Origin of the sequence: Kibdelosporangium banguiense (genome assembly GCF_017876405.1) — a bacterium.
In the GTDB taxonomy this organism is placed as follows: domain Bacteria; phylum Actinomycetota; class Actinomycetes; order Mycobacteriales; family Pseudonocardiaceae; genus Kibdelosporangium; species Kibdelosporangium banguiense.
Genome location: NZ_JAGINW010000001.1, coordinates 9,527,308 through 9,583,203, shown reverse-complemented (window position 1 = coordinate 9,583,203; position 55,896 = coordinate 9,527,308). Strand labels below are relative to the sequence as shown.

Here is a 55,896-nt window from a genome sequence, read left to right as displayed (position 1 = left end):
CGCGCGTTCGCGACGCACCGTCGCTTCGCCGCGAACGCGTCGCACGAACTGCGGACCCCCTTGGCCACCACGAAGACGATGATCGACGTCACCCTGGCCAATCCGCAAGCGGACGCTGGCGAACTACGTGCGCTGGCCGAACGCGTGCGGGAGGTGAACCAGTCGAGCATCGAGACGGTGAACGCCCTGCTCGACCTCGCGGACGTGGACAGCGGAACCCTGGCGCGCAGACCGGTGGACTTGGCCCCGATCGCGGCCGCCGTCGTGCGGGAACTCTCGGCCGAGGCGAAGTCGGGCAACATCGATCTGCCGGCACCGACCGGCACGACGACCGCCGTGGGCGACCCCGTGCTGATCCGGCAGGCCATCTCGAACCTCGCTCGCAACGCCGTGCGCCACAACCGTTCCGGGGGCCACGCGAGCGTGCGGCTCTCAGCCCACAACGGATCGGCGCGCGTCACGGTCACCAACACCGGACCCCCTGTCTCCCTGGCGTCCCTGGAGTCCCTCACCGAGCCGTTCGTCAGAGGAGCGGGCCGCACGCTCACCCGCAAATCGGGCCATGGGCTGGGTCTGGCGATCGTCTCCGGAGTGGCCTTGGCGCACGACGGCGCACTGCGACTCAACCCCAACCCCAACGGCGGCCTGACGGTCCACCTCGACCTCCCACATGCCTCCTCCGGCTAAGAGACCGCGCAAATTGGGGTTGCTCGCCCCGGAACGTCGGGCGGGGTTTGCTCAACTGGTGGGCGATCTGCGCGGCGTCGAGGCCGTAGAGGGTGAGCTGCTCGTAGTTGTTCTCCAACACCAGTTCGTCGGGATGCACTTCGGCGAGATGGGGCATGGACCGAGTGGGATGCAAGACCCTCTCGGACTTTGTCGGATGTCGGGTATGGTGCCCTCCTTACAATTCCTGGCGACATATGACATCGGCCGATAGTGGTCGTGCCCAGCAGGTGTGCCCGCCGGTTCCCGGCGCGTACGGTCTTGCCACGTGACCGAGCAGCCAGAAATCTCAAGACGGACTGTTCCCGTGGATCGGTTGCGGAGAGGTGACCACTCGTGTACGGCCTTCACCGACGACGAGGCCCACTGGCAGGTACTGACCGCTTACACCCGGACTGGCCTGGCCGAGGGAGAAAAGGTCCTGATCATCCTCGACCCCCATGATCTCAGCGACGACGAGGTCGTGGCACGCATGGACTGCGGCAGCGGTCGTGTGGAAGCCGCCTGGGACAGTGGCCAGCTGGTGTTGACACGCAGTCCGTCCTTCTTCGATTTCCCGGGCGGTCGTTTCGACAAGCAGCGCCACGCTGAAATCTTTGAGAGGGAGATCGAGCTCGCCCGTGAGGAGGGCTGGTCGGGGTTACGAAACGCGGGCGACATGGGATGGGTACTGGAGCAGGGCCTGAGCGACGATGAGGTGGTGGACTACGAAACCTCCGTGGAGGCGTTGTTCGCGGATGGTCGCTTCACCGCGATCTGCTGGTACGACCAGCGGCGGTTCAGCGACTACCTGGTGGCCGCGGCGAGCGAGGTCCACCCGCTCCAGGTGTTGGAACGTCTCGACGCGATCGACGTCGTGCGGACCACGAAGGGTGGACGGATCGCTGGTGCGGCGGAGCTGCCCACCCGTGAGAAGTTCACGGAAGCCCTGCGCATGGCGCTGGAGCGACCGGGAAGCCGTGGCCCCTTCCATTTCGAGCTGGACCTGACCGATCTGACCTTCATGGAGGCGCACTGCGCCTGGCAGCTGATCAGCTTCGCCGGCTCGCTGCCCGAGGGCAGCAAGGTTGTCGTCAGCTGCGGGCCGCTGGTCGAACTGTCCCTTCGGGGACTCGGCGTCGACACCGTGCCGCAGTTGGAGCTCCGGGTGGAGGAATTTCAATGAGCGAAGGCCATCTCCTGCACCTCGACTTCGGTCGTGCCGATCTCCCGCTGATGCGACTGCTGGTGGCCGAGTGTCTGTTGCGGGCCGGGGTGAACGACCGGGTACGGCGAACGTTTCTCCAGGCGGCGCTGGAGATCGCATGCACCGTGGTGGTCCACGGTGGCGGCTCGGGCAACCTCGTGGTGCGCTTGGCGGACGGGACACTGCGGTGCGAGGTCACCGACCAAGGCACCGGCCCGCATCCCCTGCTGTCGCAGGGCCCGCCCACCGGAGGAAACCACGGCTTGCGGCTGGCCGAGGCGCTCACCGGGCGGCTCGAACTGCGCCCCGGCCCCGGAGGCCGGGGCACTACCGCGGCTGTGGCCGTTCGCCTGGAGGATGTGTCGAACTGACCCAGGCGGCGGCCACCTGGGTGCGGTTGGTCAACCCCAGCTTGGCCAGGATGCGCTGCACATGGCCCTCGGCGGTGCGCTGCGCGATCACGAGGGCACTGGCGATCTGCTTGTCCGTCAGGCCCTGGGCGACCAGCTCGACGACTTGCCTCTCACGCGGCGTCAGCTCAGCGGATGCTGCCCTGGCCGTTGTCTCTTGTGGTGCGCCCCGACGGGAGACCTCGGACCGCTCTCGCAAAGCGCAGGCGACGGCCTCGTCCATCGAGAGTTTGAGGCCGCGTTGGAAAGCCCGCTCGAAACCGCGGTCGCCCAAGGTCTTGCGGGCCCGCCGCTCGCTCACCCGGATCTGTCCCGTCAGCTGTCGTGCTTTCGACTGACCCCGGCCGATGCGGTGCCAGATCTTCTCGGACGCACCCAGCAGTACGGCGGCGCGCTCGGCGGTGCCCTTGCCGATGGCGATCGTGGCCAGCAGGTCGAGGGTCCTGCTGAGTCCCTGCGGTGAATGGACGACGTACTCGAGCCGTAGGCACTCGTGGGCGTGTGTGATGGCGCTGTCGTATTCTCCCATCGCCCAATACGCCATGGCGAGTGTGCGCAGCACGTACGACCGGGCCCACTGCTCGCTGTACGCCACGCTGACGGCGAGGGCCTCGGCGCACAGCGGCACGGCCCGTTCGGGACTGTTCCGGAAGACGAGCGAGCAGGCGAGCTCGACCCGGCCGAGCACGGCGAAACTCATCAGATCGCTCCGATCGGAGACGATATCGGCGAGCGAGGTGACGGGCGGGTCCGCCTGCGCGGGCGCCGGTCGACCGGAGCGGTCATCGGCCTGGAGCACGGTATCCGACCGGCTGTGGATCAGCGACACCACACCGCTCGCCCACTGCGCCTTGGCGGGGGCGCCGCGCGGCTTCACGCCTTCGCACAGGGCCAGGTTCCGCAGCCAGTGCCGTACCTCGAAGCGCAGCACGCAGCAGCTCCAGTAGAACCACAGGGTCCCGACCAGCTTCAGGCCGAGCTGGGCCTCGCCGGGAGTGGTGAGACAGAAGTCGAAAGCCCCGCGGAGATTGTCCTGCTCGGCCCGCAGATGGGCGATGATCTCCAGCTGGCGTGGGCCGAACCACTGTTTCTCGTACTCCTCGGCCAAGCGCAGATAGTAGTCCCGATGCCGGCGGCGGACGGTGGACGCCTTGCCGAGCTCGTTCAGCTTCTCCAGACCGTACTCCCGCAGCGAGCTCAGCAGCCGATACCGGACGCTGCTGCCATCAGCCACCGAGACCAGTATGGACTTGTCCACCAGCCCAACGACCACATCGAGCACGTCAACAGGCTCGACATCCTCCCCGGCACACACCGCTTCCGCCGCACTCAGGTCAGCGCTGCCGGCGAATACTGAGAGCAGCGCCCAGACCAACTGCTCCTGTGGGGTGCACAGGTCGTAACTCCAGTCCACAGTCGAACGCAGCGTCTGATGGCGGGGCAGCGCGGCGCCGCTACCTCCGGTGAGCAGCCGGTAACGGTCGTCCAGCCGCTCGACGAGCTGGTCGATCTCCAAGATCCGCATCTGCACGGCGGCCAGTTCGATCGCGAGCGGCAGTCCGTCCAGCCGGCGGCACAGCCGGGCCACGGCCTTCTGGTTCTCCGCGGTGATCGCGAAGCCCGGGATAACGGCAGCCGCGCGATTGGCGAACAGTTCCAGGGCCGGGAAGCGTTTGGCGGCAGCCACGCCCCGGGCCGGTTCCTCGCGTTTCGGGACTGGCAGGGGCTGTACTTCCAGCAGGTACTCCCCAAGCAGACACAGCCGGTGCCGGCTGGTGGCCACAACTCGTACCCCTGCCGCCTGCTTCAGGACCGTGCCCACCAGTCGCGCGCAGGCGTCAAGCAGATGCTCGCAGTTGTCCAGCACCAGCAGCAGTTGCTGCTCCCGCAGGTGCTCGACGAGAACAGCCAACGGGTCTCGGTCCGTTTCGTCGCGGATCCCCAGTACGTCGGCGACCGCATGGGGCACGAGCGCCTCGTCCTGAAGCGGGGCAAGCGATACCAGCCACACGCCGTCGGCAAAAGCGCGCAGGAGTTTTTCCGCCACACGCACCGCCAGCCGGGTCTTGCCGACCCCGCCGACGCCGGTCAGCGTCAGCAGCCGGCCGGCCGACAGAAGCCGCTTCGCCTCCGCCACCTCGTGCCGTCGGCCCACGAAACTGGTTGTCTCCGTGGGAAGGCACGCGACACCCCGCGACCCGGATCTGCCCATGACCGGTCACGCCTTTCGCGTTGGGACCTCAGTTCGTCGACCAGATGCAAATCCTGGCCACGCCGGATACGCGGCGAAACAACAAGTAATGGCGCATTGTCGTCAACGTCCTTTTCTGCCAGTGACTGAACTCCTGTCCCGGGTTCAACGAGGTTGTCGGTCGATCCGCATGGATTCCTCGCGTGTCCCACCGCGATCTGGTCCAGGACCAGGCCCGCGATGCGGTCGTAGGCATCCAGCGCGATGGTCTTCAGCCGCGCGAAGATGCCCAGGGTGATCCATTCGTCGCGGCGGTTGCGGATCGTGCTCGCCGAGCAGGTGGTGTCGGCGCCTGCACCACGTTTTACCATGTGCAATACAGCGTTCCTGTGGGACCGCTCGCCTGGCCAGCACGGGAGTATCTCTCATGCCGCCATTGCCGACCGGGGCAGGATTGATCCTGACCGGGGGCGTTCTGCTCCTTCTCCTGCGCCGCAAGCAGGTCCGCTGGGAGGATCACCGCGGTACACCTCACTGCGCCGCCGGAAACGGGTGGGCAGGTCCTAGGCCTGCATCAGGTACAGCTTGCGTAAGGGCGTATCGACCTGCCAAGTGGTCCGGTCGCCCGCCCTGAGCCGGACGCCGACGCCGGGGCGCAGTTCGATGCGCTCGCCGTCGGCGAAGGTTATCGCGCCTGAGCCGGAGAGGACGAGGAACACCTCCTCGCGTTCGACGTCCTCCGCGATGCCCTCCTACATCTCCCACAGTCCAATGGCGGCTCCGCCCAGTTCGGTCAGCAAGAGATGGAGGGCATCGGGGGATCCGGCGAGAATCCGTTGCCCGGCGGGGACTTTCTCGGGGAGCTGGCACGTGCGGGCATCTCTGGTAAGGACACGGTCCGGTGTCATCGGCGCTTGGCTCCCTGTCGGATCTTCATGGAACATGTGTTACATTACGTGCCTTCCGGGCAAGATGAAAGAGGTCTGCCGTGGGCTCTGTGGACGCAGCCGATGATCGGTCCGATCTGGAGACATTGCCGTGGCTGGCCGGAATCGGGCGTTATCCGGTCAAGGGCTTGGGCGGGGAATCACTCGCCGAGGTGGCTGTCGGGTTGGACGGCCTTCCGTTCGACCGCGCGCTGGGGCTGGCCAACGGTGCCGTTCCGCTGGCGTCCTTCGGTACCTGGACGATCTTCGAAGCCTTCGACGCGCTGGACATGAAGCCGGACCTGGGCCGCTGTTCGGCTCGGCTTTCGGCGTCCGGCGAGGTCGTTGTCACGGGGCCGGACGGCGACGAACTGCGGGTCCGCCTCGACGCCGACGGCCGGCTGACCGCCGACGAGCGGCACATCGCCGACTGGCTTGGTTCCGCCGGCATCGAGGGCAGGTTGATCTCGTCGGGAGCGCACCTGTGGGACTTCCCCGACATGCCGATCTCGATCATCAACCTGGCGACTGTCCGAGAGCTCGAGCGCGTGGCCGGTGTTCAAATCGACCCGCGGCGGTTCCGGGCGAACCTGTATGTCGACGGCCTGCCGCCGTGGGCGGAGTTCGGCCTCGCGGGCGTCCACCTGCGTATCGGTGAGGTCGAACTGGTCGTGGTGAGGCCGATCGAGAGGTGCCGGGCAACGGCGGTCGAGCCGGGCACCGGCCGTGTCGAGCTCGATGTCCCCAGACTGCTCACCGGGCAGTTCGGTCACCTCCACTGTGGAATGTACGCACAGGTCAGGACATCAGGCAGGCTCCGGGTCGGCGATCAGGTCCACTGTGGATCGCCTGTGGTTCTCAGCCGGGCACAGGAGGGACTGACCCGGCGGGAGATCGTCGCGGCTCCGCGGGTCGCCACGGTGACGGTGGTGCACCGGCCCGCGAACGCCGTCGCCAGCCTCGAGCTCGAGGATCCAAGTGGTGCGTTCGCGCAGGCCCGCCCCGGCCAGTATCTGCGGGTCCATCGAACCGGACATGACGCTCCTGCTTGGCGGAACTACACGATCAGCCGGACCGGCGACGATATGACACGAATCACGACGCAATACCACGAGGGAGGCGTCGTCTCGCCCTGGTTGTCCAGTTTGGACAAAGGTGACGAGGTCCTGGTCACCGGGCCGTGCGGTGACGCCTTCATCGATGTGTGCGAGGGCGATCCGCTTCTCGTACTGACGGCTGGAATCGGCATCACGCCCGCGCTGGCCGTCGCCAGTGCGCTCGTCACTGCAGGAAGTGAACGTCCGGTCGACTTCGTCCACGTCGCCCCTGACATCGACCACATGCCACACCGCGACGAACTGGAGGCGGCTGTGGGAAAGCTGGGCAACGCCCGCTTGCACCTGTGTGTGACACGGCACGGCGCCGCCCCGCCGGGATGCCGCAACGGCCGTCCGGATAAGGAATTCATCGCGGACATCGTGGTCGATCCCGCGCGTACCAGTGTGCATCTGTGCGGGCCGGCCGCTTTCGTGCACGACATGAGAGCGATCGCCGAGACCCTTGGGGTGCCGGCGAATTCGATCCACTGGGATCCCTTCTACTCGCCGCGACCGGTCAGCATCGAACCCCGGCGGGCCCCGCACCCCGGCCCTTTCACCGTGACCTACCTGTCGTCCGGCACGACCACACAGTGGACCACCGAACAGGGAACACTGCTCGACTTGGCGGAGTCCCGAGGCCTCACGATGCCGTCGGCCTGCCGGTCAGGCGTGTGCGGAAGTTGCGCGGCCACGGTCCACGGCGCCACGGCCTATCTCGTCGACCCCATGACGGAGACCCGCAGCGGGCAGGTCCTGCTCTGCAGCTCGGTCCCGACCACGGACGTCCTGGTCGAGACCTGAGAAATTGTGCGAGTGATCCTGACCGGCTATTGGTCGGACACGGCGCGAAGGGCAGGGCGTACGTCGTCGCCGTACAGGCGCTGTACGTCTGCGCCGGGGAGGTTGGGCATCTCGGCCCAGTGCGTGACGATCTCGTCGTCAGTGGGCCTGCCGATGGGGAGGCGGACGACGCCGTCGGAGTCGTAGAAGCAGTTCTCGATGATCTCTCCGGTTTCCTCCACTGGGTGGATGCGGCGGAAGTACATGGGGAGTACCAGCCAGAATTCCTGGCCGGAGAGCGAGTCGGGGTCATCTTCGGGCTCGCCGGGATAGCGGCCGGTCACGGCTGCGACGATGCCGGCGCCGTCGTAGGGGAGTCGCTCGTCGGCCCGGATCCATTCGACTGTCGTCTTCATGCGGACGGTGCTTTCTGGTCGGGAGGCGTTGATGGGTGCCAGTCCACCCGATCTCGTGGCTCGCCGCATCGGGGAATGTCCCTTGGCGCGACCCCGGGATCACTTGGCCGATCCCTTATGGGCTGTCGAAGTGGGCCGGATGCCAAGGCAGGCAGAGGTGTACGCGAAACCCGCCGTCGGGAGTCGGCCCAAAGGTCAGCGTGCCGTTCAGCAGGTCCGCCCGCTCACGGAGCCCGATCAAGCCGTGCTGCGCACTCGGGAGTGACAGAGTGGGACGTGTCGGTGAGGCATTCGTGACTGTGACACCCAGTTCGCTGTGGTTGTGCCACAGCTGCACAGTTGCGCTTGCTCCGGGTGCATGTTTGCGTGCGTTGGTCAGTGCTTCCTGCACCGTGCGATAGACCGCCCGCTGGGTGGCGGCGTCCGCATCGTCGTGCAGCAACCCCTCGATGGTGACCTCGATGCCGCTGTTGGCCACAAGCGTCGGTAGCACAGCGAGTGTCGGCTGTGGCGCCAGGTCGGTGACCACGCTGCCGGACACCCGCAGCAGCGTGACCATGTGGCGCAACTCGTCGAGCGTGGTGACACTGAGCTGGCGAATGGTGGCGGCGATGTCTTTTGTCTCCGGACCGGGCGGGCTGACCTGGAGTACTCCGGCCTGCACGGCGATCAGGCTGACCTGGTGGGAGACGACGTCATGCATCTCCCGGGCCAGTTGGGCGCGTTCCTTGGCCAGGACGGTTTGTGCGACCAGTTCACGCTCATGGTCGCGGGCCTCATTGATTTCCTTGAGCTGCAGCGACAGATCGCCCCTGGCCTGGACCAGTTGCCCGAGGAACGCCGGCGCGCCACCGAACATCAGCGCGTAGACCACGTTGACGAGGATCGATGGCGCTGAAACCATGTCGTCCTTGCCAGGCCACGGCACGGCGTAGCCGATCGCGACCACGGCGGAACACAGTGCGAGCACCCGTCGGTCGCGGGTGTGCCGGGCGACGTCGTACAGCGCGATCAACACAGCGACGACCGCATACGAGAACGCCAGTGTCGGCAGTGTCAGCGCTAACGTGACATAGGGGTAGCGTCGCCGCAACAACAGCGCGAGTACGGCGACGCACACAGAAGCCGTGGAAAACGGCCAGTCAGGCTCAAAACCAAGCCACGCGTCAAGGACAGCCAGTCCGAACAGCGCGGAATCCACCGCCCATCGGAGCCCGCCGCCCGCCCGCTCGTTCATCCGGCCAGTATGGCCACCAGGACGGAGACGAGCGCGGTGGGCCTGCTTAGGCTGGTCAACGCGTTGGTTCGCTGTCCGCCAGAAACCTTGTACGACCAGGCTGCCGATCGTCGTCATCCTCTGGGGTGTAGGACCAGTTGGGTCGACCGCCGCCGGGACGGCGCCGGTTGCGGCCCACGGCGAGCCACAGTACGAAGATTGCGATCGCCACCACCGGCGGCGCCAGCGCAAGCGCCACAACCATAGTGCCACCGTCCGAATCGGACATCACCATCAGCGGCGTCGGGGCGTACAGGGCAGCGAAGTCGACCACGGGGAAGATCAGTCCATGCGCGGCGCGCAATCGCATCGCGAACACGGAGTCGAACTGTGCCCCGGATGCCTGGGCCATCTCGGTGAGCCAGCTCTTCTGCATGTCGTTGGGCGCTGAGGGCAGTTGCAGGCCGTACAGGCCCGCCAAGCGCTCGACCTCGACGTTCAACAGGGTGTGGTCGTTCATCATGGTGCGGCCGGCCTCTTGGACCTTGACGCTCGCCGACCGCTCACCGGCCATCTGACCGGCAGGCATCTCCCACAGATTGGCCAGCCGGACCTTGACCAGCAGATCCGCATCCCGAGCCGACAACCGGGTGATAGAGCGAACGGATTCGCCGCCCTCATTGCTCAGTGGTACGGAGCCGGGGAAAGCCGGGTTCGGTCATGGCCTGCGTTCCAGCCAGTCGACTGGATTACACCCGCCGACTGGCTGGTTTTGCGCGCCGATCGACCGGCCGCCGAGTGCGGGTGCCAGCGGGTCGGATCCCGCCGGTCGGCGGGGGTGGGCAAGCCGATCGGCGGATGGTCTGCCTGCGGTGGGGTCGGTCAGGGTGATCATTCCTGATCCATGACAAGAGCACGGGACACGCCTTCACGATGCTGCCCACCATTCAGCGGATTCTCGATCTGGAAAGTGTTCGCCACGGGCTGCCGGCGGTATTGGCCGGCGTGGAGAACATCGATCGCGAAGTGCGATGGGTGCATGTTGCGGGTGGCTCGCGGCGTGGGGAGATCGTCCTCGCGGCCGAGGTGCCGCAGGACAGCGTGCCGTGGCTTGATCGTCTGGCGGAGACCGGTGTTGCCGGTGTGATTGTTCACGCTTCCACGCCGATTGCGGAGGAGGCGGTGCGTGCAGCGCAGCGGTGGGGCCTGCCGCTGGTGCAGTTACGGCGGGAAACCCGGCTTCTGGACATCGTCGACGCTGTCCACGCGCTTGTTGCAGCCGGGCAGTTCGAGGAGTTCCGTCGCTGCGAGGAGATCCACCGTCGCTTTACCGAGCTTTCGCTGGCTGGGGCCCGTGCCGCGACGGTGGTGTCGCAGGCTGCCGCCTTGGCCAAGTGCGCTGTCGTCCTGGAGAACACGGCGCACCGGGTGCTCGCCTTCGAACCGGCGGGAGCGGACCCGGCCGTGCTGGACGGCTGGGAGTCGTTGTCCCGCAAAATCGTTTCACCTGGACAGACCGGCTACGACCACGAGACGGGGTGGCTGGTCGCCCGGGTCGGCGCCCAGGGGCAGGACTGGGGCCGGTTGCTGGTCAGATGCACGGAACCGTTGACCAGGCACGTGATTCTCGCCGAACGGGCGGCCGGAGTGATCGCACTCGACTGGCTGGCGCGCGACGGCGAGGATCCCCAACTGCAGGCTCAGCACACGCTGCTGGAGTCCTTGCTGGAAGGTGATGTCCTGTCGTCGGATTTCGCCATGCGCGCGGCGGCCATGGGCGTTCCGCTGGACCGTTGCGTGCTGGTGGCCGCGGTCATCCGTCATCAGCCTCGGCGCGATCTCGTCCGGCCGGTCAGGGAGGCGTTGCGGGATAATCGTCAGGTCGGTTTCTGTGCGGCCCTCGACGGCGTTTCGGTCGGGGTATTGCTCGCCCTGTCACCGGATGACGACCCGTACGACCATATGGGGCGGCTAGCGGACGCGGTGCACCGGGCAGGCGATGTGATCGTCGGTGTCGGCCAGCCGGTGGCCTCGGTCGAGGATGTGCGGGGCGCGTTGCTGGAGGCGAAGCAGGTGGCCGCGGCCGCCAACGGCGTGTCGCTGCCGTATGTGAGGCTGAGCGATCTCGGGCTGCGCGGACTGATGTATCTGTTGCGCGATGATCATCGCGTGCAGGCTTACGTCGAGCGAGAGCTGGGCCCGTTGCTCGAGCACGCCGAGCTGGTCGCCACATTGCGGGCCTATGTGGACAGTGGCGGCAACAAGACCGATGCCGCCGCGGCCGCGCACCTGTCCCGTCAGGCGCTGTACGACCGTCTCAAGCGAGCCGGTCAACTGCTCGGTGCGGACCTCGACGCACCGCACGTCCGGGCGTCCCTGCAAGCGGCTTTGCATGCGTTCGACGCAATCGGGCATTCTTGACACACTGTCCGTCCGGGAATCATTTTCCGTCGGGATGTCAACACTTGCCGAGCGGTGAACCCATCCGGGATCTTCCTCGTATTGCTGGTGAAGCCTATTCGGGAAATCGTTCTTGTCGGGAGTTCGTGTGATTGTCGAAGAACGTGTCGGTGTCGTGAGTGCGGTGGCGGTCGTGCGTGCCGACAGGGAGTACCGTCTGGTCGCGAACCGACCGATCGTGGCAGGTGAACGGCTGTTCGCCATCGTCGGTGAAGCGTCCATGCGGCCAACCAGGTACACCGTGCAGGTCGGGCCTGCCACGCATGTAGATGTTCCGGAGGAGTATGACTTCGAGGCCGTTCTCGACCGATTTTACTGGCGCTTTATGAATCACAGCTGTGACCCGACGGTGGCAATACGAGGCCGCGCGGTGTTCGGCTTGAAACCGATTGATTTCGGACAGGAGATCACATTCGACTACAACACCACCGAATACGACATGGCGGAGCCGTTCACCTGTCGCTGCGGCGCCGAGGCGTGCGCCGGGCTTGTCCGGGGCTACCGGTATCTGTCCGATGAGGACCAAGCACGATTGCGGCCGCGGCTCGCGACCCACCTGCTGTCGCTGAGCTCGTGATGACCTCGACGGTCCAGTCCCCGCCGATCTCGCTCTACAGCTTCTTCGAGCGCGCGGCCCAGCGGTGGCCGGAGGCCATCGCGGTGGACATCCCGCCGGCCACCGGACGGCCGGAGCGCAGCCGGACGACCTACCGGGACCTGCTGCGCAAAACCGGTGTCGCCGCCGGGATCTTCGAGCGGATCCTCGGCCGTGGACGGGTCATCTCGATTTTGCTGCCGCGTACGTCCGACTCGCTGTACGCGGCGCAGCTGGCGGTGCTCAAGTCCGGGTCGGCGCACGTGTGCGTGGACCCATCGTTCCCGGATGATCAGCTCACGCACATCCTCAGCGACTCGGGCGCCAGAGTGCTTGTCACCGACGCGCTGGGAGCCAAGCGGGCGACGCGGATCGGCTATCAGGGAACGATTGTCAGGGTCGACGGCCCGCTGGCGGAGTTGCGGCCGGTCGAGGCGCCGCGTGCGCCGGACGGCTTGGCCTACCTGATCTACACGTCCGGCACGACGGGACGGCCGAAGGGCGTGATGATCGGGCACGCGGGCATCTCGAACCTGATCGGGTCGGACCTGGCCGAGTTCTCTCTCGGTCCTGGTGACCGTGTGGCGCAGGGCTCGTCGGCCGCGTACGACTCCTCGGTCGAGGAGGTGTGGATGGCCTTGTCGTCCGGTGCCACCGTGGTGGTGATGGACGACGAGACCGTCCGGCTCGGCCCGGACGCGGTGCCGTGGCTACGCGACGAACGGATCACCGTGTTCTGCCCGCCACCGACCCTGCTGCGCGCCGCCGCCTGCCCCGATCCGCAGGCGGCGTTGCCAGACCTGCGGCTGTTGTACGTCGGAGGCGAGGCACTGCCCGACGACGTCGCCGAACTGTGGTCGCGTGGGCGGCGTATGGTCAACGGATACGGCCCGACCGAGTGCACAGTCACCTGTCTGCGTCAGGACATCGTTGCGGGGCAACCGATCGCGATCGGCCGAGCGGTGCCAGGCATGCAGGCGTGGGTGCTCGACGAGAACCTCACGCCGGTCGCCGCAGGGCAGCGGGGCGAGCTGTGCATGGCAGGGGCCGGGCTGGCGATCGGCTACCACAACCAGCCGGGCCTCAGCGCCGAGAAATTCCCGGACCATCCCGCCCTCGGCCGGATCTACCGCACTGGCGACCTGGTACACGCCGAACCGGACGGGACGCTGTTCTACCACGGCCGGATCGACTCCCAGGTCAAGGTCCGCGGCTACCGGATCGAACTGGAGGCCATCGAGACGAGCCTGGCCCGCTGTGATGGCGTGCGGGAGGCGGCCTGCCGTGTGCAGGGAGACGGCCCCGCGCAGGCGATCGCCGCGCACATCATCCCGGTGGACCCGATGCGTCCGCCCCCTGTGGACAGTCTGAAGACCAGGCTGCGGACGGAACTGCCCGGCTATATGGTGCCCGCGCTGTTCGGGGTGATCGATGACCTGCCGCGCAGCGCAGGCGGCAAACTGCGGCGCACCGACCTGCCGGTGCTCACGCTTCCCGAACGCCGGCGCGGTGGCGTGGCCGCGGCAGACCCGGTCGAGAAGGCGATAGCGCAGGCGGTCGGCGAGGTCTTCGGCCTGGCCGACGGTGTGTCCGTACGGGACGACTTCTTCAACGATCTCGGCGGTACCTCGCTGCAGGCAGCGATCCTCATCTCCAAACTACGGACCAACCCCGCGACCGACACCATTACGGTTCGGGATGTCTACGAGGCGCGTACCGTCACCGAACTCGCCCGGAGAGCGAGACCCGCCACGCCTGTGCGGCACGAACCGGCGCCCATGCCGGTGGTCTCGTCCGCCCGGGATGCGGCCAAGGTGACCGCGATCCAGACGGCGTGGATCGTTCTGGAGCTCATCCTGCTGGCGCCCGTGGCCTACCTGGTCACCTTCAAGTTCCTGCCCTGGCTGGCCGGGGAGATCGGCCTGCTTCCGCTCGTGCTGCTCGTGCCGTTCGTGCTTGTTCCGGCTGGCCTGGCCTGGACACCGATCGCCGTGTTCGTCGCGGTCCGGCTCAAGAAGATCCTCATCGGCCGGTACCAGCCCGTCCGTGCTCCGGCGTGGAGCGGTCTGCGCGTGCGCGTCTGGATTGTGCAGCACATGGTCCGCCTCATTCCGTGGCGGACGATCGCCGGGACGGAGTTCCAGTGCATGGCTCTGCGTGCGCTCGGGGCACGGATCGGCAAACGGGTGCACATCCACCGTGGCGTGAACCTGACCCAAGGGGGATGGGACCTGCTGGACATCGGCGACGACGTGACTCTCAGCCAGGACGCGCACATCGGACTGGTCCAGTTCGAGCACGGGCAGCTCGTCATCGGCCCGGTCAGGATCGATTCTGGTGCCACTGTGGACATTCGTGCCGGTCTCGGTCCGGGGACCAGGATGGGGCGCGACTCCTGGCTGGCGCCGTTGTCGTCACTGCCGGCGGGGCGGTTCCTGCCGGACAGCGAGATGTGGGACGGAGTGCCTGCCCGTCTGGTGGGCCCAGCGCCGCAACCGCCGGATCCGGTGGGGGAGGGGAGTGTCCTTTCCCCGGTCCTGCATGGGATCGCGATGATGGTGTGCCGGACTCTGATGGCATGGGTGCTGGCGGTTCCTGCGACTGTGTTGATGGTCGGTGTCATCCTGCGCTATCAGCTGACGTTCGACTCAGTGCTTGTGGCGCTGACGAATCCCTTGGCATACCTGCCGTTCTTCCTGTCGATCGCGGTGCTGGTGTGTGTGACACTGATCGTCACGCTCGTGCTCGAAGCACTGGCGGCGCGAGCGTTGGGCCGCGTGACCGACAAGGTCATCAGCCGATGGAGCCCGGCCTACATCCGGATCTGGCTGAAGAGCGGGCTGGTGGAGTCGGCGGGCCGCTGGTTGTCCGGCGGGCTGTACTGGCCGGTCTGGCTGCGCTGGGCCGGAATGAAGGTCGGCCGCGGCTGCGAGATCAGTACCATCATCGATGTCGTGCCCGAACTCGTCCACATCGGACCCGACACGTTCTTCGCCGATGGCATCTACCTGGGCGGCCCCAGGATCCAGCAGGGAACGGTCGCGCTTGCCGGTGTCCGGATCAGCGAACGGACCTTCCTGGGCAACCACGCGGTCATCGCGGGCGGCCAGCGGTTGCCGTCGGACATCCTGATCGGGATCAGTACCGTGGCCGACGACCGGGTGATCCGGCCGGGCAGTTCGTGGTTCGGGCATCCGGCCTTCGAGTTGCCGCAGCGGGAAGTGGTCACGGTTGACAGGTCATTGACCCACAAGCCTTCGTTGATCCGGCGGGTCAATCGGTTGTTCTGGGAGTGGTTGCGGTTCGTTCTTCCGGTCGTGCCCCTTGCCGTGATGGTCGCCTGGTTCTGGGGTATCGCGTTGGCTGTGGAGACCTTGCCGTACACGGGTTTCCTGGTGATCGGTGCCGCTGCGGTGACGTTCGGGGCGGCACTGTTGCCGTGCCTGATCGTCCTGGCGATGAAATGGTTGCTGCTGGGTAAAGTGCGGCCGGGTGTGCATCCATTGTGGTCGTGCTGGTGCAGCCGGTGGGATTTCCTGTACGTCGCGTGGGGCGTCATCGCCAGCGGCGCGCTCGCCGCGGTCGAAGGCACGCTGTTGCTGGCGGTGTATCTGCGCCGGATGGGCATGAAGATCGGCAAACGCGTCGTGCTCGGCGACGGTTTCGCCCAGGTCGTCGACCCCGACATGCTTCATTTCGGCGACGGCGCCACCGTGAACGCGATGTTCCAGGCCCACACCTTCGAGGACCGCGTCCTCAAGATCGACCGGGTCACGGTCGGCGCGCACTCGACCCTGGCCAACGCCACGGTCCCGCTCTACGGCGCCGACATCGGCACAGGCACATATGTCGCGCCGCACAGCGTTGTGATGAAACACGAACACCTGTTGCCGAATCTTCGTTACGAGGGTGCCCCGACCCGCGCATGAGTAGTGCTTCGTCAGGCCGGGTGAATCTTCTTTGGTGGTACCCCGGGTGGGCTGATTTACAGGTTCGTTCCGCGCTCAGGCACGTAGCGCCGCGAGGACGGTGTCCACGCATTGCTCGGCGAGAGCGGGAGTCAGCGGCAGATGGCCGAACAGTGCCCGGTAGTACAGCGGGGCGGCCAACGCGTCGAGTACGAAGTCCATGTCGAAGTCCGCGCGCACCTCGCCTCGCTGGACAGCCGAACGCAACGTGGTGGCGGTTGTGTCCCGTCTGGGGTGGAACACTCGGCTGCGGAACTGCTCGGCCAGCTCCGGGTCGGTGGCAAGATCGGCCACCAGCGCCGGTAGGGCCCGGCCGAGCGGCGTCTGGGCCAGTGAGTCAACCAATGTCATCATGCCCGCGATGAGGTCCGCCCGCAGGTTCCCGGTGTTCGGAGTTGGTTGCAGGCCAAGGCTGTCGGCCACCGCGTCGACCACGAGGTGACGTTTTGACGGCCACCGCCGGTACACGGCCGGCCGGTGCACGCCTGCGCGTTCGGCCACCATGCCCATCGACAGCGCGGTGTAGCCGACTTCGCCCAGCAGGGCGACAGTGGCCACCAGTACCGCGCTGTCGATGCGCGCGTCACGGCTCCGCCCTGCCATCTAGAACACCGGCGTGGGCACCAGCACCACGCGCCAGCCGTCCGGATCGGCAAAGGTGAAGGCGCCTTGTTCGGCCCAGAACGGGTTCTCCGCAGTCACCGGCTCGTGACCGGCTTCCGCCAGCCGCTCCATCGCCTCGTACATCCGTGCCTCACCGGCGAAGTACAGCACCAGCAGATTGTCGTCCGTGGGCGCGGGACACGGGCTACCGTCCACATGGGACGTGAACTCGAGGTGGTACGCCGTGCCGGGGAGGCCGAGCATGACGCCGTCATAGCCCGCGTGCCCGGTGAACCGGTAGAGCTCCGGCAGGCCCAGACATCCCGAGTAGAACTCCACCACTTCGTCCAGCTTGTCCGTTGGCCGCGCCACCCGCACCTGAGCTACCGCGAGACCGTCCGGCCACGCCTGCGTTGTCGTTGTCATGTCATTACGGTACACGCTGTACCGATTTGTGGCGAGCCTGCGGCCGGGTTGCATGGACTATGTCATGTAGCATAAGTTACCGACCAGTAGCTTGATGGAGGTGACGAGCGGATGAGCCCGCGCAAGAGCGAGAGCCGGGAGCGGATGGTGCTCAGTGCTGCCGCGTTGCTGCGGGAGTACGGGGCCACCGCGACGAGTATCGACCGGGTGCTGGCGCACAGTGGTGCTCCGCGTGGCTCGGTGTATCACCACTTTCCTGGTGGGCGGGCGCAGTTGATCGATGAGGCGGTGTCGCTGGCCGGTGACTTCATCGCGGGTCTGATCGAGGCCGGTGCGCAGGCCACCGATCCGGTGAAAGCGGTTGATGCGTTCTTCGCGATGTGGCGGGAACGGTTGGTGGACAGCGATTTCCGGTCCGGGTGCCCGATCGTGGCGGTGGCGGTGGAGACCAATGACGAGGCCCCGCAGCTGGTTCGTTCCGCTGCCGCGGTGTTCGTTCGCTGGCAGCAGGCGCTGGCCGCGATGTTCGTCCGGCACGGCCTGTCCGAGGAGCGGGGGCGGCGGTTGGCCGCGTTCGTCATTGCCGCGGTGGAGGGTGCGGTGATCATGTGCCGGGCCGAGCGGAGCACGGTCCCGCTGGAAGCCGCTGCTACTGAGATTCACGATTTGCTGGTCCACGCACTGCGCTGATGAATGGAGTTGGATATGCCTACGCTCGAACGTCAGGACGACGTGTTCATTCTCGATCTCGGGGACTCGGAGAACCGGTTTCATCCGGACTGGATCGCCTCGGTGGACGCCGCGCTGGAGGAGGTGGAGCACGCTGCCGGGGCCCGTGCTCTGGTGACCGCCGCGACCGGGAAGTTCTTCTCCAACGGCCTGGACCTGGAATGGCTGGCGGCGCATGGGGAACAGGCGCAGGGGTATGTCGTGGCGGTGCACGGGTTGTTCGCGCGGGTGCTGGCCCTGCCGGTGATCACGGTGGCCGCGTTGCAGGGGCACACGTTCGCTGCTGGGGCGATGTTGTCGCTGGCGCATGACTTCCGGGTGATGCGCGCCGACCGGGGTTTCTGGTGCCTGCCGGAAGCCGAGATCAACATTCCGTTCACCCCGGGCATGTCCGCGTTGATCCAAAGCCGGTTGAGCCCGCGGACCGCGCATGAGGCGATGACCACCGCCCGTCGCTACGGCGGTCAGGACGCTCTCGCGGCCGGCATCGTGGATCACGCCGTGGCCGAGGACGCGGTGCGTGCGACTGCGGTGGAGATCGCCCGTGCGCAGGCAGGTAAAGCCGGCCCGACCCTGGGCGTCATCAAGTCACGGATGTACGCACACGCCCTGGACGCGTTGCGGGACAAGGACACCCCTCTGGGCTGAGGACCGCGACGAGGAGACGAGCTGATGACTGATCAGGCCGAGGGCACCTGGCACAAGAGCGCCTGCATTCTCTGCGAGAACAACTGCGGGATCCAGATTCGGCGCGACGGCCGCCGGTTCGCCAAGATCCGCGGCGACAAGGACCACGTCGCCACCGGCGGTTATACCTGCAACAAGGCCTTGCGCCTGGACCACTATCAGAACGGCGGGACCAGGCTGACCACGCCGCTGCGGCGTGAGGCCGACGGAAGCTTCACCGCCGTCGACTGGGATACGGCCATGCGCGAGATCGCTGCCCGCTTGACCGCGGTCCGCGACACCCATGGCGGTGAGACGATCTTCTTCTACGGTGGCGGGGGACAGGGCAACCACCTTGGCGGCGCCTACAGTGGCGCCCTCATGCGTGCCTTGGGCGCCCGCTACCGCTCCAACCCCCTGGCCCAGGAGAAGACCGGCGAGGGCTGGGTCGACGCCCATCTGACCGGCGGGCACACCGTCGGCGACTTCGAGCATGCCGAGGTTTCGGTCTTCCTCGGCAAGAACCCTTGGCAGTCACACGGTGTGCCGCGCGCCCGCACCGTGCTCAAGGAGATCGCCAAGGACCCGGCCCGCACCATGATCGTCATCGACCCGGTGCGCACCGAGACCGCTGACCTCGCCGACATCCACCTCCAGGTCCGGCCAGGCACTGACGCCTGGTGCCTGGCCGCGATCCTCGGCATCCTGGCCGCCGAAGACCTCATCGACCATGCCTTCCTCGACGCCCGCACCACCCAGGCCGAGCAGGTACTGCCGCACCTGAAACAGGTAGACGTCGCCCGCTGCGCCGAGATGTGCGGGCTGCAAGAGGATCTGCTGCGCACGGCCGCACGGCGGATCGGCACCGCGTCCAGTGTGTCCACCTACGAGGACTTGGGCGTGCAGCAAGGCCCCAACAGCACGCTCGTGTCCTATCTCAACAAGCTCATCTGGCTGCTGACTGGGAACTTCGCCAAACCGGGCGCCATGCAGCCACATTCGTGGATCGCCCCGCTGGCTCGTTACGACACGCGCGAGCGTCGCACCCCCGTCACCGGCGCCCGTATGCCCGGGGGCCTGGTGCCGTGCAACGTCATCGCCGAGGAGATCCTCACCAAGGATCCCAAGCGGTTCCGGGCGATGATCATCGAGTCGGCCAACCCAGCCCACTCACTGGCCGACTCCACCGCGTTCCGTGCGGCGCTGGCCGCGCTCGACCTGGTCGTCGTCATCGACGTCGCGTTGACCGAGACCGGCCTGCTGGCCGACTACGTGCTGCCCGCCTCCTCCCAGTTCGAGAAGTGGGAGGCCACTTTCTTCACCTTCGAGTTCCCCCGCAACACGTTCCACCTGCGTGCCCCGGTCCTGGAGTCGCTGCCGGGCACCCTGCCCGAACCCGAGATCTACGCCAGGCTCATCCGTGAGCTCAATGCGGTTGCGCGCACACGGCTGGCGGTGCTGCGTACTGCGGCACGTCTGGGCCGCACACCGTTCAAGCTCACGTTCGTAGCGCTGGCCGCGATGGACAAGAACGTCGTCCCTATGGCGCCCTACCTGCTCTACGAGACACTCGGACCCACCCTGCCCGACGGCGCACGCTCGGCCGCCGTGCTGTGGGCGCTCGCACAGCGCGTCGGCAAGGACTACCCACAGGCCATGCGCCGTGCCGGTCACGCCAACGCCGACGCTCTGTTCGACGCCATGCTGGCCGGTCGTTCGGGCGTCACCTTCACCTTGGACGAACCCGAGGACGCTTGGCGGTACGTGCCCCACCCCGGCCACCGCATTCCACTGCCCATCCCGGAACTGCTCGATCTCCTCGACGCCCTCGAGAAGACCCCGGCCGTGCACACCACCGACGACTTCCCGTTCGTGCTGGCCGCCGGACAACGCCGGGCCTTCACCGCCAACGCGATCTTCCGCACCACCTCCTGGCGGCTACGGGACGCGGGCGGCACCCTGCGCCTCAACCCTCAAGATGCCCAGCGCCTCGGGCTGAGCGACGGCTCCCAAGCCCGGATCACCACCACACGCGGCAGCGCCCAGGCCACCGTCGAGATCGACGACCGCATGCAGCCCGGCCACGCAGCCCTGCCCAACGGCTTCGGCCTCGACCTGCCCACCGAGCACGGCACCGAGCGCACCGGCGTGGCCCTGAACACCTTGACTGACCTGCGCCGCCGCGACCCGATCGCCGGCACGCCCTGGCACAAGCACGTGCCCGCGAACATCGAACCGCTTCCGAACCATCAGGAGACTCCATGACGACCCTGGACATCGCCGCCATGTCCGGCCTGGAACTGATGCGCTGGGTCCAGACCGAACGGCCCACCGGCATTCCCACCATCGGCCGGCTGCTCGGCATGCGGTTCGACGAAGTGGAGCACGGCCGCATCGTCGTCTCGCTGGACACCAGACCGGACTTCGCCAATCCCCTCGGCACCGTCCACGGCGGCATCGCGGCAACTCTGCTCGACTCGGCCATGGGCTGCGCCGTGCACACCACCCTGCCCGCCCGCGTCGGCTACACGACCCTGGAGCTCAAGGTCAACTACATCCGGGCCGCGCAGACCGACGGACGAACCCTGACCGCTGAGGGCACCGTCATCCATGTCGGCCGCCGCACGGCGGCCGCCGAAGGCAGAGTGACCGACGAGAAAGGCAAACTGGTCGCCCACGCCACCACCACCTGCCTGATCATCAACTCTGAGGACTGACCGGCAACGCTCGGTCGCCACTACGGGCCAAGCTGATCCGGGAGCTCGACTCCGGCTGGACATCAGTGCCTGGCAATGAGTTTGACCGCGATGATGGTCAGATCCGCGTAGAGCTGCGCGCGGTTTTCAGGTGATTCGATCGCCATGTGTCACTCTCGGGATTCGCTTGCTGTGGGCCGGCTGTACAAGCCCGGCTTTCCACTTCGGACTCACTCGGCTGACACGGCCGCGATGAGGTGGGGTGAGATCGCGGCGGCCATCTGTTTCGGTGTGCCGGGGCAGCCGTGCCGGAGCCAGTCGATGACGCTGCCGAACGCGTCGCCACCGGGGAACTCACCGTGCCGGAAGTCGCCATGAACGGCATGGTCCTGCTGTTCGCCGGGCACGAGACCACAGCCAACATGATCGGCCTGGCCACCCTGGCCCTGCTGGAGAATCCCGGGAAGGCCGCACGGATCCGGGACACCGACGATCCCGCCGTGGTCGGCAGCGCCGTTGAGGAACTACTGCGTTACCTGTCCATCGCCCAGGACATGATCCTGCGCGTGGCCGCCGAGGACCTCACCATCGGCGGGCAACTCGTTCGCGCCGGAGATCTGCTCACGGTCAATCTGCCCGCCGCCAACCGGGATCCTGCTTTCCTCGACCAGGCCGACGATTTCGACGTCGACCGCAACACTCGCGGGCACCTCGCCTTCGGCTATGGCGTCCACCAGTGCCTGGGGCAGAACCTCGCACGAGCGGAGTTGCAGATCGCCCTGCCGGCCTTGCTGCGCAGGCTGCCGAATCTCCGGCTCGCGATACCGCTCGAAGAGGTGAGGTTCCGGCACGACATGTCCGCCTACGGCGTACACGAACTCCCCGTCATGTGGTGACGTCTACGGGAAGCCCTGAGCTCGCCGGCCTGGGTGTCCCCAGACCGGCGGCTTCGTTTTGTTACTGCTTACCAGCGGACACCGATGTTGGACGGTCCGGCCGGGCCGACCACGCTGGCCTCGATGAATCCCGCGGGTACGCCGTTGCAGTACCACGACTGCGGCCCGGCTACGGCATCGAAGGGGTACCGGCAGATAGTGCGGCCATTGGAGTACAGGACCGCTTCCGCGCCACCCCGGCCGTGCACGTCGAAGTCGACGGACAGCTGTCCTTCCGAGAAGTTACCCGCCTCGACCCTGCATGCGCTCTCGGGACAGGTCTTCGACTTCCCGCCTGCTGACGCGGCCAAGGGCGACATGACAGACGCGGCAGTCGCGACAGTCCCCAGGACAGCGGCGCGCTTGAACGATTGGCGCATATATTCTCATTAAGGGCCTCACCTGCGGAAAATGCCCCCCGCGGCAAGCCGTTACCGAATTTCCCCAACTGATCATGGCGAAGCGCGACTTCACATCGGCAACAGCGCGGTTTCACCAGCCGAACCCGGCCCTGCGCTTGGGACTTACCAGGTCACGGGAAGTGCGTAGACGCCGTAGACGAATCCGTCGTGTTTGAACGGGATCTCGTCCAGTTCGGCGGCGAGCCGCAGGGTGGGGATGCGGTCATGGCGCTGGTTGTCGCGTTGCCCCGGGTGCGTGCAGATAGTGGTCGGGTACGCCGATCAGGACGAACTGCTCGACCAGGGTGGCCAGTTCGGGGGTGAGTTCGCCGTCGTGGATGCCGCGGACCTGCTTGGCGTCCAGGGTGATCGCGGGCTGGTGGTAGTCGAGCATCCGGGCGTTCTCGAAGGCGTACCACGTGGAGGGGAACTGGAAGATGAGTGCGGTGCCGCCGTGTTGTGCCTGGTGGTGGGCGTAGATCGGGTTGATCGCCAGCCGGCCGGCGGCATGTGGCCAGTCACCGGACTGCCGGGGCGGGCCGAGGTCGAGTGCCTGAGGCCCGGCGATGATGGTCAGCCATTTCGCTTCTGTGTCAGCAGAACAGACCTCTGGCGCGGTGTTGGCCAGGTACGACCGGACGAGTTCGTTCTCGTCGAACAGGACAGTGTGCATGTTCATGGCCAGTCCGAGGTATTCCGCCGGACTGAGTTCGCTGCCCTCGTTGGGCTCGACGTGCCGGTTGCCGACCCGGGTGAGCAGGATCGGGCCGCCCGGGGTGCAGCGGCGCAACTCGTCGAGGCAGAATTGCTTGCCGGGTAAGAGATGGAACGCGTCCGAGCATAACGCGCCGCCGAACGTGTCGTCAGGGAACGGCAAACCGTCGCCGGCGTCCGCGCACACGAACATCGCCTCTGGTGCGATGTGGCGTTTGGCGACCCAGAGCTGGAAGAAGTTGCGGTCCACCCCGACAACCGGCCGGGATCTGGGCCACTGCACGATCGTGTGCGCGAGATGCCCGAAACCGCAGGCCAGATCGAGCACGGGCCGGTCGTCGTCGGGCAGTACCTGCAGGCAGGTGAGCGCGGCCAGGTGCCGGGGCTGGCCGAAACGGCAGAGGAAGTACCCCATCAGTTCCTGATCCACGCCCCGGGACCGCAGATAGAACAGTCTCATCCAGTCCTGCGCCGAATGCTGTTGTGCCAGCATCTTTCGCACCGTCCGGCGGCGTAACCATGTTCCCAGCGCTGCGGCTCCCGGTACGCCCCACAGCCGGTGCCCGCCACGAACCGGCACGTTCGGCGGGAACGACAGCAAACAGACCAGGGCTTCCTGCCCGTTTCCTGCCTTGACCCACTCGACGAGGTCGGCGACCGCCGGGCCGGACACCTCTTGCGCACTGGTGGTGTGGTGCTGCACGGCTACTCGTCCTTGCCGCAGGACCGGAATGCCGTCGATCACCGGGTAGGTGTGGTGACCGCAACCGACCAGTCCGAACCGGACAGGCCGGTAATCCATCGGTCTTCTGCATTGAGGGCACCGCAAAGAGAACATGGTTACTCCTGACACGGGACGCCGTAGCGACCGAGGGGTGAACGCACTGAAGTCAGGAACACACAGGTGGCCCACGCCGCGCACTGGCGTGGCCGAACAACACAACCCTTGGCGCGTGGACAAGCAACACACTGGCCAGCAACACGGCGCTCGCCTGCGCGACAACCGCTGCGGCAGTAAGACTGCCGTGCAGGTGTGTGAGGTCTGTCAGCGTGAACATCAGGTGCATCAACACCTGCGCCGAGCTCAGCGCGGCCACGGCGGTCGCCAACGTCGCGGCGCTCAACGCCAGGATCACCCCACGCACCAGCCGAGCACTGACGACACGGTGTGTGGGACCCACGCCGACATTCTGACGTGTACGGCCGAATGCAGACCAGAGGAGTCCCTCGATCAGGGGATTCTGACGCCACCGATGTCGTCACAGGCAGGCGAGAGCCATCGAGGCCCCTCAGGCGTGCCGTCCGAGGTCATCGCGCACATGGTCGCGACTGACCATCATCCCGACGGCCTTGTCCGAAGGTGTCTCAGGCTGTCCGGGTCTGTCCCGGTCTGGCTGGTCCTTGTTGTCCTCGGTCCGCGGTCGTTTCAGTGGAGGCCGGCCCGGGATTTCCGTGTGGCCGTTTGTTCGGCGTGGTTCGCGGGATGTTGCTGAGGGGGATTCGATGCCTTTTCGCGGGGCTGGTCTGGCTCTGGTGGTGGCCTTGATCGCTGCCAGTCTGATGGCTCTGGTGGGTGCCGGCCGGGCTCCGGCGGCGGCCGCGGCACCGGCCAGTCGGGGGTGTTCATCATCCCGACGTCGTACCCCGTGCCGGATGGGGCACTGTTCGTCGCGCCGACGGGGAAGGACAGCAACCCGGGCACGCAGGAAGCGCCGCTGCGGACCGCTGCCGCTCCGGTGACTTTGCAGCCGTATCCCGGTGAGCAGGTCTGGTTCAAGGGCAGTGCCGAGATCCCGGCCGGCCAGCTGGTCGCGGACGGCAACGCGTGGCGCCTGGACGGCTGGAACCCGGCCAGCGTGTGCCGGGCGAGTGGTCCGGCCTACGACGAGTGCATGAACCCCGTCCAGTTCAACGATGACAACCCGGTCGGTGGCGACCCGCAGATGGTGTTCGTCGACGGCGAACCGATGCGGCAGGTCGCGACCCGCGAGGAGGTCCGGGCGGGCACCTTCTTCCACGACGGCGCGGCGGACCGGACGTACCTGGGCAGCGACCCGACCGGCCGGAAGGTCGAGATCACGGCGAAGAAGAGCGCGTTGCACCTGTTCGCGGGCGCCGACGGGTCTGTGGTCAGGGGCCTCGGTTTCGAGCGCACTACGGATCGAGTCAGAACGAGACCAAGGAACCCGCGGCCGTGATCGTCCAGGCCAGGGGAGTGGTGGTCGAGAAGAACACGATCGCCCAGAACGCGGCGACGGGACTGCTGGTCAACGCCGACGACGTGCATGTGAGCGGCAACCTCGTGGCCGAGAACGGGTACGACGGCGTCATCGGGCACCGGTCGGCGAACATCTTCCGTCTCGACTCGGACGGAAAGGTCGTCGAACACTGGGATGTCCTCCAGGTCATCCCCGCGACTTCAGCCAACGACAACGGCATGTTCTGAACCTTTCCGCGGGATGTGTCCAACGCTCGGTCGCCGGGTTTCGACGGCCATCCCGGTTTCTTTGCCGCACACATGGAACGCTGCCGACTGGATGGCAAGCTGGTGACCGACATGGCGATCTGGTTCCGTCAAGGGACCTGAGGGGATCGCCGTGGGATCTGTCCTGTTGGTTTCCCTGCACTTCAGGAGCGGTTCATGCGAATAAGTCGAACAGCGGGTGTGCTTGCGGTTTCGGTGTTGCTTCTCGTTCCGGTTGTGGCCCAGGCCTCGTCGTCATCCAGTCCGTGGCCGCATTCGGTGACGCTGACCGAATCGGCTCTGCAAGGAGTCCATGGCACAGCGCCTGATGCCACAGTCCGCAACGTCTTGACGGTCACGGCGAGCGGGGCGGCTTTGCGGGTGCGGCTGGGTAACCCGTTCGGTGGCAGTGCGCTCGTTGCGCGGTCGGTATGGGTCGGCTTGCAGTCGGCGCCGGGGTCGCCTGCTTTGGTGCGTGGCTCGAACCATCGTGCCACGTTTGGTTTGCGGCGCACGGTGACTGTGCCGCCGGGTGGCAGTGTGTGGAGTGATCCGCTTCCGCTGGCGGTGCGGCGTGGTGATCATGTGGCGGTGAGCGTGTACGCGCCGGGTTCGCCGATCAATGATCACACGTTCCCACCGCCGCAGACGCACACTCCGGGGTCGTTCCAGGCGCCCGGCGACGCCGGGGCCGATGCCTCCGGGGGCGGTTACGGCGCCTTCGCACCGGGGGTGTTGTGGTGGGTGGACGCGGTCAGCGCTGTGTCGGATGCGCGCGGCACCATCGTGGCGCTCGGCGATTCGATCACCGATGGCTACAACGCCTTCGGTGGTGGTCCGCGCTGGACCGATGTGCTCGCTGCGCGGATCGGGGCATTGCCGCCAGGTCAACGGTTGTCGGTGGCCAATGCCGGGATCAGCGGTAACACTGTCAGTGTTCAGCCGAATCCGTATGACCCGACCAATCAGTGCTGCGGTCCGCCTGCGCCGGTGCGGCTGGAGCGAGACGTGTTGTCCATGCCGGGTGTGCGGTACGTGCTGCTTTTGGAGGGCACCAACGACATCGGCGGCGGTGACTATGCGCCGCCTGCTCCGGCTGCCCAGGTCATTGATGCGATGCGGGGTATCGCTGCGCGTGTGCATGCTTCCGGGCGCAAGATCGTGGGTGGCACTGTGCTGCCGATGTGCAATGCCGCCGGCAGTGCGAAGGAGCAGGTCAGGCTTGCGGTGAATCAGTGGATTCGGACGTCGGGGACGTTCGATGCCGTGCTGGATTTCGATGCGGTGCTGCGTGATCCCGCTGATCCGACCGTGATGCTGGCCGCGTGGCGCAGCGACTGCTATCACCCCAACGCCGAAGGTGATCGGCTGCTGGGCGAGTCGATCGACCTCGCGGTGTTCCGCCGGTAATCGGCGATCAGGTTCGCTGCAGGGCGTTGAAGACCGCGCCCTGCAGCGAACGCCGGGGTTGGTTCGGCTCGCGTTCTTACGTGACTTGGCTCAGGGCTGGAACCGGCCGGGGCGGCGCAGTGGCCAGCCGTCGATCTCCTCCAAGGCTGATGCCAGGCGGATCAGGATGGCTTCGTCCCATGGTCCTGCGATGAGTTGGCTACCGATGGGGAGGCCCCCGGGTGAGGTGTGGGTGGGCAGGGTGATGGCGGGCAGCCCAGTGATGTTGCAGACGGAGGTGAAGGAGATCATCTGGATTTCCCGGAGCCGGAAGTCGCCGGGACGCGCGTTGGCCTCGTCGAGGACGGTGTCGACCGGCGGCGGAGGGCAAGCCATGGTGGGGGTGAGCAACACGTCGAAGTCCTGGCCCCATTGCGCGACGACAGTGCGGGACTCTTGTTGCAGAAGGACGGCCGCACGGGCGTAGAGACCTGAGTGGCGAGTCGTCGCGCGTGCCATGCGGTGTCGTAGGTGTGGTTCGGCCAGTTCCGGGGCGTCATAGGGGGCGGCCCACAGGGCGGCGTCGAGAATCGTCTCCGCGTATCCGGAAATCGCCTCGGCGCTGAAGAATCGCGGGCTGACCGGTTCCACGAGGTGACCGAGTGATTCCAGCAGGCGTGCGGTGTGTTCGGCTCCGGCAACGCATTCCGCGTCCACCGGTACGCCGGTCGGTGCGTCGAGGGCCAGCCCGATGCGCAGCCGGCCTGTGGGCCTGCCGACCTCTTCAGCGAATGGCCGTTCGGGCGCGGGTGCGCGGTACATCGACAGGCGGTCGGGAACGGACATGACATCCAACAAGGTGGCGGCGTCACGGACGTAGCGTGTGATGGCGCCCTCGACGGTGGCGTGCTCCCAGGCCATCACCTCTTGCGGGACCCGGCCTCGGCTCGGTTTGAGGCCGACCAGGCCACAACACGAGGACGGCATCCGGATGGATCCTCCGCCGTCGTTGGCGTGCGCCACCGGGGCCAAGCCGGCAGCGACTGCTGCCGCCGCGCCGCCGCTGGATCCTCCGGGGGAGTACCCCAGATCCCATGGGTTGCGAGTACTGCCATACCGGTGGTTGTCTGTTGTGGACAGTAGTCCCATGTCCGGTGCGTTGGTGCGGCCGAGCAGGAGCATGCCGGCGTCCAGCAGCCGCGTGACCACAGGGGCGGAGTGATCCCGTGGTGTGTCGGTCGCGCCGAACGACCCGTACGTGGCGGGCTGGCCGGCGACCTCGGTGAGATCCTTGATGGGAATGGGAACGCCGTGCAACGGCGGCAGGTCCTCAGTGGAGCCCACGGCTCGCTCGGCCTGCTTGGCGGCCACGCGCACGGCGTCGTCGTCCCGCCAGGTGAAGGCGTTGACCATCGGATCGTACCGGTCGATCCGGGCCAGGTAGGTGTCCACGATCTCGACGGGGCTGAGGTCCCGGTGGCGCACCGCGGATGCGAGATCGGTCATCGAGTCGAACGGGTCCATGCGTACTCCAGGCATCAGCGGATCAGGACAGGGCAAGCAGTTCGTCGAGTCGGCTGCGCGGCGTGCCGGGGCCGTCGAAGACGGCGCGCCCGGCCTGCATGACGACGGTCCTTGGGCAGTACTCGAGAAGCAGCGCGGCATGCTGGTCGACCACGACGACGGTGACGCCGGTCGTCGTGATGGTGCGCAGCGCCTCCAGTACGGCTCGTACGAGTGAGGGCTGCAGCCCTTGGGTGAGTTCGTCGATCGCGATGAGGCTCTGGCCGGCGAGTATCGCGCGGGCGATGCCGACCTGTTGTTTCTGGCCGCCGGAAAGGGTTCCGGCCAGTTGGTCGCGCCGGTCGGTCAACAGCGGGAACAACTCACGCGGATCGACGGCCGGGCGGAAGCCCTTACGGTTGGCCAGGCGGAGGTTGTCGGTGATCGTGAGGTTGGGAAAGACGCCGCGGTCCTCGGGCATGAGCGTGGCGCCCCAACGAGCAAGCAGGTCGGGGCGCCCGGACGGCACTGTGTGCCTGGCGAGAGTGATGTTCCCGGCGTGCCGGTCGGCGAGTCCGAACACTGCATGAAGCAGCGTGGTCTTGCCCATGCCGTTGCGGCCCAGCAGTGCCACCATTTCGCCTTGGCCAATGTGGACGGTCACGTCCCGTACGACCTTGGCCTGGCCGTAGCCCGCGGAGACATCCGTGAGTTCCAGCATCAGGACACTCCCAGGTAGGCGGCGCGGACGGCGGGGTGTGCGGAGACCTCGTCCATCGGGCCGTGAGCGATTGTGCGGCCCTCATGCAGAACGACTACGTCATCGGCCAGTTCACGGACGATGTCCATGTCGTGCTCGACCACGAGCATCGCGCAACCGGTGCGCCGGACCACGGCGGCGAGCTCGCGGGTCAGCCGACGCGTGTCGTCCGGCCCGAGCCCGGCGGCCGGTTCGTCCAGGATCACCAGCCGGGGTGAACCGGCCAGCACCATGGCCAGTTCCAGCCGGCGGCGGTCGGCGAGCGACAGCACGCCCGACGCCATCGAATCCTCGGCCGTCAGGTCGCGATGACCCTCGGGCACATCCAGGCCGCCCGTGTCCATTGCAGCGAGCCGGACGTTGTCCGCAGGCGACAGGGCAGTCAGAACGCTGGGGATCTGGAACATCCGGCCGACGCCCATGCGTATCCGTTCGTGGACCGGCCGGTCGGTGACGTCAGTGCCGAACAGGCGCACCGTGCCGCCGTCGGCGACAAGCTGTCCGGCGATGATCGACAGCAGGGTGCTCTTGCCTGCGCCGTTCGGTCCGATCAGGCACACCGTGCGGCCCTGCGGCACGTCCAAGTCCACGCCGTCGAGCACACGCACAGGTCCGAAGGACTTGCGGACGTCCCGCAGCGACAGCGCCATCCCCGATACAGGGTGCACACGAGCATGGCGCTTGGGTTTGTGCGCGATGCGCGGAAGCCGCAAGTCCGGGCCCGGCCCGCGCAGTATCGCGACCAGACCGCCTGGTGCGAACTGGATGACGAGGATGAACACCGCTGCGAGGCCGAGGACGTACCAGCCCTGCCAGGCGTCGCCCAGAGTCTGCTGACCGGCTGTCACGGCGATCGCGCCGAGGAACGGGCCGAGGGTGGATCCCCGGCCGCCCACGGCGAGCCAGACCAGCACGCTGGTGGACAGGCCCAATCCGAATACCTGCGGGGACACCAGTCCCGCAGCGGGCGCGTACAGCGCACCTGCCACAGTGGACACTGCGGCACTCGCCACGAACGCGGTGGCACGGACACGAACGTGGTCGATTCCGGTGTGCGCGGCGCGCTCCGGGTTGCGGGACGCGGCGATGAGCCGTGCCCCGAAACGGCTGGACACCAGCAGCCAGGAGCACAACGCCACCACGATGCCGGTCACCAGCACTGTGCGGTAGTAGATGCCGACCACGTCGGCCCCGGACACAGACAGACCATTGGAGCCGCTGGTCACCGGAGTGAGCGTGGTCGCTGTGTGCTGCAACAGCAGGCTCACGCCTATGGTCAGCAGAATCAGCGGTGCCTCGGGCCTGCCTGCGGCCAGGCCGATGCGCACGATCAGCAGACTGATCAGTACCGACGCGAGCAGTGCGACCACCATCAGCACCGGGAACGACGTGTCATGGTTCTCGCTCAGCGCACTGGCATATGCGCCGAGCCCGAAGAACGCCGCGTGGCCGACACTGAGCAGCCCGGCCCGGCCCCACGCAAGGTCGAGACCGTAGGCGAAGAGGCCATAGCACAGCCCCAGCGACAAGACGGACACCGCGAACGCGCTCAGCCCGAAGGGCGCAGCCAGGAGCCCGCCCGCTATCAGGCCCGTCACCACGACCGGGACACCTCGGCGCCCGATCACGCGCAGCCCTTCGGCGTCGCGTCCGGGACCAGGCCAAGGCTACGGGTCACGGCGTACAGACCACCGGGCTGGATCGTCGCCTCGAGCATGTTCGCCTGCAGGATGTGATTGCCCGGATCGAAATGGGTCGCCGTGCCCAAAGCGGAGTCGAACCGGAGCGTGCCGATCTGCCTGTTGACGGCCTCCGGTTCGGTCTTGCCCGCCTGGTTCACGGCAGCCGCCAGGAACTGGACGGCGAAGTAGGCGTTGCCCGCGACCTCCGGGACCGGCTGTGTCCAGCGGTACCGGCTCTGGTAGTCGGCGGCGAACGCCGAACTGTCGGGGTGATTCAGCTGGTCGGTCCAGCGGACCACGTGGGTGCGTCCCTGGGTCAGTGGACCGAGCGCCGGGTAGTAGTCGGCGTCCAGCGGGGCACCGTCGAATCCGAGCGCGGGGGTGAGCAGGCCGAACTGCTGGGCCTGCTGGGTGAACGACACCGCGTCCGAGCCGACGACCATGGACAGCAGCACGTCCGGGCGCGCGGCGGCGAGCCGGGTGACCACCGGCTGCCAGTCGGTCTGGCCCAGCGGGCTGTACTCCTCGGCGACGACAGTGCCGCCGGCGGCCTCGGTCTGTTCACGGGCGGCTTTGGCGTAGGAGTGCGGGAAGTTGTAGTCCGAGCCGACGATGGCGACCCGCTTGCCGTGTTCGGCCATCAGCGACGGCACCGCGGGGGTGAGCAGTTGCCGGGTCGACTCACCGAACGTCCACGCGTAGGGGCGGCAGCGGTCCGGATCACCGAGAATCGCTGTGGCGAAAGGGATGTGGCTGTCGTCGGCGACCTTGCCGACGGCTTCGGCGGTGTCGCCGGTGATGGTGCCGAACAGTATCGAGACCCGGTCCTGCTGGATGAGTTTCCGCGCGAGCTGGGTCGACGTGGCCGGATCACCGCCGTCGTCGGCGACGACGTAGGTGACGTCGTGGCCGTTGGCTCCACCGGATTGGTTCACCTTCCGCACGCCGTTCTCGAAACCATTGCGCAGCGCCTGCCCGGCCGCCGAGACCGGCCCGGTGAGCGGCACGATCAGACCGATCTTGAGCGACGGGTCCACCGTGCTTCCGCCTGCTGAAAGGGCAGCCCCGGAACAGCCACTCAGCGTCATGACGGCGACGCCGAGTCCTGCCGTCCAGCGGATAGCGGCCTGCGAGCGGCGGGAACGTGACGGATCCATGACAGCGACCTCCGGATCAGGGCAAGGGAACGCAATGCCGCGACAGCGACAACGACGGCGTACAACAGCATTTGGGCAACCGTGTCGGGAAACCACGTGCGCAACAGCGCCGACAGCGCGGCCAGTAGCCCCGCGGCCAGCGCGGCGGTACCGAGCGCACCCCGCCGGGCGAGCAACAACCCGAAGAACACCGGGACGAGCAGATCGAAGCCCATGGTCGGGGTCACCGACAGCAACGGGCTGTATAACGCGCCCGCGAGGACGGCCAACAGCCCACCCACGGCAAAGGCGGCGCGACGCAGACGCCGCGGATTGGTACCCAGCACGGCAGCCATGTCCGAGTTGTCCGCCACCGCCCGCAGGGCCAGCCCCCACTCCGTCCGGTGAGCCACGAGCACCACCACGCCGACGACCGCGAGCGCGACCCCGGCGCACACCAGGCGATAGGCCGGATACACCGCACCAAGCACGTCCACCGTGCCGGGGACCGGCGCGGGAACCGAGCGGGCGGTCGAGCTGAACATCAGTTCCGCCGCTTGCCGCAGCGCCATCCCGACGCCCCAGGTGACCAGCATCGCCGCCAGAACATCCACCCCTGGGCGGCGTAGCAGCACTTCCACCAGCAACAGCACCGGTATCACCAGGACAAGGGCGGCAACCACTCGCCACCCGAACCCCAGCCCGGTGAGAGTGGCGGCGCAGTATGCCCCCACCATCGCCAGATCAGCCTGGGCCAGGTTGACCACCCCAGTAGCGGCGAAGATGACCGCAACACCGACAGTCAGCAGACCGAGGAGGCCGAACTGACCAAGGATCGCCAGCACCACGCCCATCGTTGGCCGTCCCGTCACTCGCCTGTCGAGAAGAAGACACATATGATCTGCCGGTCCGAGCGTGCCGGGCTGGTACGAGAGCGCACACCAATGCCTCCCCAGCGCACATGACCGCGCAGGAGGTGAGCTCATGCCAGTGGAGCAGCGCGACGGAGCTGCACTGGTATCCGGCTACCTGGACACCGAACCGTCCCCCCACGCCCATTCCGTCGACTCGGTCCTGGTCCACGCACCGGATCCGTTCGACGCCGACCTGCGGCCACACCGGTTCGGCGTCATGAACGCTTGCGACATCAGTGGTGGAAACACGGTTCAGGTGTGCTCGCTGGTCTCACCGGCCATCAGGGCTTCCGCCCCCGTGCTCGGCCTGCTGCTGTCCGGCAGCGGAGCCTTCGAACAGCACGGGCGCAGTTCGTCACTCGCACCCGGCGAGTTCGTGCTCTACGCCCCACCATTCCGGCTGGCCCTCACCGGCCCCTATCGATACCTCGTGCTCGCACTGGACCCGGCCAACACGTTGCTGTTGCGACAAGTCCGCCACGCGACTGCGAACCCGCACCTGCCACACAACCCCAGCGGCCGGATCCTTTCCGCGACCCTGTCCGAACTCGCCGACACCGCCTCGCTGCTGGGCCCACTGTCCAGGCAGGAGATGGGCGAGCACATCTCCTGCCTGCTGCGCACCGTCATCCGTGACCTCAACCGGGACGCCGCTCCTGCCAGGCCCGTGCCGCTGTTCGACCGCATCCTCGACTACCTCGACCGTCATCTCGCCGAGGACCTGGCACCGGCCCGAATCGCAACGGCCCACCACATATCGGTCCGCTACCTGCATCGCCTGTTCCAGGATCACGGCGACACTGTCTCCGACCACATCCGGCGCCGACGACTTGACCGCATCCGCCGGGACCTGACTGATCCGGTGCTCGCCGACCAACCCGCCTACGCGATCGCCGCCCGCTGGGGACTGCACGATCCCAGCCACTTCAGCAAGCTGTTCAAAGCCGAATTCGCCACCTCGCCAAGCCGTTTGCGGCAACAGCCGTCCACTGACGACGGCAGCCCACCCTGATCTGCTTCAGCGTTTCGTCATCGCCGTCTTGCGCTGGTCGAGCACGTGGGAAACGGCGTTGCTGAAAATGTCGTTGAATTGAGCGGTGAACTGGTCGAACTGGGCCACGACCGCGGGTCCGGCCGCCTCCGGGGAGCCGGCGTCGAATGGCGGCTTCGGGTCATATTCCATGGCGAGTTGAGAGAACTTCGCAGCCTCTTCGCCGAGGACATGGGCGACGATTGTGAGGCCGAAGTCGATTCCGGCGGTCACGCCGCCGCCGGAGAACCTGTTCCGGTCGACGCACACACGTTCGGTCGACACCTCGACACCCAGCCGCGCCAGGTGGTCACGGGTGGCCCAGTGGGTCGCCGAGCGGTAGCCGTCGAGCAGTCCAGCCGCCGCGAGGACGAGCGATCCGTTGCAGACCGACGTGATGTAGGAAGCCCGCGAGCCGCGGTCGACGAGAAAATCGATGACCTTGTCGTCCAGCATCGCCTTGTCCACGGCCCCTCCTGGCACGAACAGAATGTCCAGTTCGGCGGGGCAGTCATCGAACGTGGTGGTCGGCGAGATCGCGAACCCGGAATCGGTGAGCACCGGCCGGAGCGTTTCGGCGACGAGGTGGACCTCCATTCCCACACTCGCGAATGCCGTATGCGGACCGACAAAGTCGAGCGCGGTATGACCATCGAAAAGAAGCATTGCGACAGTGCGGGGCCGGTCACTGAACATTGATTTGTCGAAGCTCACGACCTACACGTTAACGATTAGCGCAGAAGTGATCGAGTGGCTGTTAAGACAACATGTGATATTTTTCTGCCATGCAGGCCCGCGCGCACCCCGCCACGGCGGCCGGCAACCTCGCAGTCCTGGTCCTGGACGGCGTGGTGACCTTCGACCTCGGCGTTCCATTGCTGGTGTTCGGCTCCTTGCCCGACCACTACGAGCTCACCCTGTGCGCGCCCGAGCCTGGCGCGGTGCCCAGCTCCGACGGCTACTCCTTGAACGTCGACCGCGGACTCGACGAGCTGCTCCGGGCGGACACACTGGTCGTCCCCGGCGACGACCTGGACCGGCCGGTCTCGCCCGCCACCCGGCAGGCGTTGCGCCAGGCCCACGCACGCGGCGTCCGGCTGGTGTCCATCTGTTCGGGCGTCTTCGCCCTGGCCGAGGCCGGCCTGCTCGACGAGCTGACCGTCACCACGCACTGGCGGGCGGCAGAACTCCTGGCCCACAGGCATCCGCACGTCACGGTGGACCCGGATGTCCTCTACGTCGATCACGGTCAAATCCTGACCTCCGCCGGCGCGTCCGCCGGCCTCGATCTCTGCCTGCACATCGTCCGCCGCGACCACGGCGCGGTAGCCGCCAACACCGCGGCCAGACTCGCGGTCGCCGCACCACACCGGGCCGGCGGTCAGCACCAGTACATCAAGAGAGCGATACCGCAGGCGTCCGGCCAGTCGCTCGCGCGGACCCGGGAGTGGGCGTTGCGGCATCTCGGTGCGGAACTATCGGTCCCACGGCTGGCCAGGCACGCGGCCATGTCCGAGCGCACCTTCGCCCGCCGCTTCGTCGAAGAGACCGGTGTGTCACCGAAACAGTGGCTGCTGGCCGCCCGGATCGACCTCGCCAGGCAGCTTCTCGAATCCGGTGACACCGGCATCGACGACATAGCCCGGCGTGCCGGTCTCGGCACCCCCGCCAACTTCCGCGCCCGCTTCCGCAAAGCCACCGGCACCAGCCCGACCGCCTACCGCCGCACCTTCAGCCAGACTTGAGCGACATCGAATTCTCACTCGTATTCCTGGGCGGCGAGGACGGCGAGGGCGTGCACCGACCGGTGGATCACGTCCCGCTGGGTGTCCAGGCGGTGGGTTTCGGCGTCGGGGATCTCGACGTGTACGTCGATCGCCGTGCCGCCGTCCACCACGCGCAGCCGCCACTCGAACACGAGGTCCGACACCAGGCAGGAGATCGTGACGTTGCCTCGTCGCCGGTCGCCGTGCAGCAGTTGTGGCATCGGAAAATCCGGGTAGCCGTCCGGGTACACGGTGTAGGACTCATCGTCCTGAGTGGACGGTTCGACCGTGCCGACCCCGGCCCACCACTCGGGGAAGCGGCTCGGGTCGTACAGCAGTTTCCACACCTCTTCCGGCGGCGCGGCGCTGTGTGCGGTCTCATCGAACGTCGGCATCGATGCTCCTGAGGTCGGCAGTGACGGCGGCCAGCTCGCGGTCCGGTTCCACCAGCGCGGTCAGGGGCGGGCGGCCCAGGTCGATCAGCGCGGCGACGTAGCCCTGGCCGGTGTACGCGGCGCGGTGCTGCCACCCGCGTATTGCCTCGCTCAGCCGTCGCCTGGCCAGTTCGGGATCGGCCCGGCGGGCCGCGATCAGGCCCTGAACCGCCGACATGCGGGCGACAAGCGTGTCGGGGAAGTCGGCGGGGGACACCGGTTCCTGCGTGACCGCGCGTAGTTCCGCCTCCGCGTCGGCCGGCCTGCCCGCGCGGGCCAGGGCGTCGGCCCGGTACAGGCGGGTGAGTGCGCGGCCGACCGGGGCGTTCATCTCGATCGCGGCGGCAAGTTCGTCGGCGGCGCGCTCCCAGTCGCCGGTGGTGCGGGCAATGGTGGCTCGGTCGTGGTGGACAAGACCCACCAGGTCGGACAGGCTCAGCCGCTCCGCCAGCACGGCCCCCTGGTCGCAGCTCGCGGCGGCCTCACCGACCCGGCCCAGCCGGCACAACACGGACACCCGGGCAGAGTGTGCGTAGACACCTAGGCGCAGCAGTCCGTTGGGTGCCGCGAGTGGCATGCTGCGGTCGATGAAGTCCAGGGCACGGTCGAACGCGCCGAGGCAGGCGGCGGCCGACGCGGCGTTGAGCAGGCTCGGGAAGGCCAGGTCGGGACGCCCGGCTCGGTTGGCTGCCGCGGCGGCGGCGATCAGCGGCGCGTAGCTGTCGGCGAACCGGCTCGTCCGTAGCAGGATGTGCGCGCGGGCGACGCTGACGTCGTGCGTCAGCAGGTCCCCGAGAGGCTTGCGGTCGGTGAGTGCGTCGACCGCGACCAGTAGTTCCTCCGCTGCGGCTGCGCTGCCAGTCACAGCCTCTGCCCATGCCATGCCCGCGAGTGCCTCGATCCGCGCGGGCGGGTCGGCATCCGGGTCGCGGTCGAGCACGTCCAGCGCGGAGGCGTAGGAGCGGCGGCACTCGCGCGGGATGCACAGCCCGCCGCGCAGCCACCTCCCGCGGCGTAGCCAGGCGCTGACCAGCGCGCCCCGGTCGAGCGGGGCGATCAGCTCCAGTGCCTGGTCGAACGCGGCGTCCGACTCGCCGAGCAGACCGCGCCAGGCCTCGACCTCGGCGAGTTCAACGAACGTGTCCGGGTCGTGCGGGTCGATCTCGGCGACCTCAGTGAGCAGATCGGCGGCTTCGACCAGCGCGCATACCGAGCGCGCAGAGGCGGCGGCCTTCACCAGGTGCGTGACAGCCTGCTCGTCATGCCCGGCCAGCCGCAGGTGCCGGGCGATCTCCGCCGCCCGGCGCGGTGCGTCCATCGGTGCGCGGCGCAGGGCCGCGGCGATGGTGCCGTGCCTGCGGGAACGCAGCGGGTCCGGCAGATCGGCGGCGACCGCGTCGGCGAGCAGGGCGTGCCGGAACCCGATCGTGCCGTCGCGTTCGCGTAGCAGCCCGGAGCCCAGTGCTTCGGCCGCGGCCTGTACCGGGTCGGCCAACCCGGGCAGCACAGCGACTTCGGCGCGTTGCAGGTCACGGCCCGCGACGGCGGCCAGTTCGACGAACACCCGCGCGGGGCCGTGCAACCGGCCGGTGGCCCAGCGGGTCGCGGAGCGCAGACCCTCGGCGGCGTCCGCGCCCCCGGCCAGCGCGCGGGCCAGCTCCACAGCCAGCAGCGGACTGCCCGATGCCACCGCCACCACCTCCTCGGCCTGCCCTGCGGACAACGGTGCGGTCGCGTGGGCCAGTGACTGCACCGACTCGCGGGGCAGCGGCGCGAGGTCGACCTCCACCCCCAGGGCCCCGCTGGCCCGCAGTGTGGCGCACACCCGGTCGACGTCCGGGCGCGGTGGTAGGCGGCGGCGCGTCACCACGAGCAATATCGGCAGCCTGGTCGCCCGTCTGCCCGCGTAGGCGAGTAACTCAAGGCTCGACGAGTCGGCCAGGTGCAGATCCTCCAGCACGATCGCTACCGGACCCGACCGGCACGCCCAGGCCAGCAGCGAGACCACGGCCTCGAACACGCGGACCCGGTCGAGGTGATGGCCTGGCGCCACCCGGCCTGGCGCGGCAGCGGGAAGCAGGCCGGACAGAGCCTGCGGCCACCACGCGTCCGGCAGCGGGTCGTCAGCCAGCGCTCGTAGCGCCTCCAGCCACACCCCGAACGGGACCGTCGGCCCCGCGCCGCCTGCGGCACGCGCCCCGTCGGCGCCCGCGATCGCCAGCACCTCCTCGGCCAGGCGGGTTTTGCCGATCCCGCCGTCGCCGGTGATCGCCACAACCGTGCCCGCCCCGGCTCGCGCCGCGTCCCAGCACCGGCGTATCACGGCAATCTCCTTGCCCCGTCCCACAAGATCGTGTTCCGGTACCGCCGGCACGGCGTCGGGCGGCATGTCGAAGCGGACGCGTAGCCGCCGCGCGCGGTGGGCGTAGTCCGGGTCGCCGTCCTGCGCCAGCTTGTCGAGCAGCGCGGCGAATTTGTCGTCATACTCGGCACGCAGCTCGAACGCCCAGTCGCTGTCGAAGAGGTGCAGCACGTCGCCACGGCGAAGCCGCTCGGCCTCGGCGAGCTTCCCCGCTGCCACCAGTTCGTCGAACACGCGCAGGTCCACGGTCAGCCCGTCGGCCCTCAGCTCGACGCGTTCGCGGTCAGCCTGCAACCACGCCTGTGCGGGCCCGAGCGCGCCACGCAACGTCCAGATCGCGCTGCGCAGGCTCGCGCGGGCACTGGCGTCGAGCACATCCGGCCAGAACCGTGCCGCCAGCCGTGACCGTGCGTGTTGGCCCGGATGCACCGCAAGCCAGGCCAGCAGTTCGCAGGCTTTGCGCTGGCGCGGCAACACGACGGGCGTGCCGTCGGCCACGACCTCGAACGCGCCGAACAGGCGCACCGCCAGCGAAGTGCTCACCTCGTCAGTGTCGATCCGTCACGCCGCTCGGGCAACGTGTGCGTCCTTTGTTGACGGTGCGTTGACGGTGGCCGCGCACGCTCTCCCCACGCCTCAGGAAGGAGCGGAACCGTGAGTACCACCGAACAAACGACATTCGATGTCGAGGCCCTGCGCCGTGGCATCGAGGAGCGCGACGCGGCCACCCTGGCCGCGCTCTACACCGACGATGCGGAACTGTGCATTGTCGACAGCGTCAACTCCCCGAGTGACCCGAGGATCCTGCGAGGCAGCGCGATCGGCGCCTTCCTGGCCGACATCGCCGCCCGCGACATGACCCACTTCCTCGACCGCGTCGTGGCGACCGGCGACCACGTCGCATACGTCGAGTCCTGCCGCTATCCCGACGGCACCCGGGTGCTATGCGCCGCGGTGCTCGACCTGGCAGGCGGACGCATCAGCCGTCAACTCTGCGTGCAGGCATGGGACGGTGCGTGATGACTACGTTCGACCACCGCGATTTCGACAAGCCCGACGAGGTCCGCGAGTTCGACTACGGGCGCGTGGAACTGCTGCGCTTCGACGACGCCCGCGAAGTCGGCAGGCTGACTCTCAAGCCGGGCTGGCGCTGGTCCACCCACGTCAAGCCGATCGCGGGCACCGACCTCTGCCAAGCGCCGCACTTCCAGTACCACGTGTCGGGCACGCTGCGGGTGCGGATGGCCGACGGCACCGAGTTCGACGCCACCCCCGGTCAGGTCACGAGCCTGCCTGAGGGACACGACGCATGGGTGGTCGGCGACGAGGACGTCGTGGTCGTGGACTGGTGGGGCGCCACCCACTATGCCGAACGCCAGTAGCCGCGCCGAGTGAGAGCGGGCGGTCACACCCGCTCCCTACTCGCGGTCGGTATGCCGAAGAACTCGGACAGTCCGGCGCAAGGTACAGGTTCGGCAGCAGCGTGCTCGCCGCGTCGCGGCAACTCTGTGATCTTCTATTGGAGACATGCGCACAACACAACGGAGGTTCCGTGCGGTTGATCTCGAGTGGCCGGCACCACGCCACGTTCGTGGTCCGCGTCGGTGATCAGACTCAAGCAGGGGTTCAGGCACCGATGACGAACGACAGGTGATCGATCAGGTGCGTCTCACCGACCCTGGCGATCACACCCATTACGGCGTTGCCCCGGAATTCGTCCGGTACGGGGGCGAAGGTTTCGGGGTCCATTATGGTCAGCGATCTGAGGTGTAACGGCGGATCGAGCAGGCCGGCGGCTTCGAGCACTTCCGTAGCCGCGGCGAGTGCGTCTTTCACCGTGTCCGGGTGGCGTTGCGCCGCGTACAGGGCGCGCGACAGGGATTGGGCAGTGACCCGTTCGCTCGCGGACAGGTAGGTATTGCGGCTGGACATGGCCAGCCCGTTGGGTTCCCGGACTGTGGGCACGCCGACGATGCGAACCGGGAAGTTCAGGTCGGCGACCATGCGCCGGACGAGCGCCAGTTGCTGGGCGTCCTTCTCACCGAACACGGCCACGTCAGGTTGCACGATGTGGAAGAACTTCGTGACGACAGTGAGGATTCCGGGGTACAGGTCCGGCCGGAGCGCTCCCTCGTGTGTACGTGCGAGGGAGCCGGGGTCGACGCGGATCATCGGCTCGCCGGCCGGGTAGACCTCGTCCGCGGTCGGCGCGAACACCACGTCCGCCCCCTCCGCGGAACACAGATCCAGGTCCGTGTCGAGCGTGCGTGGGTAGCGGTCGAAGTCCTCGGCCGGGCCGAACTGGAGCGGGTTGACGAAGATGCTGACCACGACGCTGGCCGCGTGGCGCCGGGCGTCGCGGATCAGCGCGGCGTGTCCGGCGTGCAAAGCCCCCATGGTCATCACGAGCGCCACTGCACCTCGTTGCCGATCAACCACTTCGGACAGTTCGGCACAGGAGCGGACAAGGACGCATTCGGGCAACGGTCACCTCCGGAGAAGATCGGACATCATCAGGGGCGGGATTCGTTGTCAGTGCACCGTGCAGGTCATCAGGGAACTGACCGGGTGTTCCCGGTACTTCTGCCAGAAGGCCTCGTCGCGATCGCCGTCAGGTGGTGGCGTGCGGATGGATGACCAATGGACAGCACCGAAGCCTGCCTGCTTCGCGGCGAGTTCGTAGTCCGCGAGTTGCCACTCGTAGTCCTCGAGCGGTGTGGGTGGATCGGTCGTGAACTCCTGGCGGATCAACGGGACTTCACCACCGGGGACGCGTTCGAGGATGCGCAGGCCGAACTCCGTGTAGTTCCCCTCCGGGAACGGTGTGGGGTTGGCGACGACGGCCAGCAGGCGGCCATGGTCGGCGAGGTTGGCGCGGATGCCGCGAAACATCGAGCGCAGCGCCGTACGAGTGGACGCGTAGTTGAACAGGTAGACGGCGGTGGCCAGATCGAAGCGGCCGAGCGGTGGCAGGGCGGCCACGTCGGCGACGACGTAGTCGATGCCCATCGGTGAGCTCGCTTCGTGCTTCTCGGCAAGCCGGATCATCTCTGCCGAAACATCGACGCCCACCACCGGCCGGGCGCCGCGCTCGGCCAGCAGGCGGGTGTTGTAGCCGTATCCGCAGGCCAGGTCCAAAGCGGACAGTCCGGTGACATCACCGAGCGCGCCGCACAGCGTGAATGTGTCCGCGGCGGAGAAAGCGGCGGTCGACTTCGACTCCTCGAACCGTGCGCCGATCGTGTCGTACTGTTCCATGCGCCTTCCTGAGAGGTCGGTGAGCGCGTTCATCGGCGTAACAGCTTCCCGCCCGTACCGTCGAACTCACGCAGGAGAATCCGGTCAATGTCCACTTCGGGCAGCTGGAAGTTGTCGACGAGACTTTCCTGCAACAGTAGGGTGCTGAGTACCTGCAGGTAGGCATGGTTGTACGGGAAGGGGACCGGTCCGTCTGAAAAGGACTGCACCTTCTCGAACAGCCCATGCACGCCGCGTTCGTCGAGCACGCCGCAGTCCCGCACCCGGCGCGGCGAGGTAAGCTCGTCCACCCAGTCTCCCGCGCCGGTCGGCAGGAGATGCTCAGCTCCGGGAATCCGCATCCCGAACTTCGGCCGCTCGCGGATCTCGTGGGGCAGGACGTCCGCGTAGGCCTCGCGAAGGATGTGCTTCTCGCGGGTCATCCCACTCAGCTTCCATTCACGGGGCAACCTGGCCGCGAAGCCGACGACCGACCTGTCCACGAAGGGGTACCGTGCCTCGATGCGGCACCCCGCGCCGGGACGGTCGGCGAGACAGGTCATCCCGTAACCGATCAGCAGCGTCTGGAAGTCGAGCCACTGGGATCGGCCGACCATGTCCAGATCGTCGAAACCGGTGACCTGGGAGCGCGCGAACCCGGCCAGTCGCCGGTCGTCGTCGGCGATGCCCTGCCCCGCCGCCGCCAGCAGGCCGGGCAGCAACTCGGACTCGAACCGGCGCAGGTGCGCGCCCAGGATGGGGGAGCCGTTGCCGGCCTGGTCCTGGAAGAAGCGCAGGATTGCGGCCGGCGTCGTCGGATCGGTGTGCAGGAGGTCGTCCAGGCTTGAGCCCAGCAACGTCTCCTGCTCCGCCGTGAAACCACCGGCCAGGCACGAGTCCAGGACGGTCGCCTCCTTGAGGATGTCGTAACCGAAGAACGACTCGTCGGCCCCTTCTCCGCCCAGCACGATCCGGACTCCGGACTGCCCCACGTGTTCGGCCAGCATCTCGACCGCGACCGGTGCGCCGAAGTGCAGGAGCGCCTCGCACTTGCGGACCAGGTTCGGGAACCGCTCGCGGATGTCCCGGCCGGTGACCACGACGCAGGAGTGCTCGGTGCCCAGCTTCGCCGCGATGATCTTCTGGTAGGCCGATTCGTCGGCCCAGGAGCCCGGCATGGTGATGGAGAACGTGGGCAACTCGCCGGTCGTGTTCTGCCGGACGATCGAGGCGATGATGCTCGAATCCAGCCCACCACTGAGAAACGCTCCGAGTGGGTAGTCCCCGCGCAGCCGCAACCGCACCGCATCTTCGAGCCGGTCGCGCAGTTCCGCCTTCGCTTCGTCGAACGTCCACGCCGGCCGGCCGATGTCGCCCCGGTCGATCGGAATCTCGAAGTAGGGCGACAGCGTCATGCCGTGGGGCCCGACGCGGACGACATGCCCGGGCGGGAGGCTGCGCACACCGGCGAAACAGGTTTCGCCCGGCACGGGTGTCCAGTAGCGGCCGTTCGCCCGGACGCCCTCGGCCGACAGTTCCCGGCGTACTTCCCCGAAGGCGAACAAACCCTTGATCTCGGAGGCGAAGTAGAAGACACCATCCTGCTGTGTGTAGAACAACGGGCGTTCCCCGAACGGATCGCGCCCCAGCAGCAGTTCGCGCCGTTCCCGGTCGTAGAAGGCGAAGGCGAACTGGCCATTGAGCCGATCGAGGGCCTGCTCGCCCCAGACAACCAGGCTGTAGAGCAGTACTTCCGTATCGGACCTCGTGGCGAACCTGATGCCCCGTGCTTCCAACTCCTGCCGGAGCTCCAGGTAGTTGAAGATCTCCCCGTTGAGGCCCAGCACGAACCGTTCGTCGGCCGTGACCATCGGCTGCTTGCCGAGCTGCGGGTCGATGACCGACAGCCGGACCGTGCCGAGACTGAACTCGTTGTCGTCATAGATGCCGGCTTCGTCCGGTCCACGATGTGCGATGGCGCGAATTCCCCGGCGCAGGCCCGTGATCCGGTCGTCCTTCCGCTTGCCGCTGTTGACAAAACCGACGACACCACACATGAAGCATCCCGCCCTCTCGAGTGATGGATGGGTGGCAGTCAGACCGATTCGAGGTAACGGCGCCGCTCCCAGTCGGTCACCTCCGCGTCAGCGGCCGCTTGCTCTGTCTGCCCGAGCAGGCACAACAGTTGAGTCATCTCCTCGCCCAGGGCTGAGCGCGCGAACGTGCTCTCGTTGAGCCGGGCCACTGCCTCCGGCACGCTTCGGGGCAGCGGTTCGGCGTCGGTCGCCGCATAGACGTCGGTAGTCGCGGCGGACGGTGGTTCCAGTTGCTTTTCCAGACCGGCCAAGCCGGCCAGCAGCTGGGTCGCGACCAGGAAGTAGGGATTGGCGTCGGCCGACGCCACGCGGTGCTCCAGCCGTGTTCCGCCGTCGCCGTGTACGAGTGCTCGCAGCGCGGCGGAACGATGGTCGAACCCCCACGTGACGTGCGTGGGCGCGAACGAGTAGCTGGTCGATCGCTTGTACCCGTTGGGAGTCGGCACGGCGACGTAACACGTCTCGGCGGCATGCTGCACCAGTCCTCCGAGATACCACCGTCCGTGTGCGCTCAGCCCGCCGGTTTCGCCGTCCCAGAACGCGTTGCGGCCCGTTTCCCGGCAGCGCAGGCTCTGGTGCACATGCAGCCCGCTGCCGGACGACTCCGCCCACGGCTTGGCCATGAACGTGGCCAGGTAGCCGTGCGCGGCCGCGATCTGCTTGACCGCGTAACGGAAGAACAGCAGGTTGTCGGCGGCGGCCAGTGAGGGGGAGTGGCCCAGATTGATCTCCACCTGACCAGGCCCGTATTCCGCCTCACTGGCCTCCACCTCCACGCCCACGGCCAGCAGCGCCGACTGGATGTCCCGGATCACCGGCCAGAGGTAGGAGTCGTCGTGCAGGCTGTAGATGGGGTTGCGGGAGTGACGGGGACGCAGGCTGTCCGGGTCGAGCAGGTAGAACTCGGTCTCCAGGCCGAACCGCGGGTCGAACCCCGCCTGCCAGGCCTGCTCCTGTGCCCGGCTCAGGATCTGGCGCGGGTCGAGCGGGACAGGCTGACCCGCCCGGCCGACGACGTCGCAGAACACCAGGGCCGTCGCCGGACGCCAGGGCACCAGCCGCAAGGTGGCCAGGTCGGGCACCAGAAAGACGTCCGGGTAGCCGTTCGCCCAACTGTAGGACCCCACGGACATTACGCCGAGGCCGTAGTCGAGACAGTACAGTCCGGACGAGATCGCGAACTGTTTGCCCGGCCGGAAAGCCGATGCCGGGATCCGTTTGCCCCGGATCGCGCCCATCGCGTCCACGGCGGCCAGTTCGACGGTCTCGATCGAGTTGTCACTGATGAACTGATCGACCGCTGAGGTCACCACATCTCACCTCGTCTGTCTACCCAGGATCGAATTGTCATGTGCCGGCAATGCGGGCTTGTAGCAGCCCAGCAGCCCAGCAGCCCTGCCAGCAGCTGCGGGTCGGTGGGTGGCCGGCCGTCACCTGGTCTCCTGCCGGGCTGCCGCGGCGACGATCAGCTCGGCCACCTTGTCCGGGCGGGTCCGGGTGAAGTAGTGCCCGCCGCCCTCGATGTCACGCAGGAGGGGGTGTTGGACGTACAGTTCCCACTCGCGGTAACGGGTCTGGTAGCCGGTGGTCAGTTTGTCGTCCGACGCCATCACGACTGTGCACGGCGTTGCCGCCCACGTAGGGCAGGAGTACTACGGTCGCGGCCGGATCGGTTGTCTCGTCGGTCAGCGGGACGAGCACCCTGCTGTCCTGTGTGGATGTTCCTTGCTCCGCTACCGCTGTCAGTTCGACCAACCGTGAACACCGCATCACGGCTCGCACGGCGCAGGCGCGGCCGATGTCCCTGGTCGCACCCGTGATCACGACAGTCTTGTCGTGCAGTCGCATTCGTGGTGCCTTTCGCGAGTCGTGCTCAGCCGGTGGCGATCGTCGTGGAGATCAGGTCCGCAGTGACTCCTGGCGGTGAATCGGATCGGCGTGAGCCGGGCCGGTCTGACCAATCGAGAGCATGGCGTGATCCACTCCGGCGACATCGGGCATTTTCTTGCCGTCCAGGCGGATCCGCCGTTGGTCAAACTACGGCCGAGCGGCGGGAGTAACCACGTACTGTCGATCAGTGGCTATCGTGATCACGGGAGGAGTTCAATGGGGGACCGTTTGACCAGTCCACTTGCGGCTGAAGCCAGTCTGAAACCACGTCGTGCCAGGGTCGGTTCGTTTCCGGCAACCGATTGGGGACCTTCATGACGAGGGGTAAACGTGCCATCGCGGCTCTCGTGGCCGCGTTCGGGCTTGTGACCGGCCTTGCCGCACCGGCGCAGGCGGGCGCGCAAGCCAGGTGGTTCGACTGCGACTGGGCTCGCGCGGAGTCCAATGGCTATTTCTATCTCGATCTTTACTTCACCGACATCGACGACTGCATCGCCAACGCCGGCTACATGGGCGTCGACGGGTACTCGTACAAGCGGTACTGGAGCGGGAACAACCGCGGTGCGATCGAGGTGATCACCGAGAGCGGCGTGTACTACAAACAGCCGTTCGAGAAGTGGACGTGGCGCAACCTCAGCCCCAACGACCTGGTCGTCAGCGTCACGATCTTCTGATCACCCGGCGGACAAGGATTCCACGACTGTCTGCCGTACTCGCAAGTGCTGCTGGCCGACGGCGTCGGCCAGCAGATCGAGGCGGTCGAGCAAGGAAATCGGCTCCCTCAACAGCCCCGAGCGGCTATACGGCCTTGGTACGCCGCGTGGTCCGGGGACTGGATGACGGGAACTCGCCGCGCGCGACCTGCTCGGCGACGCCGTGCCAGAATTTCAGCGCGGCCTGTTCCAGGCCCAGACCGAGTTCCAGTGTCACCATGCGGGCCGCGACGTGGTTGATGTCGCCGTAGCGGCGTTTCATGTCCTCGTACTCGGCGATGCGTTGCTTGTGCTGTTCGATCTGGCTTGCCGCGAGCCGGGCGACGTCGTCGAGCCCGGCGAGCTCGTTGAAGAACAGCTTGATCTCCGCGATGTCGCGGAGCTCGAAGTGCGCGTTGGCGGTCAGGGTTTGGTGAGGGTGCAGCCCCGGCGAGGAACGCTGTCAGCATCGCTGCCGGCAGCAGTGTTCTGCTTCGCATGGAGGCACCGTTGTTGATCAACGTCAGCGCCACGCGATGGGAATGTGATGGTTCTGTCACAACGGACCCGGAATCCTGCGCACTCACCGAACCGGCCGTCGACTGGGACGGTCTGAAGCCACTGCTTGCCGCCGTCGCCGCGGCCGGTTCGACGAGCGCCTTCAAGGTCGTCGACCAGCTGTGAACCTGCACATGTCTTGCCCCGATTGGGCGGCAGGCAAGACGCGTTATTACAGAGCGGCGGCTGCGTTGAGGGCGTCCTGGGCGGAGCTCTGTCTGGCCGCGTCAGCGGAATCGAACGGTCCGGTCCAGAGCAGGCCGAGCTGGTTGGCGGAGTTCCTGTTGTGCTCCCAGATGGATGTGGCGTTGAGCCGGATGAAGTCGGCGTACCGCGGGCGCGGGGAGTGCTCGTTGAGGTAGCTCAGGTTCCGGATGAAGATGCCTTTGAACTGCGGGCCGTCCGCGCCGCAGTTCGCTGGTTCGCACGGTTCACGCAGGATGCCGTTGGGATACACGACGTTGGTGATGGCGGCGTTGGCGATCCGGTGCGCTGTCCGTAGCAGCTCGGGGTCTCGGGTCAGTGCGGCGAGATCGGTCAGTGCGCCGAGGATCACGCCTTGGTTGTAGGTCCATGTCGGCTGGCCGTTGTTGGCGCACGAATCGTCCAGCCCGTCGTTCACCAGCCCAGCGGAGTTGATCATGCCGCTGCCGGCGAACCATTTCCAGCCCTTGCGTGCCCAATCCAGATATTCCTTGCTGGCCCTGCCTTTCGTGCGGGCGGCAAGTCTCGCCGCGACGGAGATGAAGAGCTCGTTGGGGATCGCGTTCTTGTATGTCCTTTCCTTGTTCCACCAGATCCCGCCGCCGCAGATGTCATCCCAGCCGGTCGTCATGTCCCCGAAGACCGAGCGCGCGGTGGCGAGGTACCGCTCGTCCTTGGTCAGGTCGTAGGCGTTGATCCAGGCCAGTGCCCACCAGCCCTCATCGTCGTAGTAACTGTTGAAGAATCCACCTGCGATGTTGCGTTCGTAGGTGATGGCGGCGTGCTTGGCACCGACGTCGAGCCGCTGCTGACGGGAGAGATCGATTTCGGCGTTGAACGCGTTGGCCGCATTCCACCAGTTCGTTGTGTCGTAGAGACCAGTCCGCGGGTTGTACCAGCCGGCGAGGACCGTTCCGCTCGTCCGCGCCCACCGGTCATAGCGGTTGTTCCCGCCATCTGGCTCAGCCATGGCGACACCGGGCGCGAAGATCATTCCGACAAGGACGAGTACCACTGCTCTTAAGAGGGTGATCACACGATCGACCGAACCAGCGAGGACTTGCCCTGGATACCGATGATCGAGTGAAGAACTCACGTGAGTGCCGTGGCGCCTTGGGGCAGCTTCACTGCACTGCTATGCCGGTAGCGCGAGCGAGCCTTGTTTCTCGGGAATGCCCTTGACGATGAGCAGAATGCCCAGGCTGACCTCGAAGAGGCCTCCTGGGATCGTGGTGGTCAAGCCGAGGCTGTAGCCGAGGATGTCGAGCACTGCCCCGATCAGAAGGGCGCAGTACCCGAGCAGGCCCCACACCGCCATGAAAGGCGGCACCAGCCGTGCACGGTGCAGGACTCGGCAGAACGGCACGCTGGCGATCGCCGGCGAGATCATGCCGATCTGGAGGCAGTAGTTGTCGGCCTGTTTCGCCATACCTTTCAACGCCGAGAAAGCTGTTGCGTCGTCGGCGAGTGGTGTCCACAGCAGCAGGAAGACGATCCCGACGGCGCGTATTGTCCGGGATCATCCTCCGCCGGCGGATCTGCGGCCCGGCGACCGGCTGTATTAACCGCTGGTACAACAAGACCTACGCGCCGGTGATCAGGCTGCTGGAGGATCTCACCGATGGGCGCTTCGCCAATGGTGCCCTGGCTCGCGTGCTGATCATGGAGTTCTGGTCGCGGGGTGAGGCGCCGACGTTCACGCAGTTCGCTCAGGCATGGTTGGCGGCAACGGACGGGCGGTGGGACCTGCTGGCGCCCGAGTACGCGTTCCTCACCGATCGACGTTGTGGTGAAGCGGGAGCCGACTGGACATCGGTCCGCAATCGGAAGGCGGCCACTGTGCTGGCGGTTCTCCGCAAGCTTTGTTGATGGTGACTGCCTTGATCTGGAGATGGCCGAAGGGCTGTGGCGGCGGCTACCCGCCGACCAGCCCGACCTACGAAGTCCTCATGGTCGGCGCGTGAGTGGTAATCGGGGTCAAGACCGGTGAGTGGGCCGGAGACGATGCGGCCCATTCACCGGAGTTTGCGCTACTTCAGCGGGAACGCGCCGACAATGGTCTGTGTGACGGCGTTTCCGCTGGTGTCGCTCGCGCTTGCCTTGAGTGACACGGATTTCGCTCCTTGCGGGTGAACGAGCAGGGTGAACCACTTGCCGCCCGCGGTGAGCACGGGTGCGGGCCGCCATGTGGCACCGTCGTCATAGGACACTTCGACGGCAGGCTTCTTCACCGAACCGCCGGTGTTGTGGTCGACGGTGATCGGCACCAGCGTGGGCAGTGCTCGCGGTGCGCGGTTGTGGTCGTCCAGTGCCGGGGTGAACCGGACGGCCAGCAGGGGAAGGGCTTCGGGTTTCGCACCGCTCACGGTGTCCGACCTGAAGGTCCAGTCCGCGCTGATCCTGCTGGACATCGGGGTGTTGCGGACGGACTCGGTGTGCAGCCGGTACACGCCCGGTCCGGACGGGACGGTGAAGTCATTGAAAACAGGGTAGGGAGTACTGGCGATCTGTTTGCCGTCAAGGGAAAGGGTGGTGCTGCCGGTGCTGTCGGAGAAGCCGTACCGCGGCGCGGTACGGTCGGCGTAGAGCGGCAGCTGAATGGTCAGCTGGTCGCGGAACCGCCCCGCCCACGCCCAGGGCTGGTCCGGATCGGCCGGGAAGGCCGGGCCGAAAACGCCGTTGTTCCACTGTTCGGTGGCGTGGCCCGGCTTGAACGTCCGCGTCCCGATGCTCGACAGCCCGGACTCGGCAGGCGCGAGGACCGGGTCGGAGGTCTGGGAGAACCGGCCCAGCCATGACGTGTTCGGGGTGTAGAACTCCTCCAGCGTGAACGGCAGTTGTTTGACGATCATCCTTTCACGCATCCCGAACTTCCCGGCACCCGTCGCCGCGTGTTTGGCGTGGACCTTGGTGAGCTCGCTGTCGTGGATCCGGTTGACAAGCTCGGCCGGGACGCGGCCGTCGGTCTCATGGCGCACGTTGTACAAGTAGGGGCTGATGTTGAAGGTGCCCTTGCCGTCCGGGTCCGGCTGGGCCATCCGGGCCTCGGTGTAGTAACGGAACTGTCCAGCCGCGGTGGCGGTGCTCGCCGATGGCCGGACCACGACGTCGTTGAAGTCCGGTGTGTAGATCTCGGTGCTCACGCCGCCCGGTGTCGTGGTCACCCGCTCGAAGCCGATACGCCCCTCGCCGCACTTGGCGGTTGGTTGGTCGACGACGAACCCGGCCTGCTTACCGGCACGCGCGTCGATGGTCAGTGTGCCGGGCTTGTCGACGATGTACTCCGGTTCGGCCGCCAGCGCGACCTTGTCCGGGCCTTGGGTGACGACGTCGAGGTAGTAGCGGCCCTTGGGCAGTCGTGTGGCGACTGTGCCCGAGGCGTCGTAGGGCTGGTAGGACTTCGGGCGGTCGATGTCGATGAGCCGCGCGGTGTAGTCGGCTGTCGGGTTGCCGTCGAAGCCGAGGAATTCGAGTTTCATGTCGTAGCTCTCGACTTCCCGGTTCACCGCGATCGGGATCCGTATCTCACCGGCGAGAATGACGCCGCTGTACAGGCCGTCCGGCGCGGTCACCCGGGTGTCGGTGGTGAGCGTGACGTCCGCCTGGCCGCCCGCGGGAACTGCCACTGTCGCCGAGGACAGCGTGAACATGCCCGCCGGGGCGGGTTTTCCGTCCGGGCCGCGGATATCCGTGCGCAGGTCCAGTGTGGCTGGTGTGTTGCCGGAGTTGTGGTAGGTGATGGTCTTGGTGATCGGGGTGTCGTCGTTGTGCGGCCAGCGTGCGATGCCTTCGCTGATGCTCGCGGGGGAGGAGTAGAGGTTCTGCGTCACGGCCTTGGCGACGTCGACGCGGCCGGCGCCCTGTTCGAAGACAGACCGGGCCGGGTCGGGTTTGGCGCTGTTCATCAGCGCGGCCTTGAGCTGGCCGGCCTGCCAGTCCGGATGTTCGCCTGCCAGGATCGCCGCCGCGCCCGCGACGTGCGGGGCCGCCATCGACGTGCCGGACATGCGGACGTGGGTCTCGTCCACGGGCGTGCCGACCGCTCCGTGTGTGGCCTTGGCCGCGACGATGTCCACGCCCGGGGCGGTGATGTCGGGTTTGATGGCGTCGTCGCCGAACCTCGGGCCGCGGCTGGAGAACGGCGCCAGCTGGTCGTTGCGGTCGACCGCGCCGACAGTGAGGGCGGCGTCGGCGGCGCCGGGACTTCCAAGGGTGGTGCCGGAGTTGCCCGACGCGATCACGAACAGCGCCCCGCTCTCGGCGGTGAGCCGGTTGGCCGCCAGTGACATCGCGTCGGTGCCGTCACTGGGGAACCGGCTGCCGAGACTCATGTTGACCACGTCGGCGCCCTGCGCGGCGGCCCACTCCATGCCCGCGATGATCCACGAATCCAGGCCGCCGCCGCCGTCACCGAGGACTTTGCCGTTGAGCAGCTTGGTGTCCGGGGCGACGCCGGTGTACTTCTCATGCTGGCCGGTGATGATCGAGGCGACGTGGGTGCCGTGCCCGAAGTAGTCGTCCGCGCCGTACTGGCTGGTGGTGAAGTTCTGTGCCTGGACGACCGCGTCGGCGAGGTCCGGGTGTGCGGCGTCGACGCCGGTGTCCAGCACCGCCACGGTGGTGCCTTTGCCGGTGTGGCCGGACTGCCAGGCCTGTGGCGCGCCGATCTGCGGCACGCTCTGGTCGAGCAGGGCCTGTACCGGGCCGTCGAGCCAGATGCGTTGCGCTGATTCCAAGGGGCCGAAGCCGGTCGCCTTGTCCACCCGGACGGCCGCGCCACCGATGCTTGGCAGGTCACGGACCTTGTTACGTGCCATGGCAGTGCTGCCACTCACGATGAGCGGGATGTCGTTGCGGGACTTGTCGTCGTAGCCGGTCTGTACGAGCTTGCTGACGTTGAAGAGCCTGGGGTCGATGCGGTGGGCGCGCAGCATCCGGAGGGTGTCCTCGGGGATCACGTGCAGGTCGCCGAACTCGTCGCGTTGCTGGACGAACCGGATCCGCTCCCGGCCTTTGGCGGGTTCGACCACCGCGCCGTGCGGCCCGGCAAGTACCACCTTGTCACCGGTGAGCAACGTGATCGTGGCGGCCGGACCGGCCGGTACCGAGGTTGGCGCGGCCTGGGCATCAGGCGGTGCCACTGTTCCACTGCCCGCCAGCACGCCGGCGAGTAGCCATGCAACTGTTCTTCTTGGGCTCATGCCCACATGACCCGCGACGGGCAGTGACCGTTGATGTCAGTGGGTCACCTCGTTTTTCCCAGTTGCCTCCACAACTGGGAAAAACGGCATTGCCAGGCCTACGAAGTACGGGTTCCATTCGGCATCGTCACATGCAAAGTGAGACCGCCGTCTTCTCGCGAGCGAGCCCGCACGGTGCCATGGTGGGCGCGCACGACGGTCCGGACGATGGACAACCCCAGTCCTGAGCCGCGCGGCTGCTGGGTGCGGTCGTAGCGCAGTCTGCGGAACAGTTCGAACAGGAAATCCACCTCGGTCGCCGCGATGACAGGTCCGGAGTTGGTCACGCAGAAGGTTGCTGAGCTGTTCCGGTCCGTTCCACTGTGGATAGTGACCCAGCCGTGCTCGTCAACGTTGTAGCGGACCGCGTTGTCCACCATCTCGGTTGGACTGTCTACTTTGGAGGAAGAAGGTCCAGGTGTACTGGACAGCCTGGCGTACATTCTCGACCACGCCAACGCGAGCATCGTCTCGGTGTCGGTGGCGTTCGGCATTCCGCCCGGTCTGTGAAAAGCCTATGCCCAGGTCTTTCAGGAGGGCCATCGCGGTACAGGTGGGGACGGCGCACGCCGTCCCCACCTGCGGAAGACCGATCCAAATGATCAGCAGAAGATGGGCACGACCGGTGTCTGGCCCGACATGTACAGCGGCGAGTTGGCGTAGCCGTACTTGGTGAAAGTGGCGGACCCGAAACCGATGTAATTGAGCGACATACCCAGGCATCCGGTCACGGCGAACATGTCGGCCCTGTCCGTGCCGGGGAAGTTTTTCGCCCGCTCGGCCAAATTGCTGCCGTTGCTCAGATAGATCGCGGACAATATCCAGATGTTGTCGACGGGTGCGGTGCACTCACCGTGCGTGTCGACCCGCACGGCGCCGTCTTGAATGTAGGGGTAGCTGACGTAGCCACCGCAGTAGATGACCTCCGTTACGGTGTTTCCACCCTGAGATGATGTCTTGGTCAGTGTCGTGCTGAACGACGCGGCGACTTTGCCGTTGGTGCTGTTCCCGGCCGCTGAGAGCGAAGTCCGAGCCGGGCCGGCCGCTGCCGGGCCGGCGAACAGGATCATTCCGGCGACGCAGCTTGCCACTGCGGCGAGAGCCACGCTGATTCTGTGTATTCGGTTGCGCATGAAACCCTCCCGTGAACTGATCGACCGATTTGAAATAGGCACCGGTGTCCTCATGAGCCTCCGGTGAGCTTTCTGAAATACGTCACCCGCGTTCCCAGACCTGGAAGGTCGAAATGCGGGCAGGCGCACAGTTGATGTCGAAGTTGTGCCAGCCGCCTGTCGCCCGCACAGTGGGGCCCCAGACCACCCGTCCGTCCGCACAGGTCACGGCCACCCGGATGTTGCCGGACGACACCAGGCAGGTGAACGAGATCACCTGGAACGGCGAACGGCTGAAGTACCTGCAGTCGAAGACGACGTTGATGCCGGCATCGGCGTTGGCGGGCCCGCTGCTCGCCGTGCCCGAGACGGAGGTGGCGGCCTGGTCCTGGGCAATCGTCGTGATCGTGCCGGCCGGTGCGGCAGATGCCGCTGCCGGCGCGACTAGGAGGGCGCCAATTGCCAATGCCGTGGCGACTAACGGTTTGATCGCCAAGGACGCGACGGAATCGCGCCCAAAAAGCGGTCGGCGCATGAGATTCTCCTCGGATTGTTGGCCCTTGCCTGGCCCGCCGCATAGCATTCCAAGGGTCTCGCCGCGGTAGCTATATGATTTCGCGTGAAGTTCGCATGCCCAGCCAAGATCGAATTATCACATTTTCCAAGTATGGTCCATTTGGAGGCACACAGCGGGCATGCAGCGGCCGTGGGATCTCCACTGGAGAATTGCACGCCTGGCCGGCCACCAATTCGACTGGCAGGGGCATGGGTATCGCAACCCATGCCCCTGCCGTCGGGGTGTGGTCTATCCGCTGACTGTGGCGGAGAAGTTGTCGACTGCCAGGCCGACGCCGCCGTTCCATGGTTCGAACCCGGCCTGGATGCTGGTGAGGTACCAGGAGGTGGTGATCGCGCCGCGGGCTCGCACGTCGTTGATGAAGTCCAGCACGCTGAACGACCATGAGTTGACGGGCGACGGTGCGACGTAGGAGATGACGTTGTTGGAGCCGTTGCTGCCGCGCCACACCTGCCAGCTGCGGCCGCCGATCGTGGTTGTGCCGACGGCGCTGCCGATGGGCTGGATCGGGCCCTGGCGGTTCAGCCAGATCATGATCTCCATCTGGTTGACGCCGTTGGTCTTCGGCGTGGGATCGAGCCAGATGTCGTAGGAGGCGTTGTAGGTGCCGCCGGTGTACTGGTAGTTGATCGCGGAGGTGGCACTGCGGATCCGGCTGACCTGCATCGGCAGGTTCGTGCCGGGGGAGCAGTTGGTGTAGTGGCAGCCGAGGAATGCCGACGGATACGACAGCGGCGCCCCGTTGGTCGGCTTCGAGCCCTGCTGCGTGGTGATCCGGAAGCCGCTCGACGTGACGTTGATGCACTGCGTGGCCGACGATCCCCATCGGTTGTTCTGGACCACGTAGCGTCCTTGGATTGTGGTCGACCCGTACTGATCGCAGATGGTGACATCGGCCTGGGCCGGCCCGGCACTCGCGACGAGCATGCTCGCAGCCAGCAGACCGGCCGCGCCGAGCGCACTGATGATGCTTCGCATGAGTACTCCTCTCGCAGGCTCTGGGAGCGCTCCCAGAGTACTCGGATGTCAAATATCTGGGTATCGGGCGCCTGAGTGGGCAATACGAGGTCCTGGCTCTGCCGGGTGTTCTGGGAGCGCTCCCGGACGCAGCACTGATCGGACCGGCCAAGCTGCGTTCGATCCCGGCCAGGGCGGCGAAGGCGCTCGGTCTGGTGTCCACAGTGGCCAGACGCGGTGCCGGGATCCTCTACCAGTTCGAGCAACCGTTCATTGTGGACTCAGGCAAATGCGCCACCCGATTCGGCGGCGCGGGGGAACCACTATGGCCGTGATGCCGGCCGCTCGACACACCTGCCCGGAGTCGGCTACACGCTGGCCGACATGGCCGCCGATGTCGTCGGGCTCCTTGACGCGCTCGGCGTCAGCCGTGCTCATGTGGTCGGAGCGTCGATGGGTGGGATGATCGCCCAGGTCATGGCGGCGCTCTACCCGTCGCGGGTGCTGAGCCTGGCGTCGCTGATGTCCACCACAGGCCGCCGGGGCAAGGGCCGCACTTCCCTGCGACTGTTGCGCCACATGTTCTCCCGGGGAGCCCGTACCGAGCTGCAGGCCATTGAGCGGCGTGTGCGGCTGTTCGCGACCATCGGCTCTTCCGACTTCGAACAGGACGTCAACGAGATCAGGCGGGCAACCGCGCTCTCGTTCCATCGCGACCTCGATCACCGCGAAGGCCGGCGACGGCAGTA

The 55,896-nt window shown here is 67.0% G+C and carries 54 protein-coding genes and 2 pseudogenes (2 of these 56 cut by a window edge); 23 read left to right on the top strand and 33 right to left on the bottom strand.

Annotated elements, in window-relative coordinates; all coding sequences use genetic code 11:
* From JOF56_RS43470 to JOF56_RS43460, 3 genes are all read left to right on the top strand, one after another.
* Positions 1-687, top strand: partial view of a sensor histidine kinase gene (locus JOF56_RS43470; protein ID WP_209645400.1) — the 3' portion only. Its footprint begins 462 nt before the window's first position; 687 of the gene's 1,149 nt are visible here — the last part of the coding sequence; its start codon lies off the left edge, out of view; its stop codon occupies positions 685-687.
* A gap of 346 nt (positions 688-1,033) precedes the next feature.
* Positions 1,034-1,891 carry an MEDS domain-containing protein gene (locus tag JOF56_RS43465; RefSeq protein WP_209645399.1) on the top strand — a complete coding sequence of 286 codons (858 nt, stop codon included), beginning with the start codon at positions 1,034-1,036 and terminating at the stop codon, positions 1,889-1,891.
* Positions 1,888-2,283 carry an ATP-binding protein gene (locus JOF56_RS43460; protein ID WP_209645398.1) on the top strand — a complete coding sequence of 132 codons (396 nt, stop codon included), beginning with the start codon at positions 1,888-1,890 and terminating at the stop codon, positions 2,281-2,283. The genes JOF56_RS43465 and JOF56_RS43460 overlap by 4 nt, the downstream gene beginning before the upstream one ends.
* Here the strand turns inward: JOF56_RS43460 and JOF56_RS43455 are convergent.
* The 4 genes and pseudogenes from JOF56_RS43455 to JOF56_RS43445 form a co-directional block, all read right to left on the bottom strand.
* Positions 2,240-4,477, bottom strand: coding sequence for an ATP-binding protein (locus JOF56_RS43455; protein WP_209645397.1), 2,238 nt, complete (start codon positions 4,475-4,477; stop codon positions 2,240-2,242). The two genes, JOF56_RS43460 and JOF56_RS43455, sit on opposite strands and share 44 nt — an antisense overlap.
* 245 nt (positions 4,478-4,722) lie before the next feature.
* Positions 4,723-4,863 (bottom strand): annotated as a pseudogene (locus tag JOF56_RS58705) (IS5/IS1182 family transposase); the annotation flags it as partial.
* Between the two features lie 213 nt (positions 4,864-5,076).
* Positions 5,077-5,259, bottom strand: coding sequence for a cupin domain-containing protein (locus JOF56_RS43450; RefSeq protein WP_307855827.1), 183 nt, complete (start codon positions 5,257-5,259; stop codon positions 5,077-5,079).
* A 6-nt stretch (positions 5,260-5,265) separates the two neighbouring features.
* Positions 5,266-5,421, bottom strand: coding sequence for a hypothetical protein (locus tag JOF56_RS43445; RefSeq protein ID WP_209645395.1), 156 nt, complete (start codon positions 5,419-5,421; stop codon positions 5,266-5,268).
* 80 nt (positions 5,422-5,501) lie between these two features.
* On the opposite strand from JOF56_RS43445, the gene JOF56_RS43440 reads away from it, so the two are divergent.
* Positions 5,502-7,340, top strand: coding sequence for an MOSC domain-containing protein (locus JOF56_RS43440; protein ID WP_209645394.1), 1,839 nt, complete (start codon positions 5,502-5,504; stop codon positions 7,338-7,340).
* Between the two features lie 26 nt (positions 7,341-7,366).
* Here JOF56_RS43440 and JOF56_RS43435 read toward each other — a convergent pair whose 3' ends face one another.
* The 3 genes from JOF56_RS43435 to JOF56_RS43425 all read right to left on the bottom strand — a co-directional run bounded on the left by JOF56_RS43435 (position 7,367) and on the right by JOF56_RS43425 (position 9,597).
* On the bottom strand, positions 7,367-7,735 hold the full coding sequence (locus tag JOF56_RS43435; protein WP_209645393.1) for an AQJ64_40280 family protein: 369 nt from the start codon (positions 7,733-7,735) through the stop codon (positions 7,367-7,369).
* A gap of 115 nt (positions 7,736-7,850) precedes the next feature.
* Complete coding sequence (locus JOF56_RS43430) at positions 7,851-8,972, bottom strand: sensor histidine kinase (RefSeq protein ID WP_209645392.1); 1,122 nt, start codon at positions 8,970-8,972, stop codon at positions 7,851-7,853.
* Between the two features lie 55 nt (positions 8,973-9,027).
* Positions 9,028-9,597, bottom strand: a complete 570-nt coding sequence (locus JOF56_RS43425; protein WP_209645391.1) for a DUF4142 domain-containing protein — start codon at positions 9,595-9,597, stop codon at positions 9,028-9,030.
* A gap of 287 nt (positions 9,598-9,884) precedes the next feature.
* Here JOF56_RS43425 and JOF56_RS43420 point away from each other — a divergent pair, with 287 nt between their 5' ends.
* The 3 genes from JOF56_RS43420 to JOF56_RS43410 all read left to right on the top strand — a co-directional run bounded on the left by JOF56_RS43420 (position 9,885) and on the right by JOF56_RS43410 (position 15,935).
* Positions 9,885-11,372 carry a PucR family transcriptional regulator gene (locus JOF56_RS43420; RefSeq protein WP_209645390.1) on the top strand — a complete coding sequence of 496 codons (1,488 nt, stop codon included), beginning with the start codon at positions 9,885-9,887 and terminating at the stop codon, positions 11,370-11,372.
* Between the two features lie 154 nt (positions 11,373-11,526).
* The gene (locus JOF56_RS43415; protein ID WP_209645389.1) at positions 11,527-11,988 is read left to right on the top strand and encodes an SET domain-containing protein-lysine N-methyltransferase; all 462 of its coding nucleotides are present in this window, start codon (positions 11,527-11,529) and stop codon (positions 11,986-11,988) included.
* Positions 11,988-15,935, top strand: a complete 3,948-nt coding sequence (locus JOF56_RS43410; RefSeq protein ID WP_209645388.1) for a non-ribosomal peptide synthetase — start codon at positions 11,988-11,990, stop codon at positions 15,933-15,935. The genes JOF56_RS43415 and JOF56_RS43410 overlap by 1 nt, the downstream gene beginning before the upstream one ends.
* Before the next feature lie 75 nt (positions 15,936-16,010).
* Here JOF56_RS43410 and JOF56_RS43405 read toward each other — a convergent pair whose 3' ends face one another.
* Positions 16,011-16,577 (bottom strand): TetR/AcrR family transcriptional regulator, encoded by a 567-nt coding sequence (locus tag JOF56_RS43405; protein ID WP_209645387.1) that lies wholly within the window; start codon positions 16,575-16,577, stop codon positions 16,011-16,013.
* On the bottom strand, positions 16,578-17,003 hold the full coding sequence (locus JOF56_RS43400) for a VOC family protein (protein WP_209645386.1): 426 nt from the start codon (positions 17,001-17,003) through the stop codon (positions 16,578-16,580).
* A 111-nt stretch (positions 17,004-17,114) separates the two neighbouring features.
* Between JOF56_RS43400 and JOF56_RS43395 the strand changes: the two genes are divergently transcribed.
* The 5 genes from JOF56_RS43395 to JOF56_RS43375 all read left to right on the top strand — a co-directional run bounded on the left by JOF56_RS43395 (position 17,115) and on the right by JOF56_RS43375 (position 21,990).
* Positions 17,115-17,693, top strand: coding sequence for a TetR/AcrR family transcriptional regulator (locus tag JOF56_RS43395; RefSeq protein ID WP_209645385.1), 579 nt, complete (start codon positions 17,115-17,117; stop codon positions 17,691-17,693).
* A 15-nt stretch (positions 17,694-17,708) separates the two neighbouring features.
* Positions 17,709-18,380, top strand: a complete 672-nt coding sequence (locus JOF56_RS43390; protein ID WP_209645384.1) for an enoyl-CoA hydratase-related protein — start codon at positions 17,709-17,711, stop codon at positions 18,378-18,380.
* A 24-nt stretch (positions 18,381-18,404) separates the two neighbouring features.
* A complete protein-coding gene (locus JOF56_RS43385; protein ID WP_209645383.1) occupies positions 18,405-20,663 on the top strand; it encodes a molybdopterin-dependent oxidoreductase in 2,259 nt (752 codons plus the stop codon).
* Entirely contained in the window at positions 20,660-21,115 is a 456-nt protein-coding gene (locus JOF56_RS43380; protein WP_209645382.1) for a PaaI family thioesterase, read from the top strand. The genes JOF56_RS43385 and JOF56_RS43380 overlap by 4 nt, the downstream gene beginning before the upstream one ends.
* Positions 21,116-21,399: 284 nt before the next feature.
* Complete coding sequence (locus JOF56_RS43375; protein WP_307855516.1) at positions 21,400-21,990, top strand: cytochrome P450; 591 nt, start codon at positions 21,400-21,402, stop codon at positions 21,988-21,990.
* Between the two features lie 68 nt (positions 21,991-22,058).
* On the opposite strand, the gene JOF56_RS43370 is transcribed toward JOF56_RS43375, so the two are convergent.
* The 3 genes from JOF56_RS43370 to JOF56_RS43360 all read right to left on the bottom strand — a co-directional run bounded on the left by JOF56_RS43370 (position 22,059) and on the right by JOF56_RS43360 (position 24,325).
* Positions 22,059-22,409 carry a hypothetical protein gene (locus tag JOF56_RS43370; RefSeq protein WP_209645381.1) on the bottom strand — a complete coding sequence of 117 codons (351 nt, stop codon included), beginning with the start codon at positions 22,407-22,409 and terminating at the stop codon, positions 22,059-22,061.
* 244 nt (positions 22,410-22,653) lie between these two features.
* Positions 22,654-23,946 carry a class I SAM-dependent methyltransferase gene (locus JOF56_RS43365; RefSeq protein WP_209645380.1) on the bottom strand — a complete coding sequence of 431 codons (1,293 nt, stop codon included), beginning with the start codon at positions 23,944-23,946 and terminating at the stop codon, positions 22,654-22,656.
* Between the two features lie 88 nt (positions 23,947-24,034).
* Complete coding sequence (locus JOF56_RS43360) at positions 24,035-24,325, bottom strand: hypothetical protein (protein WP_209645379.1); 291 nt, start codon at positions 24,323-24,325, stop codon at positions 24,035-24,037.
* Between the two features lie 438 nt (positions 24,326-24,763).
* Here JOF56_RS43360 and JOF56_RS43355 point away from each other — a divergent pair, with 438 nt between their 5' ends.
* The 3 genes from JOF56_RS43355 to JOF56_RS43345 all read left to right on the top strand — a co-directional run bounded on the left by JOF56_RS43355 (position 24,764) and on the right by JOF56_RS43345 (position 27,018).
* Positions 24,764-25,342: a hypothetical protein gene (locus JOF56_RS43355; RefSeq protein ID WP_209645378.1), complete on the top strand. Its 579-nt coding sequence runs from the start codon at positions 24,764-24,766 to the stop codon at positions 25,340-25,342.
* Positions 25,339-25,590, top strand: coding sequence for a hypothetical protein (locus JOF56_RS43350; protein WP_209645377.1), 252 nt, complete (start codon positions 25,339-25,341; stop codon positions 25,588-25,590). Before JOF56_RS43355 ends, JOF56_RS43350 begins: the two co-directional genes overlap by 4 nt.
* A 195-nt stretch (positions 25,591-25,785) precedes the next feature.
* On the top strand, positions 25,786-27,018 hold the full coding sequence (locus tag JOF56_RS43345) for a GDSL-type esterase/lipase family protein (RefSeq protein WP_209645376.1): 1,233 nt from the start codon (positions 25,786-25,788) through the stop codon (positions 27,016-27,018).
* A 90-nt stretch (positions 27,019-27,108) separates the two neighbouring features.
* On the opposite strand, the gene JOF56_RS43340 is transcribed toward JOF56_RS43345, so the two are convergent.
* From JOF56_RS43340 to JOF56_RS43320, 5 genes are read right to left on the bottom strand one after another with little or no spacing between them, the layout of a single operon-like run.
* Positions 27,109-28,521 carry an amidase gene (locus JOF56_RS43340; protein WP_209645375.1) on the bottom strand — a complete coding sequence of 471 codons (1,413 nt, stop codon included), beginning with the start codon at positions 28,519-28,521 and terminating at the stop codon, positions 27,109-27,111.
* A 22-nt stretch (positions 28,522-28,543) separates the two neighbouring features.
* The gene (locus JOF56_RS43335; protein WP_209645374.1) at positions 28,544-29,221 is read right to left on the bottom strand and encodes an ATP-binding cassette domain-containing protein; all 678 of its coding nucleotides are present in this window, start codon (positions 29,219-29,221) and stop codon (positions 28,544-28,546) included.
* Entirely contained in the window at positions 29,221-30,888 is a 1,668-nt protein-coding gene (locus tag JOF56_RS43330; RefSeq protein ID WP_209645373.1) for a branched-chain amino acid ABC transporter ATP-binding protein/permease, read from the bottom strand. The genes JOF56_RS43335 and JOF56_RS43330 overlap by 1 nt, the downstream gene beginning before the upstream one ends.
* The gene (locus JOF56_RS43325) at positions 30,885-31,979 is read right to left on the bottom strand and encodes an ABC transporter substrate-binding protein (protein ID WP_209645372.1); all 1,095 of its coding nucleotides are present in this window, start codon (positions 31,977-31,979) and stop codon (positions 30,885-30,887) included. Before JOF56_RS43325 ends, JOF56_RS43330 begins: the two co-directional genes overlap by 4 nt.
* A gap of 47 nt (positions 31,980-32,026) precedes the next feature.
* Positions 32,027-32,932: a branched-chain amino acid ABC transporter permease gene (locus tag JOF56_RS43320; RefSeq protein WP_209645371.1), complete on the bottom strand. Its 906-nt coding sequence runs from the start codon at positions 32,930-32,932 to the stop codon at positions 32,027-32,029.
* 130 nt (positions 32,933-33,062) lie between these two features.
* On the opposite strand from JOF56_RS43320, the gene JOF56_RS43315 reads away from it, so the two are divergent.
* Positions 33,063-34,004 (top strand): helix-turn-helix domain-containing protein, encoded by a 942-nt coding sequence (locus tag JOF56_RS43315; RefSeq protein ID WP_209645370.1) that lies wholly within the window; start codon positions 33,063-33,065, stop codon positions 34,002-34,004.
* A 6-nt stretch (positions 34,005-34,010) separates the two neighbouring features.
* Here the strand turns inward: JOF56_RS43315 and JOF56_RS43310 are convergent, their stop codons facing one another.
* A complete protein-coding gene (locus JOF56_RS43310; RefSeq protein WP_307855515.1) occupies positions 34,011-34,736 on the bottom strand; it encodes a DJ-1/PfpI family protein in 726 nt (241 codons plus the stop codon).
* A gap of 71 nt (positions 34,737-34,807) precedes the next feature.
* Between JOF56_RS43310 and JOF56_RS43305 the strand changes: the two genes are divergently transcribed.
* The gene (locus JOF56_RS43305) at positions 34,808-35,767 is read left to right on the top strand and encodes a GlxA family transcriptional regulator (protein WP_209645369.1); all 960 of its coding nucleotides are present in this window, start codon (positions 34,808-34,810) and stop codon (positions 35,765-35,767) included.
* Positions 35,768-35,781: 14 nt separating this feature from the next.
* On the opposite strand, the gene JOF56_RS43300 is transcribed toward JOF56_RS43305, so the two are convergent.
* Entirely contained in the window at positions 35,782-36,183 is a 402-nt protein-coding gene (locus JOF56_RS43300) for an SRPBCC family protein (protein ID WP_209645368.1), read from the bottom strand.
* The gene (locus JOF56_RS43295) at positions 36,167-39,127 is read right to left on the bottom strand and encodes an ATP-binding protein (protein ID WP_209645367.1); all 2,961 of its coding nucleotides are present in this window, start codon (positions 39,125-39,127) and stop codon (positions 36,167-36,169) included. The genes JOF56_RS43300 and JOF56_RS43295 overlap by 17 nt, the downstream gene beginning before the upstream one ends.
* 111 nt (positions 39,128-39,238) lie before the next feature.
* Here JOF56_RS43295 and JOF56_RS43290 point away from each other — a divergent pair, with 111 nt between their 5' ends.
* A complete protein-coding gene (locus tag JOF56_RS43290; RefSeq protein ID WP_209645366.1) occupies positions 39,239-39,604 on the top strand; it encodes a nuclear transport factor 2 family protein in 366 nt (121 codons plus the stop codon).
* Positions 39,604-39,966 (top strand): cupin domain-containing protein, encoded by a 363-nt coding sequence (locus JOF56_RS43285; protein ID WP_209645365.1) that lies wholly within the window; start codon positions 39,604-39,606, stop codon positions 39,964-39,966. Before JOF56_RS43290 ends, JOF56_RS43285 begins: the two co-directional genes overlap by 1 nt.
* Positions 39,967-40,210: 244 nt before the next feature.
* Here JOF56_RS43285 and panC read toward each other — a convergent pair whose 3' ends face one another.
* From panC to JOF56_RS43260, 5 genes are all read right to left on the bottom strand, one after another.
* On the bottom strand, positions 40,211-40,999 hold the full coding sequence (gene panC / locus JOF56_RS43280; RefSeq protein ID WP_372448306.1) for a pantoate--beta-alanine ligase: 789 nt from the start codon (positions 40,997-40,999) through the stop codon (positions 40,211-40,213).
* A 117-nt stretch (positions 41,000-41,116) separates the two neighbouring features.
* Entirely contained in the window at positions 41,117-41,842 is a 726-nt protein-coding gene (locus JOF56_RS43275) for a class I SAM-dependent methyltransferase (protein WP_209645363.1), read from the bottom strand.
* Between the two features lie 29 nt (positions 41,843-41,871).
* A complete protein-coding gene (asnB, locus tag JOF56_RS43270; protein WP_209645362.1) occupies positions 41,872-43,878 on the bottom strand; it encodes an asparagine synthase (glutamine-hydrolyzing) in 2,007 nt (668 codons plus the stop codon).
* Positions 43,879-43,916: 38 nt separating this feature from the next.
* Positions 43,917-45,227, bottom strand: coding sequence for a glutamine synthetase family protein (locus tag JOF56_RS43265; protein ID WP_209645361.1), 1,311 nt, complete (start codon positions 45,225-45,227; stop codon positions 43,917-43,919).
* 120 nt (positions 45,228-45,347) lie between these two features.
* Entirely contained in the window at positions 45,348-45,527 is a 180-nt protein-coding gene (locus JOF56_RS43260; protein ID WP_209645360.1) for a hypothetical protein, read from the bottom strand.
* Between the two features lie 594 nt (positions 45,528-46,121).
* Here JOF56_RS43260 and JOF56_RS43255 point away from each other — a divergent pair.
* A complete protein-coding gene (locus JOF56_RS43255; RefSeq protein WP_209645359.1) occupies positions 46,122-46,481 on the top strand; it encodes a hypothetical protein in 360 nt (119 codons plus the stop codon).
* A gap of 124 nt (positions 46,482-46,605) precedes the next feature.
* On the opposite strand, the gene JOF56_RS43250 is transcribed toward JOF56_RS43255, so the two are convergent.
* On the bottom strand, positions 46,606-46,893 hold the full coding sequence (locus tag JOF56_RS43250; RefSeq protein ID WP_307855826.1) for a virulence activator alpha C-terminal domain-containing protein: 288 nt from the start codon (positions 46,891-46,893) through the stop codon (positions 46,606-46,608).
* A 104-nt stretch (positions 46,894-46,997) separates the two neighbouring features.
* On the opposite strand from JOF56_RS43250, the gene JOF56_RS43245 reads away from it, so the two are divergent.
* A complete protein-coding gene (locus tag JOF56_RS43245) occupies positions 46,998-47,183 on the top strand; it encodes a hypothetical protein (RefSeq protein ID WP_209645358.1) in 186 nt (61 codons plus the stop codon).
* Between the two features lie 46 nt (positions 47,184-47,229).
* On the opposite strand, the gene JOF56_RS43240 is transcribed toward JOF56_RS43245, so the two are convergent.
* Positions 47,230-48,231, bottom strand: a complete 1,002-nt coding sequence (locus JOF56_RS43240; protein WP_209645357.1) for a glycoside hydrolase family 76 protein — start codon at positions 48,229-48,231, stop codon at positions 47,230-47,232.
* Positions 48,232-48,396: 165 nt separating this feature from the next.
* Positions 48,397-48,741, bottom strand: a complete 345-nt coding sequence (locus JOF56_RS43235) for a DUF4386 family protein (RefSeq protein WP_245380713.1) — start codon at positions 48,739-48,741, stop codon at positions 48,397-48,399.
* A gap of 29 nt (positions 48,742-48,770) precedes the next feature.
* On the opposite strand from JOF56_RS43235, the gene JOF56_RS43230 reads away from it, so the two are divergent.
* Complete coding sequence (locus JOF56_RS43230; RefSeq protein WP_209645356.1) at positions 48,771-49,130, top strand: hypothetical protein; 360 nt, start codon at positions 48,771-48,773, stop codon at positions 49,128-49,130.
* Positions 49,131-49,291: 161 nt separating this feature from the next.
* Here the strand turns inward: JOF56_RS43230 and JOF56_RS43225 are convergent, their stop codons facing one another.
* The 5 genes from JOF56_RS43225 to JOF56_RS43205 form a co-directional block, all read right to left on the bottom strand.
* The gene (locus JOF56_RS43225) at positions 49,292-52,462 is read right to left on the bottom strand and encodes a S8 family serine peptidase (protein ID WP_209645355.1); all 3,171 of its coding nucleotides are present in this window, start codon (positions 52,460-52,462) and stop codon (positions 49,292-49,294) included.
* Positions 52,463-52,560: 98 nt separating this feature from the next.
* Positions 52,561-52,995: a sensor histidine kinase gene (locus tag JOF56_RS43220; RefSeq protein WP_209645354.1), complete on the bottom strand. Its 435-nt coding sequence runs from the start codon at positions 52,993-52,995 to the stop codon at positions 52,561-52,563.
* A gap of 108 nt (positions 52,996-53,103) precedes the next feature.
* Positions 53,104-53,634 (bottom strand): hypothetical protein, encoded by a 531-nt coding sequence (locus JOF56_RS43215; protein WP_209645353.1) that lies wholly within the window; start codon positions 53,632-53,634, stop codon positions 53,104-53,106.
* A gap of 82 nt (positions 53,635-53,716) precedes the next feature.
* Entirely contained in the window at positions 53,717-54,148 is a 432-nt protein-coding gene (locus tag JOF56_RS43210; protein WP_209645352.1) for a hypothetical protein, read from the bottom strand.
* A 270-nt stretch (positions 54,149-54,418) separates the two neighbouring features.
* Positions 54,419-55,168: a GH12 family glycosyl hydrolase domain-containing protein gene (locus tag JOF56_RS43205; protein ID WP_209645351.1), complete on the bottom strand. Its 750-nt coding sequence runs from the start codon at positions 55,166-55,168 to the stop codon at positions 54,419-54,421.
* Between the two features lie 327 nt (positions 55,169-55,495).
* Between JOF56_RS43205 and JOF56_RS43200 the strand changes: the two are divergent.
* A pseudogene (locus tag JOF56_RS43200) lies at positions 55,496-55,896 on the top strand (alpha/beta fold hydrolase) (its annotated part continues 286 nt past the right edge of the window); the annotation flags it as partial.

What these genes read in the sequence shown, in the direction of transcription:
- JOF56_RS43420 (WP_209645390.1), top strand. Translation starts at nt 9,885, where the DNA reads ATGCTGCCCACCATTCAGCGGATTCTCGATCTGGAAAGTGTTCGCCAC.
- JOF56_RS43205 (WP_209645351.1), bottom strand. Translation starts at nt 55,168, where the DNA reads ATGCGAAGCATCATCAGTGCGCTCGGCGCGGCCGGTCTGCTGGCTGCG.
- JOF56_RS43210 (WP_209645352.1), bottom strand. Translation starts at nt 54,148, where the DNA reads ATGCGCCGACCGCTTTTTGGGCGCGATTCCGTCGCGTCCTTGGCGATC.
- JOF56_RS43410 (WP_209645388.1), top strand. Translation starts at nt 11,988, where the DNA reads ATGACCTCGACGGTCCAGTCCCCGCCGATCTCGCTCTACAGCTTCTTC.
- JOF56_RS43315 (WP_209645370.1), top strand. Translation starts at nt 33,063, where the DNA reads ATGCCAGTGGAGCAGCGCGACGGAGCTGCACTGGTATCCGGCTACCTG.
- JOF56_RS43400 (WP_209645386.1), bottom strand. Translation starts at nt 17,003, where the DNA reads ATGACAACGACAACGCAGGCGTGGCCGGACGGTCTCGCGGTAGCTCAG.
- JOF56_RS43245 (WP_209645358.1), top strand. Translation starts at nt 46,998, where the DNA reads ATGGAGGCACCGTTGTTGATCAACGTCAGCGCCACGCGATGGGAATGT.
- JOF56_RS43255 (WP_209645359.1), top strand. Translation starts at nt 46,122, where the DNA reads ATGACGAGGGGTAAACGTGCCATCGCGGCTCTCGTGGCCGCGTTCGGG.
- JOF56_RS43275 (WP_209645363.1), bottom strand. Translation starts at nt 41,842, where the DNA reads ATGGAACAGTACGACACGATCGGCGCACGGTTCGAGGAGTCGAAGTCG.
- JOF56_RS43365 (WP_209645380.1), bottom strand. Translation starts at nt 23,946, where the DNA reads ATGGATTACCGGCCTGTCCGGTTCGGACTGGTCGGTTGCGGTCACCAC.
- JOF56_RS43405 (WP_209645387.1), bottom strand. Translation starts at nt 16,577, where the DNA reads ATGGCAGGGCGGAGCCGTGACGCGCGCATCGACAGCGCGGTACTGGTG.
- JOF56_RS43305 (WP_209645369.1), top strand. Translation starts at nt 34,808, where the DNA reads ATGCAGGCCCGCGCGCACCCCGCCACGGCGGCCGGCAACCTCGCAGTC.
- JOF56_RS43395 (WP_209645385.1), top strand. Translation starts at nt 17,115, where the DNA reads ATGAGCCCGCGCAAGAGCGAGAGCCGGGAGCGGATGGTGCTCAGTGCT.
- JOF56_RS43435 (WP_209645393.1), bottom strand. Translation starts at nt 7,735, where the DNA reads ATGAAGACGACAGTCGAATGGATCCGGGCCGACGAGCGACTCCCCTAC.
- JOF56_RS43260 (WP_209645360.1), bottom strand. Translation starts at nt 45,527, where the DNA reads ATGGCGTCGGACGACAAACTGACCACCGGCTACCAGACCCGTTACCGC.
- JOF56_RS43335 (WP_209645374.1), bottom strand. Translation starts at nt 29,221, where the DNA reads ATGCTGGAACTCACGGATGTCTCCGCGGGCTACGGCCAGGCCAAGGTC.
- JOF56_RS43225 (WP_209645355.1), bottom strand. Translation starts at nt 52,462, where the DNA reads ATGAGCCCAAGAAGAACAGTTGCATGGCTACTCGCCGGCGTGCTGGCG.
- JOF56_RS43390 (WP_209645384.1), top strand. Translation starts at nt 17,709, where the DNA reads ATGCCTACGCTCGAACGTCAGGACGACGTGTTCATTCTCGATCTCGGG.
- JOF56_RS43220 (WP_209645354.1), bottom strand. Translation starts at nt 52,995, where the DNA reads ATGCCGAACGCCACCGACACCGAGACGATGCTCGCGTTGGCGTGGTCG.
- asnB (WP_209645362.1), bottom strand. Translation starts at nt 43,878, where the DNA reads ATGTGTGGTGTCGTCGGTTTTGTCAACAGCGGCAAGCGGAAGGACGAC.
- JOF56_RS43345 (WP_209645376.1), top strand. Translation starts at nt 25,786, where the DNA reads ATGCGAATAAGTCGAACAGCGGGTGTGCTTGCGGTTTCGGTGTTGCTT.
- JOF56_RS43300 (WP_209645368.1), bottom strand. Translation starts at nt 36,183, where the DNA reads ATGCCGACGTTCGATGAGACCGCACACAGCGCCGCGCCGCCGGAAGAG.
- JOF56_RS43370 (WP_209645381.1), bottom strand. Translation starts at nt 22,409, where the DNA reads ATGCGCCAATCGTTCAAGCGCGCCGCTGTCCTGGGGACTGTCGCGACT.
- JOF56_RS43215 (WP_209645353.1), bottom strand. Translation starts at nt 53,634, where the DNA reads ATGCGCAACCGAATACACAGAATCAGCGTGGCTCTCGCCGCAGTGGCA.
- JOF56_RS43240 (WP_209645357.1), bottom strand. Translation starts at nt 48,231, where the DNA reads ATGGCTGAGCCAGATGGCGGGAACAACCGCTATGACCGGTGGGCGCGG.
- JOF56_RS43385 (WP_209645383.1), top strand. Translation starts at nt 18,405, where the DNA reads ATGACTGATCAGGCCGAGGGCACCTGGCACAAGAGCGCCTGCATTCTC.
- JOF56_RS43285 (WP_209645365.1), top strand. Translation starts at nt 39,604, where the DNA reads ATGACTACGTTCGACCACCGCGATTTCGACAAGCCCGACGAGGTCCGC.
- JOF56_RS43445 (WP_209645395.1), bottom strand. Translation starts at nt 5,421, where the DNA reads ATGACACCGGACCGTGTCCTTACCAGAGATGCCCGCACGTGCCAGCTC.
- JOF56_RS43320 (WP_209645371.1), bottom strand. Translation starts at nt 32,932, where the DNA reads ATGGGCGTGGTGCTGGCGATCCTTGGTCAGTTCGGCCTCCTCGGTCTG.
- JOF56_RS43430 (WP_209645392.1), bottom strand. Translation starts at nt 8,972, where the DNA reads ATGAACGAGCGGGCGGGCGGCGGGCTCCGATGGGCGGTGGATTCCGCG.
- JOF56_RS43340 (WP_209645375.1), bottom strand. Translation starts at nt 28,521, where the DNA reads ATGGACCCGTTCGACTCGATGACCGATCTCGCATCCGCGGTGCGCCAC.
- JOF56_RS43380 (WP_209645382.1), top strand. Translation starts at nt 20,660, where the DNA reads ATGACGACCCTGGACATCGCCGCCATGTCCGGCCTGGAACTGATGCGC.
- JOF56_RS43460 (WP_209645398.1), top strand. Translation starts at nt 1,888, where the DNA reads ATGAGCGAAGGCCATCTCCTGCACCTCGACTTCGGTCGTGCCGATCTC.